The sequence below is a fragment of the Streptomyces sp. NBC_00829 genome, from assembly GCF_045161795.1.
Taxonomy (GTDB): Bacteria; Actinomycetota; Actinomycetes; order Streptomycetales; family Streptomycetaceae; genus Streptomyces.
On the sequence record NZ_CP108867.1, the window covers coordinates 2,525,234 to 2,581,315 of the forward strand.

55 protein-coding genes (1 of these 55 running past the window's edge) are annotated in these 56,082 nt (G+C 71.3%); 30 read left to right on the top strand and 25 right to left on the bottom strand.

Features of this window, described 5'->3' with window-relative positions:
- Together cbiE and OG293_RS10395 are read right to left on the bottom strand one after the other, a co-directional pair.
- Positions 1 to 141, bottom strand: the beginning of a protein-coding gene (gene cbiE / locus OG293_RS10390; RefSeq protein WP_405998490.1) for a precorrin-6y C5,15-methyltransferase (decarboxylating) subunit CbiE. 1,128 nt of this gene lie to the left of the window's left edge; 141 of the gene's 1,269 nt are visible here — the first part of the coding sequence; it begins with the start codon at positions 139 to 141; its stop codon lies off the left edge, out of view.
- 66 nt (positions 142 to 207) lie between these two features.
- Positions 208 to 420: a DUF2867 domain-containing protein gene (locus OG293_RS10395; RefSeq protein ID WP_406003554.1), complete on the bottom strand. Its 213-nt coding sequence runs from the start codon at positions 418 to 420 to the stop codon at positions 208 to 210.
- Here OG293_RS10395 and OG293_RS10400 point away from each other — a divergent pair.
- Positions 389 to 658, top strand: coding sequence for a hypothetical protein (locus tag OG293_RS10400; protein WP_405998491.1), 270 nt, complete (start codon positions 389 to 391; stop codon positions 656 to 658). The two genes, OG293_RS10395 and OG293_RS10400, sit on opposite strands and share 32 nt — an antisense overlap.
- Before the next feature lie 18 nt (positions 659 to 676).
- Here the strand turns inward: OG293_RS10400 and OG293_RS10405 are convergent, their stop codons facing one another.
- Entirely contained in the window at positions 677 to 1,732 is a 1,056-nt protein-coding gene (locus OG293_RS10405) for a Ku protein (RefSeq protein WP_405998492.1), read from the bottom strand.
- 49 nt (positions 1,733 to 1,781) lie between these two features.
- On the opposite strand from OG293_RS10405, the gene ligD reads away from it, so the two are divergent.
- From ligD to OG293_RS10420, 3 genes are all read left to right on the top strand, one after another.
- Entirely contained in the window at positions 1,782 to 2,657 is an 876-nt protein-coding gene (ligD, locus tag OG293_RS10410; RefSeq protein ID WP_405998493.1) for a non-homologous end-joining DNA ligase, read from the top strand.
- Positions 2,654 to 3,559: an ATP-dependent DNA ligase gene (locus tag OG293_RS10415; RefSeq protein WP_405998494.1), complete on the top strand. Its 906-nt coding sequence runs from the start codon at positions 2,654 to 2,656 to the stop codon at positions 3,557 to 3,559. The genes ligD and OG293_RS10415 overlap by 4 nt, the downstream gene beginning before the upstream one ends.
- 74 nt (positions 3,560 to 3,633) lie before the next feature.
- Positions 3,634 to 4,065: a nuclear transport factor 2 family protein gene (locus tag OG293_RS10420; RefSeq protein WP_405998495.1), complete on the top strand. Its 432-nt coding sequence runs from the start codon at positions 3,634 to 3,636 to the stop codon at positions 4,063 to 4,065.
- A gap of 15 nt (positions 4,066 to 4,080) precedes the next feature.
- Here OG293_RS10420 and OG293_RS10425 read toward each other — a convergent pair whose 3' ends face one another.
- Positions 4,081 to 4,884: an NERD domain-containing protein gene (locus OG293_RS10425; protein WP_405998496.1), complete on the bottom strand. Its 804-nt coding sequence runs from the start codon at positions 4,882 to 4,884 to the stop codon at positions 4,081 to 4,083.
- A gap of 115 nt (positions 4,885 to 4,999) precedes the next feature.
- Between OG293_RS10425 and OG293_RS10430 the strand changes: the two genes are divergently transcribed.
- The 6 genes from OG293_RS10430 to OG293_RS10455 all read left to right on the top strand — a co-directional run bounded on the left by OG293_RS10430 (position 5,000) and on the right by OG293_RS10455 (position 12,574).
- On the top strand, positions 5,000 to 7,087 hold the full coding sequence (locus OG293_RS10430; protein WP_405998497.1) for a PBS lyase: 2,088 nt from the start codon (positions 5,000 to 5,002) through the stop codon (positions 7,085 to 7,087).
- The gene (locus OG293_RS10435) at positions 7,084 to 7,386 is read left to right on the top strand and encodes a zinc-ribbon domain-containing protein (RefSeq protein WP_405998498.1); all 303 of its coding nucleotides are present in this window, start codon (positions 7,084 to 7,086) and stop codon (positions 7,384 to 7,386) included. Before OG293_RS10430 ends, OG293_RS10435 begins: the two co-directional genes overlap by 4 nt.
- Positions 7,387 to 7,677: 291 nt before the next feature.
- Positions 7,678 to 8,385 carry a hypothetical protein gene (locus OG293_RS10440; RefSeq protein WP_405998499.1) on the top strand — a complete coding sequence of 236 codons (708 nt, stop codon included), beginning with the start codon at positions 7,678 to 7,680 and terminating at the stop codon, positions 8,383 to 8,385.
- Entirely contained in the window at positions 8,382 to 9,668 is a 1,287-nt protein-coding gene (locus OG293_RS10445; RefSeq protein ID WP_405998500.1) for an ATP-binding protein, read from the top strand. Before OG293_RS10440 ends, OG293_RS10445 begins: the two co-directional genes overlap by 4 nt.
- Positions 9,669 to 9,731: 63 nt before the next feature.
- Positions 9,732 to 11,120, top strand: coding sequence for an FtsW/RodA/SpoVE family cell cycle protein (locus OG293_RS10450; protein WP_405998501.1), 1,389 nt, complete (start codon positions 9,732 to 9,734; stop codon positions 11,118 to 11,120).
- Entirely contained in the window at positions 11,117 to 12,574 is a 1,458-nt protein-coding gene (locus tag OG293_RS10455; RefSeq protein ID WP_405998502.1) for a penicillin-binding transpeptidase domain-containing protein, read from the top strand. The genes OG293_RS10450 and OG293_RS10455 overlap by 4 nt, the downstream gene beginning before the upstream one ends.
- Before the next feature lie 163 nt (positions 12,575 to 12,737).
- On the opposite strand, the gene OG293_RS10460 is transcribed toward OG293_RS10455, so the two are convergent.
- The gene (locus OG293_RS10460; protein ID WP_405998503.1) at positions 12,738 to 13,850 is read right to left on the bottom strand and encodes a ferritin-like domain-containing protein; all 1,113 of its coding nucleotides are present in this window, start codon (positions 13,848 to 13,850) and stop codon (positions 12,738 to 12,740) included.
- 129 nt (positions 13,851 to 13,979) lie between these two features.
- Between OG293_RS10460 and OG293_RS10465 the strand changes: the two genes are divergently transcribed.
- The 3 genes from OG293_RS10465 to OG293_RS10475 all read left to right on the top strand — a co-directional run bounded on the left by OG293_RS10465 (position 13,980) and on the right by OG293_RS10475 (position 16,423).
- Positions 13,980 to 14,915: a diiron oxygenase gene (locus OG293_RS10465; protein WP_405998504.1), complete on the top strand. Its 936-nt coding sequence runs from the start codon at positions 13,980 to 13,982 to the stop codon at positions 14,913 to 14,915.
- 51 nt (positions 14,916 to 14,966) lie between these two features.
- The gene (locus OG293_RS10470) at positions 14,967 to 15,698 is read left to right on the top strand and encodes a TetR/AcrR family transcriptional regulator (RefSeq protein WP_405998505.1); all 732 of its coding nucleotides are present in this window, start codon (positions 14,967 to 14,969) and stop codon (positions 15,696 to 15,698) included.
- A gap of 161 nt (positions 15,699 to 15,859) precedes the next feature.
- A complete protein-coding gene (locus tag OG293_RS10475; RefSeq protein WP_406003555.1) occupies positions 15,860 to 16,423 on the top strand; it encodes an HD domain-containing protein in 564 nt (187 codons plus the stop codon).
- Here OG293_RS10475 and OG293_RS10480 read toward each other — a convergent pair.
- Entirely contained in the window at positions 16,411 to 16,878 is a 468-nt protein-coding gene (locus OG293_RS10480) for an NUDIX hydrolase (protein WP_405998506.1), read from the bottom strand. The two genes, OG293_RS10475 and OG293_RS10480, sit on opposite strands and share 13 nt — an antisense overlap.
- On the bottom strand, positions 16,865 to 17,638 hold the full coding sequence (locus tag OG293_RS10485) for an XRE family transcriptional regulator (protein ID WP_405998507.1): 774 nt from the start codon (positions 17,636 to 17,638) through the stop codon (positions 16,865 to 16,867). Before OG293_RS10485 ends, OG293_RS10480 begins: the two co-directional genes overlap by 14 nt.
- Positions 17,639 to 17,733: 95 nt before the next feature.
- Here OG293_RS10485 and OG293_RS10490 point away from each other — a divergent pair, with 95 nt between their 5' ends.
- The 6 genes from OG293_RS10490 (at position 17,734) to OG293_RS10515 (ending at position 21,639) form a co-directional block, all read left to right on the top strand.
- Positions 17,734 to 18,459, top strand: a complete 726-nt coding sequence (locus OG293_RS10490) for an HAD family hydrolase (RefSeq protein ID WP_405998508.1) — start codon at positions 17,734 to 17,736, stop codon at positions 18,457 to 18,459.
- 73 nt (positions 18,460 to 18,532) lie between these two features.
- Positions 18,533 to 19,435: a radical SAM protein gene (locus tag OG293_RS10495; protein ID WP_405998509.1), complete on the top strand. Its 903-nt coding sequence runs from the start codon at positions 18,533 to 18,535 to the stop codon at positions 19,433 to 19,435.
- The gene (locus OG293_RS10500) at positions 19,428 to 20,069 is read left to right on the top strand and encodes a hypothetical protein (protein ID WP_405998510.1); all 642 of its coding nucleotides are present in this window, start codon (positions 19,428 to 19,430) and stop codon (positions 20,067 to 20,069) included. The genes OG293_RS10495 and OG293_RS10500 overlap by 8 nt, the downstream gene beginning before the upstream one ends.
- Positions 19,987 to 20,664 (top strand): class I SAM-dependent methyltransferase, encoded by a 678-nt coding sequence (locus OG293_RS10505; protein WP_405998511.1) that lies wholly within the window; start codon positions 19,987 to 19,989, stop codon positions 20,662 to 20,664. Before OG293_RS10500 ends, OG293_RS10505 begins: the two co-directional genes overlap by 83 nt.
- Positions 20,661 to 21,248, top strand: a complete 588-nt coding sequence (locus tag OG293_RS10510; protein WP_405998512.1) for a class IV adenylate cyclase — start codon at positions 20,661 to 20,663, stop codon at positions 21,246 to 21,248. Before OG293_RS10505 ends, OG293_RS10510 begins: the two co-directional genes overlap by 4 nt.
- Positions 21,249 to 21,267: 19 nt before the next feature.
- Positions 21,268 to 21,639 (top strand): hypothetical protein, encoded by a 372-nt coding sequence (locus OG293_RS10515; RefSeq protein ID WP_405998513.1) that lies wholly within the window; start codon positions 21,268 to 21,270, stop codon positions 21,637 to 21,639.
- Between the two features lie 264 nt (positions 21,640 to 21,903).
- On the opposite strand, the gene OG293_RS10520 is transcribed toward OG293_RS10515, so the two are convergent.
- Together OG293_RS10520 and OG293_RS10525 are read right to left on the bottom strand one after the other, a co-directional pair.
- Positions 21,904 to 22,980 (bottom strand): mandelate racemase/muconate lactonizing enzyme family protein, encoded by a 1,077-nt coding sequence (locus OG293_RS10520; RefSeq protein ID WP_405998514.1) that lies wholly within the window; start codon positions 22,978 to 22,980, stop codon positions 21,904 to 21,906.
- A 42-nt stretch (positions 22,981 to 23,022) separates the two neighbouring features.
- A complete protein-coding gene (locus OG293_RS10525) occupies positions 23,023 to 24,249 on the bottom strand; it encodes a helix-turn-helix domain-containing protein (protein WP_405998515.1) in 1,227 nt (408 codons plus the stop codon).
- Between the two features lie 124 nt (positions 24,250 to 24,373).
- On the opposite strand from OG293_RS10525, the gene OG293_RS10530 reads away from it, so the two are divergent.
- Genes OG293_RS10530 through OG293_RS10540 form a run of 3 tightly spaced genes read left to right on the top strand, consistent with a single transcriptional unit; the run spans position 24,374 to position 27,008 of the window.
- Complete coding sequence (locus OG293_RS10530) at positions 24,374 to 25,510, top strand: DegT/DnrJ/EryC1/StrS family aminotransferase (RefSeq protein WP_405998516.1); 1,137 nt, start codon at positions 24,374 to 24,376, stop codon at positions 25,508 to 25,510.
- Positions 25,507 to 26,250, top strand: coding sequence for a hypothetical protein (locus tag OG293_RS10535; protein WP_405998517.1), 744 nt, complete (start codon positions 25,507 to 25,509; stop codon positions 26,248 to 26,250). The genes OG293_RS10530 and OG293_RS10535 overlap by 4 nt, the downstream gene beginning before the upstream one ends.
- Positions 26,250 to 27,008, top strand: coding sequence for an amidohydrolase family protein (locus OG293_RS10540; protein ID WP_405998518.1), 759 nt, complete (start codon positions 26,250 to 26,252; stop codon positions 27,006 to 27,008). Before OG293_RS10535 ends, OG293_RS10540 begins: the two co-directional genes overlap by 1 nt.
- A gap of 54 nt (positions 27,009 to 27,062) precedes the next feature.
- On the opposite strand, the gene OG293_RS10545 is transcribed toward OG293_RS10540, so the two are convergent.
- Positions 27,063 to 28,031, bottom strand: a complete 969-nt coding sequence (locus OG293_RS10545) for a dihydrodipicolinate synthase family protein (protein ID WP_405998519.1) — start codon at positions 28,029 to 28,031, stop codon at positions 27,063 to 27,065.
- 81 nt (positions 28,032 to 28,112) lie between these two features.
- On the opposite strand from OG293_RS10545, the gene OG293_RS10550 reads away from it, so the two are divergent.
- A complete protein-coding gene (locus OG293_RS10550; RefSeq protein ID WP_405998520.1) occupies positions 28,113 to 29,111 on the top strand; it encodes an LLM class flavin-dependent oxidoreductase in 999 nt (332 codons plus the stop codon).
- Here OG293_RS10550 and OG293_RS10555 read toward each other — a convergent pair.
- The 7 genes from OG293_RS10555 to OG293_RS10585 form a co-directional block, all read right to left on the bottom strand.
- Entirely contained in the window at positions 29,101 to 30,243 is a 1,143-nt protein-coding gene (locus OG293_RS10555) for a DegT/DnrJ/EryC1/StrS family aminotransferase (RefSeq protein ID WP_405998521.1), read from the bottom strand. The genes OG293_RS10550 and OG293_RS10555 overlap by 11 nt on opposite strands.
- A complete protein-coding gene (locus tag OG293_RS10560; protein WP_405998522.1) occupies positions 30,240 to 30,992 on the bottom strand; it encodes an amidohydrolase family protein in 753 nt (250 codons plus the stop codon). The genes OG293_RS10555 and OG293_RS10560 overlap by 4 nt, the downstream gene beginning before the upstream one ends.
- Positions 30,993 to 31,008: 16 nt before the next feature.
- Entirely contained in the window at positions 31,009 to 31,713 is a 705-nt protein-coding gene (locus OG293_RS10565) for an amidohydrolase family protein (protein WP_405998523.1), read from the bottom strand.
- On the bottom strand, positions 31,710 to 32,513 hold the full coding sequence (locus OG293_RS10570) for a carbohydrate ABC transporter permease (protein ID WP_405998524.1): 804 nt from the start codon (positions 32,511 to 32,513) through the stop codon (positions 31,710 to 31,712). Before OG293_RS10570 ends, OG293_RS10565 begins: the two co-directional genes overlap by 4 nt.
- Positions 32,513 to 33,466, bottom strand: a complete 954-nt coding sequence (locus tag OG293_RS10575) for a carbohydrate ABC transporter permease (protein WP_405998525.1) — start codon at positions 33,464 to 33,466, stop codon at positions 32,513 to 32,515. The genes OG293_RS10570 and OG293_RS10575 overlap by 1 nt, the downstream gene beginning before the upstream one ends.
- Positions 33,463 to 34,722, bottom strand: coding sequence for an ABC transporter substrate-binding protein (locus OG293_RS10580; protein ID WP_405998526.1), 1,260 nt, complete (start codon positions 34,720 to 34,722; stop codon positions 33,463 to 33,465). The genes OG293_RS10575 and OG293_RS10580 overlap by 4 nt, the downstream gene beginning before the upstream one ends.
- Before the next feature lie 116 nt (positions 34,723 to 34,838).
- Complete coding sequence (locus OG293_RS10585; RefSeq protein WP_405998527.1) at positions 34,839 to 36,770, bottom strand: hypothetical protein; 1,932 nt, start codon at positions 36,768 to 36,770, stop codon at positions 34,839 to 34,841.
- Between the two features lie 295 nt (positions 36,771 to 37,065).
- Here OG293_RS10585 and OG293_RS10590 point away from each other — a divergent pair, with 295 nt between their 5' ends.
- The 3 genes from OG293_RS10590 (at position 37,066) to OG293_RS10600 (ending at position 41,489) form a co-directional block, all read left to right on the top strand.
- On the top strand, positions 37,066 to 37,341 hold the full coding sequence (locus OG293_RS10590; protein ID WP_405998528.1) for a hypothetical protein: 276 nt from the start codon (positions 37,066 to 37,068) through the stop codon (positions 37,339 to 37,341).
- 37 nt (positions 37,342 to 37,378) lie between these two features.
- Positions 37,379 to 40,060: a PQQ-binding-like beta-propeller repeat protein gene (locus tag OG293_RS10595; RefSeq protein ID WP_406003556.1), complete on the top strand. Its 2,682-nt coding sequence runs from the start codon at positions 37,379 to 37,381 to the stop codon at positions 40,058 to 40,060.
- 139 nt (positions 40,061 to 40,199) lie between these two features.
- On the top strand, positions 40,200 to 41,489 hold the full coding sequence (locus OG293_RS10600) for an NlpC/P60 family protein (protein ID WP_405998529.1): 1,290 nt from the start codon (positions 40,200 to 40,202) through the stop codon (positions 41,487 to 41,489).
- Here the strand turns inward: OG293_RS10600 and OG293_RS10605 are convergent.
- The 5 genes from OG293_RS10605 to OG293_RS10625 are packed head-to-tail and all read right to left on the bottom strand — an operon-like array spanning position 41,399 to position 47,095.
- A complete protein-coding gene (locus OG293_RS10605; RefSeq protein ID WP_405998530.1) occupies positions 41,399 to 42,697 on the bottom strand; it encodes a styrene monooxygenase/indole monooxygenase family protein in 1,299 nt (432 codons plus the stop codon). The two genes, OG293_RS10600 and OG293_RS10605, sit on opposite strands and share 91 nt — an antisense overlap.
- A 28-nt stretch (positions 42,698 to 42,725) precedes the next feature.
- Positions 42,726 to 43,361: a GTP-binding protein gene (locus OG293_RS10610; protein WP_405998531.1), complete on the bottom strand. Its 636-nt coding sequence runs from the start codon at positions 43,359 to 43,361 to the stop codon at positions 42,726 to 42,728.
- A complete protein-coding gene (locus OG293_RS10615) occupies positions 43,342 to 43,755 on the bottom strand; it encodes a DUF742 domain-containing protein (protein ID WP_405998532.1) in 414 nt (137 codons plus the stop codon). The genes OG293_RS10610 and OG293_RS10615 overlap by 20 nt, the downstream gene beginning before the upstream one ends.
- Complete coding sequence (locus OG293_RS10620; protein WP_405998533.1) at positions 43,752 to 44,234, bottom strand: roadblock/LC7 domain-containing protein; 483 nt, start codon at positions 44,232 to 44,234, stop codon at positions 43,752 to 43,754. The genes OG293_RS10615 and OG293_RS10620 overlap by 4 nt, the downstream gene beginning before the upstream one ends.
- The gene (locus OG293_RS10625) at positions 44,231 to 47,095 is read right to left on the bottom strand and encodes a nitrate- and nitrite sensing domain-containing protein (RefSeq protein ID WP_405998534.1); all 2,865 of its coding nucleotides are present in this window, start codon (positions 47,093 to 47,095) and stop codon (positions 44,231 to 44,233) included. The genes OG293_RS10620 and OG293_RS10625 overlap by 4 nt, the downstream gene beginning before the upstream one ends.
- Before the next feature lie 366 nt (positions 47,096 to 47,461).
- Here OG293_RS10625 and OG293_RS10630 point away from each other — a divergent pair, with 366 nt between their 5' ends.
- Positions 47,462 to 48,250 (top strand): hypothetical protein, encoded by a 789-nt coding sequence (locus tag OG293_RS10630; RefSeq protein ID WP_405998535.1) that lies wholly within the window; start codon positions 47,462 to 47,464, stop codon positions 48,248 to 48,250.
- Between the two features lie 102 nt (positions 48,251 to 48,352).
- On the opposite strand, the gene OG293_RS10635 is transcribed toward OG293_RS10630, so the two are convergent.
- Positions 48,353 to 48,835 carry a MarR family winged helix-turn-helix transcriptional regulator gene (locus OG293_RS10635; protein WP_405998536.1) on the bottom strand — a complete coding sequence of 161 codons (483 nt, stop codon included), beginning with the start codon at positions 48,833 to 48,835 and terminating at the stop codon, positions 48,353 to 48,355.
- Positions 48,836 to 49,067: 232 nt separating this feature from the next.
- Here OG293_RS10635 and OG293_RS10640 point away from each other — a divergent pair, with 232 nt between their 5' ends.
- Positions 49,068 to 49,892 carry a lysozyme gene (locus OG293_RS10640; RefSeq protein WP_405998537.1) on the top strand — a complete coding sequence of 275 codons (825 nt, stop codon included), beginning with the start codon at positions 49,068 to 49,070 and terminating at the stop codon, positions 49,890 to 49,892.
- Positions 49,893 to 49,984: 92 nt separating this feature from the next.
- On the opposite strand, the gene OG293_RS10645 is transcribed toward OG293_RS10640, so the two are convergent.
- Positions 49,985 to 50,848, bottom strand: a complete 864-nt coding sequence (locus tag OG293_RS10645; RefSeq protein ID WP_405998538.1) for a pentapeptide repeat-containing protein — start codon at positions 50,846 to 50,848, stop codon at positions 49,985 to 49,987.
- Positions 50,849 to 50,919: 71 nt separating this feature from the next.
- Positions 50,920 to 53,766 (bottom strand): M4 family metallopeptidase, encoded by a 2,847-nt coding sequence (locus tag OG293_RS10650; protein ID WP_405998539.1) that lies wholly within the window; start codon positions 53,764 to 53,766, stop codon positions 50,920 to 50,922.
- 150 nt (positions 53,767 to 53,916) lie between these two features.
- On the opposite strand from OG293_RS10650, the gene OG293_RS10655 reads away from it, so the two are divergent.
- Together OG293_RS10655 and OG293_RS10660 are read left to right on the top strand one after the other, a co-directional pair.
- Positions 53,917 to 54,924, top strand: a complete 1,008-nt coding sequence (locus OG293_RS10655) for a helix-turn-helix domain-containing protein (protein WP_405998540.1) — start codon at positions 53,917 to 53,919, stop codon at positions 54,922 to 54,924.
- Positions 54,925 to 54,998: 74 nt separating this feature from the next.
- Positions 54,999 to 55,997, top strand: a complete 999-nt coding sequence (locus OG293_RS10660; protein WP_405998541.1) for a trypsin-like serine peptidase — start codon at positions 54,999 to 55,001, stop codon at positions 55,995 to 55,997.
- The last annotated feature ends 85 nt before the right edge of the window (positions 55,998 to 56,082 follow it).

The following is a 56,082-nucleotide window of genomic DNA, read 5'->3' on the forward strand; positions in this document are numbered from 1 at the left end:
CGGTCCGCCGATGAGGACCTCGGCGTCGAGCAGTACGTTCCGCGAGGCGTCGGCGAGTCCCGCCCAGCCGTCGGCTCCGATCCCGACGACGCTCACCGGCGGGGCGCCGGCGGGCGGTGTGCTGGGGGGCGCGGGGCTCACGGACGTACACCTTCAGGATGGGGTTCGGGACCGGGTTCGGGACGGAGGAGGAAACGAAGCCGCACTCTACTGGGCGGGCGTTTGCGCACGTCGGCCCGGTGCCGGGTTCCGTACCGCCGCCGGGTCGGCCGCGAAGGCGAGGCGGCGGTGGTGGGCCCGGCGGAGCATGGTGCGGGCGGCGAGGGGGTGGATGCGGCGGATCGCTGCGAAGTAGAGCCTGCCGGGCCAGTTGTGGACCTTCACGACCGTGGTGAAGGTGACGTGGTCGCCGCGGATCAGGACCGAGGCACGGAAGTCGAGATGGCCCGCGTCCTTTCCGAGAGAGGAGCTGGGCCTGCCCGAGCAGGAGGCGCGACAGCGCGGGCTGCTGGCGTATTCGAGCTATCTGGGGCATACCCAGCTGAGCCACGCGGCGCCCGACGCCCTGCCGGGCACCACGGAGCGCCCGGCGTATCTGGAGTCGGTGATGGACACCCTGCTCTCGGGGCTCGGACCGTCGGCCCCGCCCGGCGACTGACCCTCGGCCCGGACCCCGTCAGGCCGAGGCGCGCTTCTTCGGGGCCGCCTTCTTCGCCGTGGACTTCGCGGCCGTCTTCGCCGTGGACTTCGCCGCCGACCCGGCCGTCGACTTGGCGGCCGTCTTCTTCGCGGCGGTCTTCTTGGCGGCCGTCTTCTTCGCGGCGGTCTTCTTGGCGGCCGTCTTCTTCGCACCCGCCCCCGTCGACTTCTTCGCACCCGACGCCTTCGGCGAGCTCGCCGCCCGCTTGCGGCCCTTGATCGGTGTCACCTCCGCGACCGCCGCCCCCTCCTCGCCGCGCGCCTCCTTGGCCGCCTTCACGCTGCCCTCCAGCGCCGCCATCAGGTCGATCACCTGCCCGCCGCCCTCCGCGGGCGCGGCCTCCGGCAGGACCCCGCCGCCCTCCACCTTGGCGGCGATCATCTGCTCCACCGCGGTCCGGTAGTCGTCGTGCAGCGAGTCCATGTCCACTTCGCCGAGGGTGTCCATCAGGGCGTCGGCCAGGTCGAGTTCAGCGTCCCGGACCGTCACCTCGGTCTCCGGGGCCACCCCCTCGGGCGCCCGGATCTCGTCCGGCCAGAGCAGTCCGTGCATGGCGATCACATCGTCGACGACGCGCAGCATGCCCAGCCGCTCCCGGCCGCGCAGGGCGAACTTGGCCACGGCGACCTTCTGGCTGCGCTTGAGCGCCTCCCGCAGCAGCGTGTACGGCTTCGCGGCGGGAACCCCGCTGGCCGAGAGGTAGTACGCGGCCTCCATCTGGAGCGGGTCGATCGAGGACGCGGGCACGAAGGCCACGATCTCGATCGTCTTGGCCGTGGGGAGCGGCAGGGCGGCCAGGTCCTCGTCCGTGATCGGGATGATCGATCCGTCCGCGTCCTCGTACCCCTTGCCGATCTCCGCGTTGGACACCTCCTTCTCCTCCAGCTCGCAGACCTTGCGGTAGCGGATCCGGCCGCCGTCGGCGGTGTGGATCTGGCGGAAGGAGACGGAGTGACTCTCGGTGGCGTTCACCAGCTTGATCGGAATACTGACCAGGCCGAAGGAGATCGCGCCGTTCCATATGGATCGCACGTTTGATCCCTTTCATCCGAAATTCCGGGATTCGTGGGATTCTCATCGTATGACGCCGATCACGGAGGTGGAGGGGCGGCGCCTGGCGCTGAGCAACCTGGAGAAGGTCATCCACCCGGCCACCGGGACCACCAAGGGCGAGATCCTGCACTACTACGCCACGACGGCGGAGGCGATCCTCACCCATCTCCGCAACCGGCCGCTGTCCTTCCTCAGATATCCGGACGGGCCTGGCGGGCAGCTGTTCTTCACCAAGAACCCGCCGCCCGGTACTCCGTCCTGGGTACGGACCACGCCCGTGCCCCGCTCCGAGGACAAGCGGGCGCACCAGGTGGTCGTCGGGGATCTGGCGTCCCTGATGTGGGCCGCGAACCTGGTCGTGGAGTTCCACACCCCGCAGTGGCGGGCGGACGGACCGGGGATCGCCGACCGCATGGTCTTCGACCTCGACCCGGGGGCCCCGGCGACGATCGAGGAGTGCTGCACGGTCGCGCTCTGGCTGCGTGAACGGCTGGCCGCCGACGGCCTCGACGCCTACGCCAAGACATCGGGGTCCAAGGGCATGCATGTCCTGGTCCCCCTGGAGCCCACCCCGTCCGAGCAGGTCTCGGCGTACGCGAAGAGCCTGGCGGTCGAGGGCGAGACCGCCCGGCCGGGGCTGATCCTGCACCGGATGACGCGCTCCCTGCGCACGGGCAAGGTCTTCGTCGACCACAGCCAGAACTCCGCCAAGAAGACCACGGCGACCCCCTACACCCTGCGTGCCCGCACCGAGCCGACCGTGTCCGCGCCCCTCACCTGGGAGGAGGTCGAGGCACGCCAGAACCTCGTCTTCCGGATCGGCGACATCGCGCCACGGCTGGAGCGGTACGGGGATCTGCTCGGCCCGCTCGGCGACCCCGGCCGCGCCGGGCGGCTGCCGTGAGCGCACCCCGCCCGCCCCTGAAGGTCGCACTGGCCGAATCGGTGAGCAGCCTGCCGCGCGGGCAGGGCCTGGCGTACGAACCGAAGTTCGACGGGCACCGGATGGTCGTCTTCAAGGTCGGCGGCAAGGTGCTGCTCCAGGCCCGTTCGGGGCGGATCATCACCACCGCGTTCCCCGATCTCGCGGAGGCCGCGGCGCGGTTGCCGGACGGGACGGTGCTGGACGGTGAGGTGGTGGTGTGGGCCGGGGGCCGCACCGACTTCGCCGCCGTACAGAAACGCGCCGCCGCCACCCCGGGGCGGGCCCCCGCCCTCGCCCGCCGGCTGCCCGCGTCGTACGCCGCCTTCGATCTGCTCGCCGAGGGCGGCGAGGATCTGCGGCTCTTTGCCTACGAGAAGCGGCGCGCCCGGCTGGTGGCCCTGCTCGGCCCGCTCGGGCCGCCGCTCCAGCCGGTGCCGATGACGCTGGACCCCGGCGAGGCGGCCACCTGGTTCGAGAGCCTGCCCGCCATCGGTGTCGAGGGCCTGGTGGTCAAGCGTCTGGACCAGACGTACCACGGGGGCACGCGCGCGTGGCGGAAGCTGCGGCACACCTCCGCGCGCGACGCGGCGGTCGTGGGTTTCACCGGACCGCGGGCGCGGCCGGCCGCGCTGGTGCTCGTACTGCCGGACGACGACACACCCCTGGTCTCCAGCCCGCTCACCCCGGCGCTGCGGGCTCAGGCAACGGCCGCGCTGGCCGGTCTGGAGGCGGCCGGGACCGGCAACGCGACGGCGGTCGGCGTGGGCGAGGTGGAGTACCAGGCGGTGGCGCCGGGCCTGGCCGCGGAGGTGGAGCAGGGCACGACCCGGCACACGGTCACCACCGTGCTGCGGCTGCGACTTCCCACCGATCAGGATTAATCAAGTTTGATCAGTCGGGAATCCGGGGATGGTATTCCGGTAGTTAAGTTTGAGTAATTCAAGGAGGAGACGGCGTGCCGCAACTGCCCGACACCGGATACACCCCGACACCCGAGGAACTCGCCAGCATCGAGGAGTGGTTCGCCGCCTACGACGCCCACAGCGCCAAGCGCGAGGTGGAGCGCATGGCAGACCTCGCCGTCTTCCCGCTCAACCTGGTCAGCGACGACTCGGCGGGCAACGGCGCGTCGGCCCAGTGGGACCGGCGGCAGTTCGTCGCGACGATGACCCAGGTGATGGGCGACGGCAGCGACGACATCACCTTCGAGTCGGTGCGTACCCCCGTCTTCCTCTCCCCCGCCATGGCCGTCGTCTTCACGGACTCGGCCATGACCACGGGCGGACGGACGCGACGGCTGCGGTACGCCGACGTGCTGATCAGGCGCGACGGCCGGTGGGCGTTCCAGACGATGCTCCAGGGCGGCTGGGGCGACAACCTCCGCTGAGCCCGCGCCGGCCTCTCAGGCGCGCAGCCAGGTGCGCCGGTCCCGGGCCGTCGCGTACAGGGCCTCGATGTCCGCGGGCTTCAGCACGCCGCCGAGCCTGGCCAGCGCGGGCACCTCGTCGTCCCGCACGATCCGTATGTCCGGCGGGGCGGGGAGCGCATCCAGCCGCGCGGCCCCCGCGACGGCGAGCACCGGACGCACCGCCGCCGCCAGCGCGAAGGTGGCGCGTTCGGCCCGCCGCCGGGTCAGCCGCAGCACGGGCTCCGGCCGGCCGCGGCCGACCCGCACCATCGGGTCGGAGATCCGCACCCGCATCCGGCGGGCCGCCAGGGTGTGCACGGCCAGCACCCCGCCCGGGCCGAAGGCCAGATGGTGGATGTGGTCGGCGCCCGGCAGCCGCACCGAGTGCAGGATCCGCCAGCCCGCATCCTCCAGCCGGTCCAGGCCGTCGCCGAGCAGCCGCTGGGCGGCGAGCTCGGTGCGGCTCGGATCGGACCGGAAGCGGCGGGAAGGTCCCGCGTCCGCGTCGGGCACGGCGTACAGAGCCTCACCGGGGCGGTTGGGGGCGAGATCGTCGTCAGGGCGCAGGGACAGCCGGGCGAGCTCGGCCGAGGTGGGGACGGGCGGCGGCCCGACCGTGACCTCGCCGGTCAGATAGGGCGCGAGAACCTCCAGCACATCGGCGCGGTGGCGCTCGACGACCAGGTTCACCCGGCCGCTCTCCCGGTCGTACCAGGCGACGTTGCGGCCGCCCGGGAGGCTGACGTACAACCGGTCCCGGCCATGGCGTCGCGCCGGTGTGACGCGCAGTCCCGTCATGCCACCACCCCCCGACCATGGGAACAGCCACGGGGCCTTCGGGGCAATAAGCACGCGATGCCGGAGAGGTGGTGCACACTCTCCCCAAGCGCAAGGTTCTTGGGAGGGGGCACGCGTGTTCGGGGGGATCGACGAGGTCGACTGGGTGTCACTGGGGCACGCCTACGGGCGGGCGGACGATGTGCCGGAGATGCTGTACGGGCTCGCTTCGGCGGACCCGCATGAGCGCGAGGCGGCGCTCGACGGGATGTACGGCGCGGTGCACCACCAGGGCGATGTGTACGACTCGACGCTCGCCTGCATCCCCTTCCTCCTCGAACTCGTGGCGAATCCTGAGGTCCAGGACCGGGGCGGCGTCGTCGAGCTGCTGACCAGCATCGGCGGCATCGATCTGGACGACGACGAACTGGATCCGGAGGACGAGGAGTTCGAGTACGCCGCGAACTACGCCATGGCCGCATCGGCCGTGACCGCGGGCGCGGACGTCTTTCTCGGCCTGATCGACGCGGAGGACCGCGGGGTGCGGCTCGCGGCACCGCTCGCGCTCGCGACCCTGCACAGCGATCCCGAACTGGTGCTCTCCCTGCTGCGGGAGCGGCTCGGCGCCGAGCCGGACGCGGAGGTGCGGTTCGCCTGTGTCGAGGCCGGCGGCCGGATAGCGCTGCGGCACCGGCGGCTCGCGCCCGAGGTGGTGCGGTGGCTGCTCGTTCTGACCAGGCCACCGTCAGGAGCGGGGCTGCGGCTGGCCGCTCTCGCGCAGCTCGCCCGGTGCGCACCCCAGACGCTGCCCGGCGATGTCGTGCCGAGGGTGACGGGTCTGCTGCGCGAGCTGCGCGCCGAGCAGGTGGCCCGTCCCCCGGTCGCCGAACCGCCGGAGCGACCCGCTCCCACTCTGCCGGGGCGGCTGCGCGAGGCGCACGAGGCGGACGCGGTGGGCCGCAGCACCCCGTGGACGGCCGATCTGCTGCGGACTCTCCACTCGGGCCTCGCCGATCGCGTCGACGACCGGATAGCGCTCCTGGCCGACCAGTTGTGCAGCCCCGACTGGGGACAGCGGATCGATGCGGTGCGGATGAGCAGCGGCCTGCTGCGGACCTGGCGCGGGGCGTACGAGGAACTGGTCGGCCTGGTCGGGGAGCAGTTGGCCGACCCGGAGAAGCGGCTGGCGGACGCGGCGGCCGACACGCTCGGCGAGCTGTTCTCGCTGGCCCGGCCGGCCGCGGACGCGCTGGCGGACAAGGTCGCGTCGGACCCCGGATGCTGGGTGCGGGAGTGGGACGGCGGGCCGCCCACGCTCGGCAGCGCGGTGGCCGCGCTGGCGAGGGCGGGCGACCGGCGCGCGGTGCCGGTGCTGGCGCGGACACTGGAGCTGCCCCAACCGCCGCAGGATCTCGGGTACGCACTGGACCACCTGGGCGCGGCGGGTGCACCGCTGACGACGGCACTGCGCCACAGGCTCGGCGGGATCGACCTGGACGAGAAGCTGTACGACCGGGCGGGGCCCCTGCTGTACGGGCTGACCGCGCTGCGGGCCGCCGAGGCGGTGCCCGAGGTGCTGCGGGTGCTGCGGGGAGCGCCGGACTACCGCAAGGAGTGGGTCGCCGAGTCGGCGCTGCGGGCGCTGACCGCGTTCGGGCCCGCGGCGTCCGAGGCGATACCGGAACTGCGGGCCCTGCTGCGCTGTTTCGGGGTCGGCTCCGGCTTCTCCGCGTCTCTGGCGGCACGGGCGGCCGGGACACTGTGGGCGGTCGAGGGCGACGCAGGGGCCGTGCTGCCGGTACTGTGCGCCGCGCTCTGCGAGGGGGATCCGGGCGGCAGGCGGTCGGCCGCGGCCGTGCTCGGGACTCTGGGCCCGGCGGGCGGGGAGGCCGCTCCGGCCCTGGATGAACTGCTGGGGGCGTCGGAGCCGTGGACGCGGGTGGACGCGGCGATCGCGCTGTGGCGGGTGACGGACGATCACCGGCGGGCATGGCCGGTGCTGCTCGCGGCCTGGGAGTCCATGCCCAACACCCGGGTCCCGATCGCCGAGTGCCTGACGGAACGGACCGCAGCCGGTGCGAAAAGGATTCTGCACGAGGAACTGGCTTCGGTGCGCCGCCACAACTCGGTCGACGGCGGCTACGGCAGCCATGACATCTTTACGGACGAGAAACTGCTGGCCCTGTGCCGGCGGGCACTGACGAGGGAGAGACCAACAGCATGATCATCTTCGGCACCAAGGGCTACCTCTACCAGCTCGCGATACTGACGCTGGTGTGCGGACACTGCGGCAACCCGTCCGCGCACACACTGAGGAAGCGGGTCACCAAGTTCACGCTGTTCTTCGTCCCGCTGTTCCCGGTCTCGACGAAGTTCGCCACGCAGTGCACGTTCTGCGGCATGGAGCAGCGGGTGGCCAAGGAGCAGGCCGAGCAGCTCCAGGTCCAGGCCGCGGGCGGCCAGGCCCCCGGCCAGGCGTACAGCCAGCCGCAGCAGGGCCAGCGGCAGCCGCACCAGCACTGAGGCCGCGGAGGCCGGTGCGCGGCCGTGGCCGCGCGCCCTCGATTCGCCCCCCGACGGGGGCCTCCGGCGGGTGACGAGGCCACATCGGCGGCCCGCCACGCGATATGCCGGCTCGATACGCCCCGGGCACACGGCCCCCGCCGGAGCCGAGCCGCCCGCCGATTCCCCGCCGCCGACGTGGGCGCGGGTACCGGACTCGCCACCTTCCCGGTCCACGAGACCGATGCCGCAGATGAAGACCGAACCGGTGAAGCAGAACCGCACCCGGGCGATGGCCCGCCGAGGAGAGTCATGAGCCCGAGCCCGTCCCGTATCCGTCACGCCGTGCTGCTGACGGCGGTCGCAACCGTCCTGCTGTCCGGCTGCGGCGACGAGGGACGGATCAAGAGCGCGGGCGCGACCCCCACGGCCGTGGGTCCCGTGCGGCTCTGGCCCGATCTGCCTCCCGTCACCGCGCCGCCCCTCGACTACGGCGAGCCGGACACCGAGCTCGTCCCCGGCATCAAGGTGCCCGGCAACGACGTACGGGCCCTCGACCCCGTCGCCGTGGTGCGGGCCGAGGCCGATGCCCACCCCGATCAGTACATCGGCCCCGACGGCCTCTACCAGGAGACCGTCGCCAAGCTCCGTGCCTGCAAGGACAAGCCGAAGTCCTGCCCGGTGCTCAAGCCGTACTACCGCGATCTCACCGGCGACGGCCACGAAGAGCTGATCGTCGGCATCAAGATGCCCGAACGGCAGACCTCGCTGCGCTGCTACATGACCGGCGGCGGCGGGCTGACCCGCATCATGTCCACCTCCGACAAGCTGATCAGCGTCGACCTGGCGGGCCGGGACGTGATCCTGCGGTCGGTCTCGGCGGGCATCCCCGGCTACGAGTACCGCACGGCCTGGTCCTGGGACGGCAACCAGAAGGCGATGCTCCCCACCCGCGACGAGATCGTCCGGATCAGGCCCTCCCGCTCCCCCGAGCCCGCGCCCGCGGCGGCCCCGCAGTGAGGCGGCCCCGGCTGCCCCGCTGGACCGCGACCCTCACCTGGAAGGCCGCGGTCTTCATCACGGTGATGTGCTGCGCACTGGCCGCACTGCTCGGCGTGCTGGTGCACGTGTCGGTGACCCGCCAGACGGTCAACCAGGCACGGGAGAAGGCGCTCGGCCGGCTCGTCGAGGTCACACGGGCGTACGAGTCGGGCGGACCGGTTCCCCGCTACGGAGGCGTGGACCCGCCGGGTCTGCCCGAGGCCCTGCGGGCCCTGGCGATCAGCGGGAGGCGCGGCACGATGGTGGAGAGCTACCGGGGCCGCCCCACCATGTGGGCGGCGGGCCCCGCGGACGGCAGGGCGATCGCCGTCCGCGTCGACTACACCCTGAGCGCGAACACCATCTCCGGACTCGACCGGGCGATCGTCGGCTCCTCCGGGCTCGCCATCGGGGCGACGCTGCTGGTCGGCGCGTTCGCCGTCACCCGCATCACCCGCCGACTGCATCTGACCGCGCAGGTGGCCCGGCGGATCAGCGCGGGCGATCTCGACGCGCGTGTCAACGACCCCCGTACCAAGAACCCTTCACGCCCCCAGGACGAGGTGGCCACGGTCTCCGGAGCACTGGACACGATGGTCTCCTCCCTCCAGGGCAAGCTGCAGAGCGAGCAGCGCTTCACGGCCGACGTGGCGCACGAGCTGCGTACCCCCCTGACCGGACTGAGCGCAGCCGCCGAGCTGCTGCCGGAGGGCCGCCCTGCCGAGCTCGTGCGGGACCGAGTGCGGGCCATGCGTTCGCTGACCGAGGATCTGCTGGAGATCTCCCGGCTCGACGCGGGCAGCGAGACGGTGGATCTGGATGTGCACGAGCTGCCGTATCTCGCCGAGCGGGTGGTGCGCGCGTCGGGCACGGACACGGAGCTGAGGATCCTCGGCGAATGTGCCGTCGAGACCGACAAGCGCCGTCTGGAGCGGGTGCTCGGCAATCTGGTCGCCAATGCCCACAAGCACGGGAGGCCGCCGGTGGTGCTGACCGTGGACGGCGCGGTGGTGACCGTCACCGACCACGGCACGGGCTATCCGCGGTATCTGCTGGAGCACGGCCCGCAGCGCTTTCGCACGGACGGCGACAACAAGGGGCACGGGCTCGGACTGACCATCGCGGTCGGCCAGTCGGCCGTGATCGGCGCGGACCTGCGCTTCGCGAACGCGCCCGACGGCGGCGCGGTGGCCCGCCTCGTACTGCCCGAGTACGTCCGGTTCACCGACGACGGCCAACCGGGGCACGGCCGGACGGGCTGAATTCGGCGCGACCGGCGAGGGAGCACCGAGGTCCGGGGCCGAGCCCCGGCTACGTTGCCAGGCATGACCGCTACGACGGGGACGGCCGCGGAGACTCCCCCGCCCGGCCTTCGCCATCCCAAGCGGCGGGGCGTGGAGCTCTCGCTTCTCGTCGGCGCCGTCCTCATCTCCGTCTACGGCTACGTCGACGTGGGCCTGACGGCGGACCACGCGGTCCCCCCGGACGCCGCGGGCTACGGAGCGGGCCTCGGTGTCCTGGCCCTCCTCGCCCATCTCGCCGTACGGTTCCGCGCCCCCTGCGCCGACCCCCTGCTGCTGCCCATCGCGGTCCTGCTCAACGGCATCGGCCTGGTGCTCATCTACCGCCTCGACCTGGAGACCCCGGGCGACGAGGCCGTGCCGACCCAGCTGATCTGGTCCACACTCGGCGTCGCGCTGTTCATCGTGGCCGTCGTCCTCCTGCGCGACCACCGGGTCCTCCAGCGGTACGCGTATCTGTCGGTCGCCGCGGCCCTGGTCCTCATGGTGGTGCCGATCTTCTTTCCCGCCGTGAACGGCGCCAGGATCTGGATCCGGATCGGCGGATTCTCCTTTCAGCCGGGCGAGTTCGCCAAGATCCTGCTCGCGGTCTTCTTCGCCGCGTATCTCGCCGCCAACCGCAGCGCCCTGGCCTACACCGGCCGCAGGATCTGGAAACTCCAGCTCCCCACCGGCAGGGTTCTCGGGCCCATCGTCGCGATCTGGCTGCTCAGCGTCGGTGTGCTGGTCCTGGAGCGGGACCTCGGCACCTCGCTGCTCTTCTTCGGACTCTTCGTGATCATGCTGTACGTGGCCACGGGACGGACCGGCTGGATCGCCGTCGGTCTCCTGCTCGCCGGGGCCGGAGCGTTCGCCGTCGGATCCCTCGAACCGCATGTCCACAGCCGCGTCCAGGACTGGCTCGACCCTTTCGCCACCATTGACGCGGGCCAGGGCCCCGGCCAGCTCGCCCAGTCGCTCTTCGCGTTCGCCGCGGGCGGGATGCTCGGCGCGGGCCTCGGCCACGGGCACTCCAGCCTCATCGGCTTCGCCGCCAAGTCCGACTTCATCCTGGCGACCGCGGGTGAGGAGCTCGGCCTGGTGGGCCTGACCGCGATCTTCCTGCTGTACGCGCTGATGGTGGCCCGCGGCTACCGGACCGGGCTCGCCCTGCGCGACCCCTTCGGGCGACTGCTCGCCATCGGGCTCGCCTCGATCATCGCCCTGCAGGTCTTCGTCATCGCGGGCGGAGTGATGGGTCTGATCCCGCTCACCGGAATGGCGATGCCCTTTCTCGCCCAGGGCGGTTCGTCCGTCGTCACCAACTGGGTCATCGTGGCGCTGCTCATCAGGGTCAGCCACTCGGCCCGCGCACCCCAGCCCGACACGGCCGAGCCGGGCGTCATCGCCCTCGTTCCGGAGGACGAACGGTGATCCGCTACATCCGGCGCGCGGCTGCCCTGTGTCTGCTGCTCCTGGCCGCGCTGCTCGTCAACGCCGCCCGGGTGCAGATCCTCCAGTCCACCGCGCTCGAGGAGAACCCCGCCAACCGCCGTCCGGCGATCGCCCGTTACGCCGAGCCGCGCGGCCGGATCGTGGTCGGCGGCCGGCCGGTCACCGGCTCCAGGGACAGCGGTCAGCAGCTGCGGTACGAGCGCACCTACACGGACGGCCCTCTGTACGCGCCGGTGACCGGGTACTCCTCGCAGACCTACGGCACCACCCTCATCGAGAACGCACAGGACGGCGTCCTCTCCGGCACGGCCTCCCTGCTCTCGCCGCTGCCCTTCTGGAACGACCTCAGCCGCGGCCGATCGCCCGGCGGCACGGTCGTCACCACCATCAGGCCCGCCATGCAGCAGGCCGCGTTCGACGGTCTCGGCGGCAGGCGGGGCGCGGTCGCCGCGATCGAGCCGTCGACCGGGAAGATCCTGGCTCTGGTCAGCAGCCCTTCGTACGACCCCGGGGAACTGTCCGGCACCGGCCCGCAGGTCAAGACCGCCTGGGCGAGGCTGAATGCCTCGGGCGCCCAGCCGATGCTGAACCGGGCCATCCGGCAGACGTATCCGCCCGGTTCCGCGTTCAAGATCGTGACGGCGGCGGCGGCCCTGGACTCGGGTGTAGTCACCGATGTCGACGCACCGAGCGGCGCTCCCAATCCGTATGTCCTGCCCGGGACCAGCACCAGGCTCCCCAACGCGGCGGCCGGCTGCGGCAACGCCTCGCTCGCGTACGCCATCCAGTGGTCCTGCAACACCGTGATGGCGCACCTCGGAGTGAAGACCGGGCTGGCCGGGCTGCTGGACACGGTCGACAAATTCGGCTTCAACGACCGGTCGCTGAGGATCCCCTCGAAAGTCGCCGTGTCCAACTTCGACCGGCAGATGACGATGGACCAGATCGCGCTCTCCGCGATCGGGCAGTTCGACACGACGGCAACGCCGTTGCAGATGGCGATGGTCTCGGCAGCGGTGGCCAACGGCGGAGATCTCAAACGCCCTTATCTGGTGGACCGGGTGACCCGGGCGAACGGCGACACCGTCGCGCAGTCGACTCCGGCCACGTACCGCCAGGCGATGAACCCGGCGACGGCACAGCAGCTCCAGCGGCTGATGGTCCGGGCCGTCGAGGAGGGCACCGGCGAGAATGCCGCCATCGAGGGCGCGCGGGTCGGCGGCAAGACCGGCACGGCAGAGCACGGGCTCGGCAACTCCGGCACGCCCTATGCCTGGTTCATTTCCTTTGCTCAGGCGAAGGACGCGATCCGGCCGGGGGTCGCCGTCGCCGTGGTCGTCGAGGACGCGTCGCTGGCGCGTGGGGAGGTCAGCGGTGGCGGCAGCGCCGCGCCGATCGCGCGGGCGGTGATGGAGGCGGGGCTGAGAGAATGATCCCGATGCCGGTCCACGAGACGCTGGAGCGTAGGGATTCCGCCAAAACGCGCGGAACTCATCGACGAGCGGCCCCCTGTGCGCGTCGAGGACATCGACGCGCACCACGCCGTTCCACTCGACGAGCCCGGTGCCCGGCCGCGGCGCTGCCCGGGCTCACGCGTCACCCGGCGGTCTGAGCACCCTGCGCGATCGTCTCCTCGACCTCCGCCACCCGCTCCCGCTCCTCCACCGCGAAGCGTTCACGGTCGAGCTCCTCGGCGATCTCCTCGTCCCTGGACATCAGGAGATCCAGGCTGGCGTCCCCCATCTCGAAGACGCCCATGTCGAGGTAGGCCTGCTGCAGCCGCTCGCCCCACAGCCCGATGTCCTTGACGCACGGCACGATCCGGCTGAACAGCAGCTTCCGGAACAGCTGGAGGAACTCGGACTGCTCGGAGAGCTCGGCTGCCTCCTGCTTGGGGATGCCGAAGTTCTCCAGCACCTCCACCCCGCTCAGCCGGTCGCGCATCAGATAGCAGCCCTCGATGACGAACTCCTCGCGCTCGCGCAGCTCCGCGTCGCCGAGCTCCTTGTAGTAGTCGCGCAGCGCCATCCGCCCGAAGGCGACATGGCGGGCCTCGTCCTGCATGACATAGGCCAGGATCTGCTTGGGCAGCGGCTTGTCGGTGGTGTCCCGCAGCATGCCGAAGGCGGCGAGCGCGAGGCCCTCGATGAGGACCTGCATGCCCAAGTACGGCATGTCCCAGCGGGAGTCGCGCAGGGTGTCGCCGAGCAGCCCCTGGAGGTTGTCGTTGACCGGGTAGAGGATCCCGATCTTCTCGTGCAGGAACCGGCCGTAGATCTCGGCGTGCCGGGCCTCGTCCATGGTCTGGGTGGCGGAGTAGAACTTGGCGTCCAGGTCCGGGACCGATTCGACGATCCGCGCGGCGCACACCATCGCACCCTGCTCCCCGTGCAGGAACTGGCTGAACTGCCAGGAGGTGTAGTGCTTGCGCAGCTCCCCCTTGTCCTTCTCGGTGAACTTCGCCCAGTGACGGGAGCCGTAGAGGGTGAGCGCCTCGTCGGGGGTGCCGAGCGGGTCGTACGGGTCGACCTCCAGATCCCAGTCGATGCGCTTCGCGCCGTCCCACTGCTTGTCCTTGCCCTTCTGGTAGAGGGCGAGGAGCCGGTCACGGCCGTCTTCGTACTCCCAGCTGAAGCGTGCGGCGCCGGAGGCCGGCACCTGCCAGTGGAAGCTTTCGGGAGGACTTGTGTAGCGATCGTATGTCGACACCGGCGACTCCTTCGCCTCATATCCCGTGTACCCAGGGCTACTTGGCAGGCTCACACGTTGGTAGACGAAGAGTCAACAAGTCGTGCGCAAGGGATTGACGCGCTTACTGACGAGGAGTCTCATAAGGCCATGACACCAGTGACCGAACGGGACGTGCGGCTGCTCCGCGACACACTCGGCCCCCTCCGGGACCGCGAGCAGGTCGCCCAGCGCCTGCTCGAGTCCTCCGCCAAGCACTCCTTCGACCCCGACAGGGACCTCGACTGGGAATCGCCGCTTGAGGAGGGCACGTGGTTCTGGCCACCGGAGCTGCTCTCCCTCTACGACACCCCCCTGTGGCACACGATGTCCGAGAAGCAGCGGATCGAGCTGTCCCGGCATGAATCCGCCTCGCTCGCCTCGCTGGGCATCTGGTTCGAGATCATCCTGATGCAGCTGCTGGTGCGCCATATCTACGACAAGTCCGTGACCAGCAACCATGTGCGATACGCGCTCACCGAGATCGCGGACGAGTGCCGGCACTCGATGATGTTCGCCAGGATGATCCAGAAGGCCGGGGCCCCGACGTATCCCGTCCCGCGGCTCTACCACAATCTGGGCCGTGTCCTGAAGGCGATCTCCACGACGCCCGGGTCGTTCGCGGCGACGCTGCTGGGCGAGGAGATCCTCGACTGGATGCAGCGGCTCACCTTCCCCGACGAGCGGGTCCAGACGCTGGTGCGCGGGGTCACCCGCATCCATGTGGTCGAGGAGGCACGCCATGTGCGGTACGCCCGCGAGGAGTTGCGCCGCCAGATGGTGACCGCGCCGCGCTGGGAGCGGGAGTTCACCCGCATCAGCTGTGGCGAGGCGGCCAAGGTCTTCTCGGTCTGCTTTGTGAATCCGCAGGTGTACACCAACGTCGGCCTCGACCGCCGCGAGGCCGTGGCCCAGGTGAGGGCGAGCGGCCACCGCCGCGAGGTGATGCAGCAGGGAGCGAAGCGGCTGACCGACTTCCTGGACGACATCGGGGTGCTGCGAGGGCCCGGACGCCGGCTGTGGAAGCGCTCCGGCCTGCTGGCGTGATCCTCATCGCGCAGGCCGTATGGGGCGAACGGAGACGGATACGCTGCGAGCATGACCAGTCCCGCTCCAGCGACCCGCGCCTACCGACGGCTCGGCGTCGAGGAACGACGCAGGCAGCTCCTCGCCGCGGCGCTCACACTCTTCGCGCACCAGCCGCCGGACGAGGTCTCCCTCGATGATGTGGCCGAGGCGGCGGGGGTCTCCCGGCCGCTCGTCTACCGCTACTTCCCGGGGGGCAAGCAGCAGTTGTACGAAACGGCCCTGCGCTCCGCCGCCGACCAGCTCGAACTGTGCTTCACGGAACCGCCGGGCGGCGCACCCACCCAGCGGGTCGCCCGGGTGCTCGACCGCTATCTCGCCTTCGTCGACGAGCACGACGCGGGGTTCAGCGCCCTGCTGCGCGGCGGAAGTGTCGCCGAGACCTCTCGTACGACCGCGATCGTCGACGAGGTGCGGCGGGCCGCGGCCGAGCAGATCCTGGTCCACATCGGTGTGGACCGACCGGCACTGCGGCTGCGCATGATGGTGCGCACCTGGATCGCGGCGGTCGAGGCGGCGTCGCTGATCTGGCTGGACGAGGGGAAGCAGCCGGCGACGGAGGAGCTGCGCGACTGGCTGGTCGACCATCTCGTCGCACTGCTCGCGGCGACGGCGGCGACGGACACGCAGACGGCCGAGGCGGTGCGGACGCTGGTGGGCCTGGAGGCGGCGGACGGGCCCGTGGGGCGGCTGGCGGACGGGGTGGCCGGGGTGGTGGCGGACGCATCGGAGCGCCTTCGCTGACACGGACCTTCGGCAGCGCGGGCCTTGGGTGGCGCGGGGGACTCCGCCGTTTGCCGAGGCGTCGAGGTGATCCGCTCCCCGACGCTCCCGCGGGCATGGCACCCCACAGGGACAAGCGCCAGTACGACTGGCAGCAACTCCTGCAGGGCATGTACTGGGCCATGGACGAGGTGACGGTGGGCTGGGCCAGGCGGGTCGCGGAGGCTGAGCTCGGTCATGAGCTCCCTCGGCGGTGGGCGCACAGCCGGGGAGTCGCAGCCAAGGCGACCGAGGTTGGTCGGATCTTGGGGAGGGATGCCGATCTGTTGACGGCAGCTGCCGTGCTCCATGACGTGGGGTACGCACCTCGGCTGGCCACGACGGGGTTCCACCCGCTAGACGGCGCCCGGTTTCTACGTGACGCTCATGGCGCTGATGAGCGGCTGGTGAGGTTGGTTGCGAACCACTCGTTCGCGTTGCTGGAGGCCGAGGAGCGCGGGCTACGGGAGGAACTGGCGGCGGAGTTCCCACTGCTGGAGGAACCGCTGATGGTGGATGCGCTGGTCTACTGCGACATGACGACCACGCCCGACGGCCGCCGGACCACCGCGCAGGAACGGGTCGCGGAGATCCTCAGCCGCTACGGAGCCCACAGCATCGTCGGGCGGTTCATCCGTCGGGCGACGCCAGAGATCTCTGCTGCCGTTGCACGGGTGGAGGCGGCGCTGGCGGCTCAGCCCAGGTAGGGGTAGGTGCCGGCGAGGTAGTCGCCGATCTGCTGGCGCATGCTGGGGTGGATGTCGTACTCGTCGAGGTCGGCCGGCTGGACGAAACGGACGCCATCGGCCTCGTCGTTGATGGTGGGCTCGCCGCCGACGGGGCGGCCGATGTAGGTGTTCTCGTACTGCTGGCGGATCTCGCCGTCGGTGTAGGCCACGATGTGGGTCGGGTTGGTGTAGACACCGAGGAACCCGGTGACCTCGGCGACGATGCCGGTCTCCTCCAGGCATTCCCGTACCGCGCACTGAGCGGCGGTCTCGCCGATGTCCTGGGCACCGCCCGGGAGAGCCCACTGACCAGTGTCGCGACGGCGCTGGAGAAGGATCGAGCCACTGTCGTCGACGACGAGCAAGTTGCTAGCTGGGATGAGGGTGTTCGCCCTCGGAGCTGCCGGGTCGTTGTAGTACTCAGTCCTGCCCATACGCGGCGGCCCCCTCCTGGTCGGGTGTCCAGGACCGTGCGCCGGCCCAGACGGCTTCGAAGCTCTGAGCGTAGTTGGCGAACCACCCTGTGTCGTTGGCCTTGTTGAGGTGGAGGAGGGGGTTGGCGCTGGCCGGCTGACCCCACACGTGCGGGTTGACCAACAGATTGTCGTCGTAGCGGAACAGGGACGTGTAGAGCGTGGTGTCGTGTAGCCGCACTTCGCATCCGGCCTCGGCCAGCAGGGGGCGGTAGTACGTCAAGGAGGCCCTGATCTTGGCGGCCAGGGTGTCGCCGATGCCCTCTTCCCGGCCCCGGATGACGACCGCCCGGCCCTCCGGGTCGCCGAAGCACAGGCGCACCCGGACGCCGTCGGAAGCGCGCTCGGCAATCATCCCGGCGACATGCGGGTTGGACTGCGCGAAGAACGTGCCGGAGAAGACGAGGACGCCAATCTCCTCCCGAGCCTCCCGGAGCAGAGAGATCCACATGTCCCGCGGGACACTCGCGCGGTTCTGGTAGGTGCCGACGAGCTCGGTGCCTAAGCCGTCACCTGACCGCGCGGCCCGCCGGGGCGGTGCCGGCCACAGGAACGTCTCCTCCACCCGCAGGTGGCGCGCGACCCGAAAACGGTGCCGCGGGTGGGGAACGCGCCCGCCGAGCCACCGGCTTACCGTCTTGGGGTCCACCTCGCAGACTTCCGCGAGCCATTCGGGTGATACGCCGCGCTGGGCAAGCACGGAGTGCAGTCGGTCGTTCACGGAAGCTATGGAAGCGGTGCCCGGCGTGATCACGCAAGGACGTTACGGGACGTTCTCGTGGGACCTCCGTCGCGTCAGGTACCTACCCTTGCGGCATGGAGCTCATCGTCCTGTGGGACATCGACCACACCCTCATCGAGAACGCGGGGGTGAGCAAGGAGATCTACGCGGCCGCATTCGCGGCACTCGCCCGACGTCGACCAACCGGGCCGGCGAGGACAGAGGGACGGACGGATCGCCTGATCATGCGCGACATGTTCCTCCGAGACGGTCTGCCCGAGCCGGACTGGCCCGCTGTCGAGACCGCCCTCGCCCACGCGGGAGAGGAGCGCCTCGGCGATCTCCAGGCACGGGGAACCGCTCTGCCAGGCGTATACGAGGCCCTCAAGGCAGCCTCAGCACATGACGACTGGGTGTCTTCGGTCCTCACCGGCAACATCGCCGCCAACGCCCGCGTGAAGCTGTCCGCCTTCGGTCTCGATCCCCTGCTGGACCTGTCCGCAGGCGCCTACGGCGCGGACGCCGAGCTCCGCCCCGACCTTGTGGCGGTCGCCCGCGAGCGCGCCCGACGGCTCCACTACGTCGCAGCCGACGTGCCCGCCGTGCTGGTGGGAGACACCCCCCGAGACGTCGAGGCCGCCCTCGCCACTGACTCCGGGATCATCGCGGTCGCCTCGGGCATCCACAGTGCCGGGGAGCTGGCCGCCGCCGGCGCCTCCGTGGTCCTGCCGGATCTGTCGGACACCGCGCAGCTTCTCGGGATCCTGGAGACCTTCGCGGTACATGGAAAACGTCCCAGGACGTCCTTGGGCTGTCCCTAGACGCGGTGTCGCGGTCCCCGGACGCTCAGCCACTATCAGGGCTCCCATCAGGCAACCAGCCCAAGGAGCCCCCGTGATCGGCGAAGTCACCGGGATCCGGAAGATCCGGATGCTGTACCTCCAGCTGCTGTACCGCTGCAACTTCGAGTGCGGCCACTGCTTCCACGGCACGAGGCTCCAGCACGCCGACGCCTTCGCCGCCGAGCAGGCCGTCAGCCTCCTCACCCTGATGCGCGAGCAGTACGGCACCGAGGCCGTCACCCTGCTCGGCGGTGAGCCGTTCGTCTACAAGGACCTCGCCCAGGTCGTCCGGCACGCCAAGGAGGAACTGGGCCAGCGGGTCGAGATCTGCACCAACGGATACCGGATCGAGCGCCGCCTGACCGAGATCGCTCCCCACCTGGACCTGCTGCGCGTCTCCCTGGAAGGGATCGGCTCGACCAACGACCGTATCCGCAAGGCAGGCAGCTACCAGAGCGCGCTCGAAGCCCTCGCCCTCGCTAGGCGGCTCGGTGTCCCCACCGGGGTCACCACGACGGTCACCTCCCAGAACATCAACGAAGTTCTGCCCCTCGCGCGTACCCTGACGCGCTTCGGGGTACGTCAGCTGAAGCTGCACCACCTGCGGGCGGTCGGCAACGCCGCTGAGCGCCCGGAGCTGCTGGTCACCAACCTGAGCGCCTACAGCAGGCTCCGCAAGGAACTCCAGACGGCCGAACTGTCCATCGAGGTCATCGTCGACGAGGACCTGTCCGAGCACGGCGCCCCGGAAATCTGCGCTCCGGCCGACGGCCGGGGTGAGATCGAACGGATCGAGGCCGACCCGCGCGGCGCGCTCACCATGTCCTGCAAGGCCGTCGGCAAGGATTCGCACGCGTTCTGGTACGAGAAGTCCGCCAACCACATCGTCCACCGGCCCTCCGCCACGGACGAGCTCACGGTCGCGGTGCCGGACGTGGTGTACGCCCGTGCCTGACCACCCGTTGTTCGAAAGCCTCGAAGGCTCACGGGGCACCGGCAAGTCGACCATCGCGCCCTTGCTGGCCGAGGCCCGCCAGGCCGTCCTCGTCCCCACCGTGCCACCCGTCTTCCAGCCCCTGAGGCATGAGGTGGACAAGCGGAGGAATGTCGAGGCACGGATGTGCTTCTACCTCTCCGCGCTTTTCACCGCGGCCGACGAGATACGGCGTCACCTGACGGCCGGCGTCCCGGTCGTCGTGGAGAGCTATTTCGCCCGCTGCCTGGCCAACCACCGCGCCCTCGGGGCCAGCCTCGGCATCACATTGCCGTCCACGCTGCCCCAGCCCGTCACCTACCACCTTGTCTGCGCCGAGGACGAGCGCCGGCGCCGCCTCGCCTCGCGAGATAAGCCGGCCTCCCACTGGGACGCCCTCGTCGAGACCTTCACGGACCAGGTGACCGACGCCTACGCCCCGTTCCCGATGCACCGCGTGGACACCACGGACCTCAGCCCCGACGGGGTCCTCCAGGCGATCCTCGCCACCGACACGCAAGGAGCACACTCCCGTGCAGACACAGAGCCTGTGGGAGCACACCCTCACCTTCTTCCCCCGGTTCCTCGCCACGCTGAGGGAGCGGGTTGCCCCTGACGCCACCGTCGCGGTCGTCGGCGCGAGCGACGGCAAGTTCGTCCTGCCGCTCGCCGCCGCCGGATACCGCGTCGTCGCCATCGAACGCGACGCGGTCGCCCTGCACGGTGGCGAGGTCCACCTCCCGGGTGACAATCACGCCCACGCGACGGGCCTGATCGACCGGCTCAAACTCGAAGAACTCCACGACCGCGTACGGGTTGTAGAGGAGGACTTCCTTCAGGGCGAGCCCCTGAAGGTCCCGTGCGACGCAGTCTGGACGAGCTGTTCGTGGCACTACAGTGCCAACCACCATCGCCCGCTTGCCGAGTTCGTCGATCGCATGCAGCGTCTGGTTGGGCCGGGCGGGCTGTTCGGCGCGGAGTTCATGATACCCGTCGACAAGCGCCACCACCTGGTCGAGCACTACACCTCCCCCGAGCGGCTGCGGCACCACTTCATCGGCAACTGGGACGTGCTGCTCACGCTGCGCACGAACGAGTTCACCGAGCGGGCACACATCGGCCAACTCAAGGACCACACCCACCGCATGGGCCTGTTCCTCGCGACCCGAACGTCCATGCTCCCCCACCGATACGGAAAGAAGGACTCATGAAGCACGAGTACGAGGCGAAGTTCCTGGCCGTCGACGTCGCCGACCTTCAGGCCAGCCTCACCGCCCTCGGCGCCGTCCAGGCGTTCCCGCGCACCCTCCTCACCCGCAAGATCTTCGAGAACGACGCCCTCGACGGCGGCGCGTGGCTCCGCCTGCGGGACGAGGGCACCCGCTCGACGCTCACGCTCAAGCAGGTCACCGACGCCACCACGATCGACGGCACGACCGAGATCGAGACCGAGGTCACCGACCTGCACGCCATGGCCGACATCCTCCGCCGGCTCGGCCTCACCGAGGTCCGCTACCAGGAGAACTACCGCGAGGAGTGGCGCCTGGGCGAGGTCGCCTTCGACTTCGACACCTGGCCCGACCTCCCCACCTTCGTGGAGATCGAGGGCCCCGACGAGGCGTCCGTCCGGCAGGCGGCGTCCCTGCTCGAACTCGACTACTCCGAAGCCCGCTTCGGCAGCGTCGACGAGATCTACAAGAGCGAGGCGGGACGCGACATTCTCGCCGAGCCCACCCTCCTCTTCGCCGACGCCGAGAAGCACGTGGTCCCCTCGGCGACGGTCCGAAGCCGTTGATCCCGAAGGCGGACAAGCGATGCTTACGGAACTCGCGTTACCGCACAGGGTGATCCCCGGGATCGCCGAATTCGCCCGCGGAGGTCTGCCCGCGCCGGCAGCCACGGACGACGCCAACAAGTGGGTCGACGGCTTCTGCTGGCTCTACTGCGGACGGCAATGGACGCGCGTCCTGTGGATCGGCCCCGCAAACGTCGCCGGCGCCCAGGCACCGATGTACGCGTGCGGCGACTGCATCCGTGTGCTCCAGGAACGGGTCTGGCAGTCCATCCTCAGCAAGGATGAACCGACTCGCCCTGACCCGCCAAGCGAGACCCCCGCGCTGGAACCACCCTCCGCACGGCGTACCGGCAGGCACCGGAGCCACAGCAGGTTCCTCCGCCGAAGTTAAGCTCCCGCCCTGGCCACGGAAGTGCCTGCCGTCCCCCGCGGCATGAGCCCCGTGGCCAGGGCGGGCCTCACACTCTGTACGAGTGCCTGGTTAGGGGCCATACGTGCCGGGAAGCGCGTTGTCGTTGTCGGGGTTTGGGTGGCAGGACTCACCACCGCCGTCGGCCCCAAAAGTCCGCGACTGGCAGCTCGGCCCGGGCGAGCCCACGGGCCCGACGGTGCGACCCCGATCGCGGCTCCGCCCCAGAAGAGAGATCGGGCCGCCTCAGAGGTCGTGGCCCAGCCCCGCCCCCGCCGGAACCTCCACCCACCCCCGGTCCCCCGCCCCCGCAAACGCCCCCGGCGCCAGCGGCTCCTCGTCCACCAGCAGCGGGCCCACCAGGTCCGCCGGGACCGTCGCGTGCGGGAGGGCCGCCGCCAGATGGGCCGCTGCCAGCGACGCGACGCCCAGTTCCGGCATCGTGCCGATCTTCACCGCGAGGCCCGCGGACTCCGCGAGCGCGGCGATCTGGCGTGCCCGGTGCAGGCCCCCCACCTTCAGGATCTTGATGTTGAGAACATCGGCCGCGCCCCGCCGCACGATCTCCATGGCGTCGTGCAGCGACTGCATGCTCTCGTCGGCCATGACCCGCACACCTCCGCCGCGACGCAACGCCGCCATCCCGGCCAAGTCCCATCGCGGCAGCGGCTGTTCGATCAGATCGAGACCGGCGTCGGCCAGCCTGGCGACGGTCCGGCCGGCCGTCCCGGGGTCGTAGCCCTCGTTCGCGTCGAGGCAGAGCTCGACCGGGTCCGGAAGGACATCCCGCACCAGGCGCACCAGTTGCACATCGAGATCCGGGTGCTGACCGCCCTTGACCTTGATGTGGGTGAAGCCCCGTGCCGCGTACTCCGACGCCTCCTTCACCATCTCGTCGACCGTGCCGAGCCCGACGACCCACGCCGTGGGCACGCGGGAGCGGACGCCGCCGCCGAGGAGGAGGTGTACGGGCCAGCCCGCCGCCCTCCCCGCGAGGTCGTGCAGGGCGATGTCCAGGGCCGCCTTGGCGAGATGCTGGCCGCGGATCGCCGCGTCCATGGCGAGGTGAGCTCCTGCCAGATCGCGCGGGTCGCGGCCGATCAGCGCGGGGGCCGCATGCTCGGTGAGCGCCGACTCCAGGCCGGCGAGCGTCTCTCCGGTGTACGCGGTCATCGGGGACGCCTCGCCGAATCCGGACACCGAGTCGGCGGTGCGTACTTCGACGAGGAGGCTGATCAGTTCGGGGCTGGTTCCACTGCTGATGACGAAGGGACGTCGGTAGGGGGCCCTGACGACGCGCGTGTGGATCGAGGCGATCTTCAAGCACGGCTCCTTCGGGTTACGGCCCGGACCGTAAGGGCGGGCTCAGAGGCGTACGCGGTAGACGATCGGAGGGCGGCCGGTCTGGCCCTGCTGCCGGCTGCCCGTCGGGACGGCCACACCGGCCCGCTCCAGTCGTTTGAGGATGCGGCGTGCGGTGCGCTGCTGGACGGCGAGGTGTTCGGCCACGCGGTGCGCGGTGATGCCCTCGTCCGGTTCCTCGGCGGCCAGTTCGCGCAGCCGCTCCAGAGTCCTTGGATTGAGTCCGACGCGGCGGGCGAGCGTGACGGTGCTCTCGGGCCCGGTCGCCACCGGCCCCGACCGCTCGGCGTCGATCACGATGTCGACATCGTCGGTCATCGAGACGACCCCGGCGACCGCGCCAACCGAGCGGGCCCGGTTGACCGCCCTCCTGGCCAGCGCCTCGGCCTCCGCGGCCGTGCGGCCGAGGCCGAAGCCCACGTGCGCGGCACCGTGCCGGGCCGCGAGGCCGGCGAGGAACGGGAGCCGGGTGAACTGCTCGCTCACCTCCTCCAGCACGCCCCGCGTGGTGACGACCAGTCGCTGCCCGTCCGGCAGATCCGCCACGCTGCCGCCCAGAACGCGCAGGTCGGCGGCGAGCTCCTGGTCCGCGGCCGGGAGGTCGATGATGCCGAGCGCGACCTGGGCGTCACCGCTGTGCGCTCCGGCCGTGGCGAGCAGCAGGGCCTGGAGCGTGGACCGTATGGAGTGCCGGGAGGGCGCGAGACGTACGGCGTGCATCTCGTGGTCGAGGAGGTGGAAGGCCGAGCCGAGGCAGGTGAGGGCGACCCTGGTCTGCTTCTTGTCGCGCGCGGCGAGATGGAACTCCGCCAGATCCTGCGAGGTCAGCCCCGGCCGGTAGGGCAGGACATGCACATGCTCGGTGGGCAGTTTGGCCTCGGTGAGGGTCTCCATGACCTCGCTGCGGCGCAGTGTGTCGATGGAGATGCGGGTGACGTCGTGACCGAGACGGAGCAGTTCGACGAGGGCGCGCAGCAGGGTGGCACCGCTGTACGGGACATACATCGCGGGCCGGTCCAGGAGACCCGCGGCCGTGGCGATCGTGTGCGGTACGACGCCGGTGAACAGCAGGGCGTCCACCTCGGCCTGCGCTCTCCCGACGACGTCGAGGGTCTCGTCCTCGTGACGGTACGGGAGGGGCACCAGCCGGTCGGCCCCCGCGGCGCCGCCGACCGCGACCACCTTGTGCACCAGGTCCTCGGGGCCGATCACGCCGACCGTGAGAGCCATCGGCCGGTCTCCGTTCTTCAGGAGCGGTTCTGCGGTACTCCTGGACGGGGTTGACGCCCCGCAACCACGACCCTAGTTTCGGCCCAGGCCATAACCGCATGCTTGCGGAGAGGATAGTGCCCCGATGCCCGAACGGGAAATGCCGCTGCCCACCGTTCTCGACCCTCGTGGGCGCACCTTCGGCGAGGCGGAACGGGCCGCGGTCCTGCGCGTGCTGGACTCGGCGGTTCTGTGCAGCGCCTTCGGCAGTGAAGCACGCTCCCTTGAGGCCGAGATGACCGGGTTGTACTCCCGTGCGGAGGCGGTCGCCTGCAGTTCGGGGACGGCGTCCCTGCATCTGGCGGTGGTGGCGGCCGGGGTCGGCCCCGGCGACGAGGTCGTCACGACCCCGCTGTCGGACTTCGGCACGGTCGCGCCCGTACTGGCCCAGCAGGCGCGCGTCGTGTTCGCCGACGTACGGCCCAGGGACGGCAACCTCGACCCGGCCGCGGTCGAGGCGGCCGTCACACCGCGCACCAAGGCCGTCATCGCCGTCCACCTGTTCGGCGCAGCCGCGGACATCGGCGCGCTGCGCGAGATCTGCGACCGGCACGGCCTGGTGCTCATCGAGGACTGCGCGCAGGCCTGGCTGGGCGAGGACGGCGCGGGCCGGCTGCTGGGCACGGTCGGGGACATCTCCTGCTTCAGCCTTCAGCAGTACAAGCACATCACCGCGGGCGACGGCGGCCTTGCGCTCACCGACGACCCGGCGCTCGCCCGCCGTATGCGGCTGTTCATGGACAAGGGCTGGGACCGCGCGGAGGGCCGGATCCACCGTGAGCCGGGGTTGAACTACCGGATGCCGGAGCTGATCGCTGCGGTGGCCCGCGCCCAGCTCACCAAGGTGGCGGAGGTGGTGCGCCGACGGCGCGAGCGGGCCGGGCAGCTCGTCGACGCGCTGGAGGGGCTGGAGCGTGTCACCGTGGCAGAGGCGCAGCCGGGACACGCCTGGTGGCTCTTCCCGCTGCTCGTCGACGACAACGCCCGCTGGGCCAAGGACCTGGAGGCCGAAGGGGTGCCCGCCATGCCCGGCTATCTCGAACATCCGCTGTACGCCAATCCGGCGCTGCCCGGATATCCGCCCGGCCTGTGCCCGCAGGCGGAGCGGCTCATCGAGCGGACTCTGCTGGCGCTGCCCTGGAACGAGGCGTACACGGCGGCCCACGTCACCCGGATCGCCGACGCGATCCGCGCCGTCCACGCGCGGGCGGTGGCCCGGTGACCGACCACGATTGGCTGCGGACCGCACCCGAGGAGCTCATCGGCTGGGACGTCGACGTGCTGTACGGACCCTGGCCCAGGCACCACGCCGACGTCGGCCTGGCGGAGGTCAGGGCGCGGCTCGCCCGCTCCCCCGTCTCCCGGGCGCTGGCGATGTCCACCCGGGGCGCCCTGTTCGACGACGCCTCGGGCAACACCCAGACCGTCAAGGAGCTCGCCGACTGCCCCGAGCTGCTGCCGGTCGGCACGGTCGATCTACGGGACGCGCTCACGGTCGAGGACCGGCTGGACGCGCTGGACGCCGAAGGGGTCCGCTTCCTGCGGCTCTTCACCGAGGAGCACGACGTGGAGCCGGACTTCCCCGGCTACCGGCATGTGATCGAACAGGCCGTCGCCCGCGGACTCGTCCTGCTCCACGACGGGGACCCCCGCCACTACGGGCCGGTGCTGGCGGGACGCGGCGCGGATGTCGTCTTCCTCGACGTGCACTCGTACGTGCTGGCCGACTTCCTGCTGCTCGCCCGCGTCGAGCACGGCTTCCGGGCCACGACCCGGCTGCTCTCCGCGCCCGACGCGGTCGAACGGGTCGTCGAGACGGTGGGGGCACGCCACCTCGTCTTCGGCTCGCGCACCCCCTTCATGGACATCTCCCCGCAGACACTGAGGCTGCGCTACGCGGGCATCGGGGAGGCCGAGCGGGCCGCGATCGCCGGCGGGAACATCGAGGAGCTGCTGGACTGATGCCGATCATCGATGTACATGCGCACGTGGGTCACTGGCCGTTCCACATGGACTCGCGTGACGCGGCGTTCAACGTCCGTCTGATGGACCGCTACGGAATCGACCTGCAGATCGCCTCGGCCGCCGAGGCGGTGGTGTACGACGCGGTGACCGGCAATGCCGCCCTGCGCGAGGTACTGGCCGTGCACCCCCGGCTGCTCGGGTACGCCGTGGTGAACCCCAACCGGATCGAGGAGAGCGCGAAGGATCTGCGGCGCTGTCTGGACACCGGCCGCTTCGTCGGGGCGAAGATCCACACCCACTATCCGGGGCGGCACATCGGCACCCGCCAGATGGCCGAGGCCTTCGACCTGGTCGACGAGGCCGGCGTGCCGCTGCTGCTGCACACCTGGGGGCCCGAGGTCGCGCTCCTGCCCGAGCTGCTGGAGAGCAGGCCCCGCCTGCGGATCATCATGGGCCACGCGGGCGGCGACGCCTGGCGCGAGGCGGCGCATGCGGCGGCGGCCTGCGACCGCCTCTACCTGGAGCACTGCCGCACGGTCACGGACGCGGGCCGCATCGCGTACGCGCGGGAGGCGGGCGTGCCGGTGGAGCGGCTGCTGTTCGGGACGGACTCGACGCTGATCGATCCGTGTGTGGCGTTGGGGGTGGTCAGGGATGCGGGGTTCGGGCGGGAGGAACTGGAGAGGGTTCTGTGGCGCAACGCGGCGGAGCTGTTCGCCCTCGGGGAGATTTCCCCGACCCGCCCCTTCCCGTAGGGCTCAGTGGTGCCGGCGGGCCGAGCACATCCGGCCTGATCCAGACGAAAGACCCTAGTCGTCCTCCTTCGCCAGTTCCTCCAGGCACGCCACCACCGTGCCCCTCTCCACCCCCACCGGCCTCGGCCCGTACGGATCGTGTGCCGACTCCTCGGGGATCAGGCCCTCCCAGACAGCCGCCCACAGCATCCGCTGGACGTAGCCCTCGATCGGGTCGAGGAACGTCGATTCGGCGAAACGGTCGAGTCGGGCCGAGGCACGCAGGAATCCGGGCGCGTCACCCGACGTCCATGCGTCCAGGACCGCGTTCGTCAGTGGCACCCGCGCCGCCGCGATACCCACCAGGGCGGAGTCCGCGCCCCACATCAGGGACGGGCCGAACATCCTGTCCTCGCCCGTCACCACCAGCTTTCCGGACTCCTGTGCCGCACGGATCGCGTCCTGGCAGGCCATCGCACGGTCCAGCGTCGCGAGTTTGACCCCGGCGGCCGACGGCAGGGCGAGCAGGCGGCGGATCAGGGCGGGCGGGTAGGGGTAGCCGCCCGCCTCGCCGTGCAGGAAGAAGCCGAGCACCGGCAGCCCGCTCGCCTCGGCGACGCGTTCGTGCAGGCGTACCGCCTCGCCCTCGCCCTCCGGGCGGGACGCGAACTGCGCCAGCGGGTAGACCATGAGCGCGTCCGCGCCGAGGTCGGCCGCCTGTACCGCCATGGCGAGGGTCGCGTCCCACGCTTCCCGCAAGGTGCTCGCGCGGGCCGATCGCGGCACGCCGACGCCCGCCACGACCGGCGCGTCGACCGCTTCCCGCCAGACGCGCAGCACGTGGTGCCGGTCGGGCTCGGAGAGGTGAAGACCGCGGCCGGTGTGCGCCCAGACGGCGACGCCGCCGATCCGTTCGGCCGCGATCCGTTCCGCGTAGCCGCGCAGCGCGGTCAGATCGACGACTCCTCGGTGGTCCATGGGGGTGGCCACCGCGGGCAGTACGGTGCCGCGCAGCCTGCGCACCAGGTTCTCCGTCGCAGACATGGACGATCTCTCCCGTCTGTTGCGCTCGTTGCCGACACGCTAGCCTTTACGGCCCGGACCGTAAAGGAAAGGCCAGCGAGCATGTCACAGCGCCCCACGCGTCTCGGTCTGTACGTCAATCTCTACGCGGACAAGGGCGACCGGCCCCGGCTCGCCGACGCGGTGGAGCAGGTCCGGCTGGCCGAGGAGGCCGGGTTCGACTGGGTGGTGCTGGGCGAACGGCATCTGCACCGGCCCGGATACCACGAGGCGATCACCTCACTGGCCTATCTCGCCGCGCACACCGAGCGGATCGGACTCGCCACGGCCGGGCTGATCGCGCCGGTCTACCAGCCGGTGTGGCTGGCGGAGACGCTCGCGCACATCGATGTGCTCTCGGGCGGCCGGCTGACGGCCGGTTTCGTACTCGGCTACCGGCCCGAGGAGTTCATGCTGTACGGCACCCAGCCGCGTGAGCGTGTGGCTCGGTTCGAGGAGTGCCTGGAGCTGGTCACCCGGCTGTGGACCGAGGACGAGGTCACGTACAGGGGCCGCTGGACGTCCGTACAGGAGGCATTTCTGTCGCCCCGGCCGGTGCAGTCCCCCCGGCCCCGGATCTGGAACGGGGGCCGGGTCTCCGCGGCCCTGGAGCGTACGGCCCGGATGTGCGACGGCTGGACCACGTCGTTCAACGAGCTGGACACCGAACTGCCCGGGAAGATCGAGGAGTACCGCTCCTGCCCACGCGGTGCGGCGAGCCTCGGCGCGGAGGTCATCGTCTGCCGCGAGGGCTTTGCCGCTGCCACCTCCCAGCAGGCGCGTGCGGCCCTGGAGGCACCGCTGCGGGGTCTGTACGACGCGTACGGCGACTGGAAGCGCACCTCGGCCGACGCCGCGCGCTACGCCCAGGAGTGGGACGACATCGAGGCGCGCTCGGTGATCGGTTCGGTGGACCGGTGCGTGCAGCGGCTGGCGGAGTACGGCGAGATGGGCGCCGACGGTGTGGTGCTGCGCATCCAGCCGCCGGGCATGCCGCAGAAGGACGCGCTGGGTGCGATCGAGACGTTCGGCGCCGAGGTGCTGCCGCGACTCAACGGCTGAACGGGCGCCTGCGGAAGTCCCGCTGGACCACGAGGGCCGCGCCCGCGATGTCCGCCATCGCGGCGTCGTCGGCCATCAGCATCGGCTGCCGGACCCATACGACCGTGTCCTCGGCGGCCTCGGCGACCGGGCAGGGACCGCCCGCGGTCCAGGGCTCCCGTGACAGGGAGCGGTATCCGGCGTCGAGCGGTACTCCTTCGGCGGCCATCGCGTCCAGGAACGCCCTCTTGGGATGCCCTGCGAAGGCCACCGGGTCGTACCGCAGCACGGCCAGGTGCCAGGTGTGCCGGGTGGTGCCTGCCGGGTTCCCGAGCGGCTCAAGGCCCTCGACCCGGGCGAGCTGTCGGCCCAGCGTCGCCGCACGGGCCGCACGGTGCTCCAGCTGGCCGTCGAGCAGGGCGAGCTGAGGGTGCAGCAGAGCCGCCTGGAACTCCGTCATCCGCAGGTTCCAGCCGAGCTCCGGGTGTTCGTACCAGCCGCCATCGCGGCGCCGGCCGACATTGTGGAGGGACCACAGCCGCTCGTACGTCTCAAGGTCGTCCGTCACGACGATGCCGCCCTCCCCCGCGGTCATCGCCTTGCCGGACTGGAAGCTGAAGCAGCCCGCGTGCCCGAGGCTTCCCGCCGGGCGTCCGTGCCTGCTCGCTCCGTGCGCCTGGGCCGCGTCCTCCACGACCGGGACGCCCAGGGACCTCAGCGCCTCGGTGTCGGCGGGCGCTCCCGCCAGGTGGACCGGCATGACGGCCCTGGTCCGTGGGCCCGTCAGCCGCCGCGCGGCCTCCGGGTCGAGGTGCAGCGTGCCGGGCAGGACGTCGGCGACGACGGGCCGGGCGCCTGCCAGCACCACGGCGGTGGCGCTGGCCACGAATGTGTAGGCGGGCACGACGACCTCGTCCCCTGGCCCCACGCCGAGAGCCCGCAGCGCCAGGAACAGCGCCACCGTGCCGTTGACGGTGCATACGCCGTACGCGGCGCCCACGCTGCGGGCGAAAGCCGCGGCGAAGGACTCGGTCTCGGTGCCCGCCGTCGCCCCCCACGCCCCGCCGTCCAGCACCGCGAGCAGCCTCTCGCGCTGCTCCTCGGTGGCCGGCGGCGGCCACTGGGGCCAGCCCTGCATGCGGACGGGAGTCATCGCAGGCCCTTCAGCAGGCGGTCCATGGTGCCGTGGAGGATCTGCGCGAGGTCCGCCTCGCCGAGGCCGCTGAGCAGCACCCGCCCGAAGCCCACCCGCAGATCGAGGAAGACCGCGTCGGAGCCGAAGGCGATGCGCCCGGCCCCGGCCTCGGCCACGAGCCGCAGCAGGTGACGGGTGGTCATCCGGGAGCCACAGGTCTCCAGTACGAGGTTGGGGCAGCGGGCCGCCGCCTCGGCCGCGGGTGCGAAGCCGTCGGTCCACAGCCCCGAATGGCCCATCAGGACGGGCAGGTCGGGGTAGCGGGGGGCCACGGCGGCGAAGCGCACGGGGTCGGAGAAGGCGGAGGCGTACTGGCTGTGCGCGAGGACGAGACGGCCGCGCGCGGCGGCGATGTCGAACGCCGGGGCGTAGGCGCGGTCGTCGAGCGGGAGTTCGTGCACCTCCGGGTGGAGCTTGACCCCGATGACGCCGGGCACGTCCAGAAGGTCCACGAGCCGCGCGGGGGCCTCGGGGTCGTGCGGGTTGTAGACGGCGTAGCCGAGGAGTCGGCCGGGGTGCAGGTCGAGTTCCGTCAGCAGCAGGGCGTTCCCGGCACGGGCGTCGGGTCCCACCGCGAGCAGATGCGAGACGCAGGCGGTGGCGACCTGGCAGCGGTCCATCACGCGGATGAGGCTGTCCGCGGAGCCGTCGGTGACGGCGAAGGCGGACCAGCGCCCGAGGTGGCCGTGGGCGTCGACGATTCTCATGGGGTGCGGACCGCTCTCATGGGTTGGGGCCCTGGCCCAGCAGCCGAAGGGCGTTGCCGCCCGCGATCAGGGCGGTGTCGGCACCCGACAGCTCCAGGGTGTCGAGCTGGTAGCGGGGCCCAGCGTCGTCGGTGACGGGGGCGCCCGTGCCGAACAGGACGCGGCGGGCTCCGTACCGCCCTGCGAACCACTCCACCTGGAGATGTCCGGCGAGCGTCGAGGTGTCCACGGAGAGCTCCTCGTGGGCGTCCATGAGCTCGGCGAGGTCGCGGAGGCTGCGGTAGCCGGTTCCGGTGAGGACGATCCGCAGTGCGGGGACGGCGTCGGCGAACCGGTGGATCTCGGCGGCGGTGGCGGACTCCCAGCCGAGCAGGACGGTGGTGCGGGCGCGGGCGAGGGCGTCGCCCAGGGCGAGCGCGTGCGCGCCGGTCAGGGGCCAGTGGTGCTCGCCGGGGCACAGCCGCACGACGGGGGTATCGCTCCCGGTGGTGCCGAGCGGTCCCGGGACCAGGACCGGCACGGGCCGCAGCCGTCCGCCGTCGGCGTCCGTGAGCGAGGCGTTGCCGTCGCGCGGGTCGCCGTACAGCGCATGGGTGTGCACCACCCAGGCGCTGTCGATGCGCAGCCGGTCGAGTTCGCCGAGCAGGCCGGCCGCATCGCGGCTCGCCACCTCGTCGTACGGCAGCGGGCCGAGCAGCCGGTTGATGTCGACGACCGTCATGTCTTGAGGCCTGTGGTGGCGATGGAGTCGGTGAGGTAGCGCTGGAGGAGCCCGAAGACGAGCAGACAGGGGATGACGGTGATGGTGGCGCCGGCCATGATCTGGTTGACCGCGACGTTCTCGCCCTCCAGCGTGGCGAGGCCGACGGTGAGCGTGCGCATCTGGGCGGACTGGCCGATGACCAGCGGCCACAGGAAGTCGTTCCAGTGCCAGAGGAAGACGAAGACCCCGAGCGTCGCGAGGACCGGCCGGATCAGCGGGAGGACGACGGTGGTGTAGATCCGCCACTCCGACGCCCCGTCGATCTTCGCGGCCTCGAACAGCTCGTCGGGCAGCTGGTGGATGAACTGCCGCATCAGGAAGACGGCCTGGGAGTTGGCGAGGGTGGGCACGATCAGGCCCCAGTAGGTGTCCACGCCTCCCATTTTCGAGACGAGGATGTAGTACGGGATGAGGGTGGCCTGAAAAGGCACCATCAGGGTCGCCAGGAACGACCAGAACAGCACCTCCCGTCCTGGGAACCGCTTCTTGGCGAAGGCGTATCCGGCCATCGAGGAGAACAGCAGGATGAGCGCCACGGAGACGACGGAGTAGACGAGCGAGTTGAACGCCCAGCGCATGACGTCCTCGCTGCCGAGGACGTCGGAGAAGTTCTGCCAGGTGGCCCGGGTGATGTCGAAGGCGCCCGGCAGTGTCCGGCCTCCGGGCGGAGCGAAGGCGACGAACACCATCACCACGAAGGGGGTGACGGTCACGAGCGCCACCAGGACCAGCAGGACGGGCAGTCTGAGCCGCGCCATCAGTCCGCGTCCCTTCCGATGAGCCTGCGCTGGACGAGTGAGAAGGTCAGGACGACGAGGAAGAGGACCAGGCCGATCGCGCTCGCGTAGCCGAAGTCGAAGAACTTGAAGCCGGTGTCGTAGAGCAGGTAGACGAGGGAGTAGCTGGCCCGTACGGGTCCTCCGGCCGTCATCACGTACATCGCGTCGAACACCTGGAACGAACCGATGGCCTCGATGACGAGGACGAAGAACAGCACGGGCCGCAGGAGCGGCAGCGTCACCCAGCGGAAGCGCTGCCGGCCGTTCGCCCCGTCGATGGTGGCCGCCTCGATGACATGCCGCGGGATGGACTGGAGTCCGGCCAGCAGGATCAGCATGGAGTAGCCGAACCCCTTCCAGGCGGAGGTGACCGCGATCGAGGGCAGGACGAGGTGTTCGTCGCCGAGGAAGTCGACGGGGCCGAGCGAGAGCGCGCCGAGCGTGACATTGATCAGGCCGTCCTGGACCTCGTAGATCCACTTCCAGAGGACGGCGGCCAGCACGATGCTGGTGACGTACGGCAGGAAGAAGACCCCGCGGAAGAAGCCGCGGGCCCAGACGGTGCGGTGCAGCAGCAGGGCCGTGCCCAGCGAGAGCAGCACGGTGAGCGGCACGAAGAACAGCGTGTACAGGGCGGTGACGCCGAGGCTGCTCCAGAAGAGGTCGTCGTCGATGAGCCGGGTGTAGTTCTCGGCCCCGATGAACTCCCACTCGCCGCTGAGCCGGTAGTCGGTGAGGGAGAGGAACGCCGCGCCGAGCGTCGGTCCGAAGCGGAAGACGATGAACAGCAGCAGCATCGGGGCCACGAAGGCGAGCCCCACGAGTGCCTCGCGCCGCCGTACGGTCCTGCGGGAGCGGGAGCCACCACCGCCCGGGGGCTTGCCGGGGGCGGTGGTGGCGACGGGCGCCGTACCGACCGTGGTCTTGCTCAACGCTGACGCGCCAGCAGGTCGTCGGCCTGCTCGGCCGCCGAGTCGAGGGCTTCCTTGGGGCTCTTCTTGCCGGTGAGCGCGGCCTGGATCTCGGGCGCGATCAGCGACATCAGCTGGCGTGCGGTGGGATTGGGCTCACCGGGGCAGACCGAGGAGAGGGCCGCCTGGAACTCCTTGGCGTACGGCGCGTCGCTGGACACCGTGACATCCGTGCGCGGCGAGAGGAACCCGCTGGCCTTGCCCATGCTCTGGAGCTGCTCGGGCCTGGTCATGAAGGCGAGGAACTTCTCCGATCCGGCGACGTTCCTGGACTTGGCGTTGATGCCGAGTCCGCCGGGGATGCCGAAGTTCACCTGCTTGGTGCCGGTGAGGGGCGGGCCGACGATGACGTTCTCCGCGCCCCACGCCTTCGCCGCGATGGCCGCGTCGGCAGGTGTGTTGGAGAAGCCCATGGCCGCCTGCTGCTTGCCGAGCGCCTGGTCGGCGACGACGTTGGCGTTGGTCAGCGCGGACTTGGGAATCCCGCCGGCCTTGTAGAGCTCGGTGACGAACGTGAGGGCGGCGACGCCCTCGGGGCCGTTGAAGGCGACCTTCTTGCCGTTCTTGGCGAAGACCGTGCCGCCCGCCTCCCACAGCAGCGGATAGAAGTTGAGGTTCTGGGTGGCTTCGTTGCCCGCGGAGTAGTCGAGGACGGCGGCGCCCGACGCCTTCAGCTTGGGGACGGCGGCCCTGATCTCGTCCCAGGTGGCCGGGGGCTTGGTGATGCCCGCCTTGTCCAGCAGCTTCTTGTTGTAGAGCGTGGTGGTGACGGTGTGGTAGATCGGTGCGGCGAAGACCTTGCCGTTCTGCTTCATCGCTTCGAGGGCGGCCGGCAGGAACTTGCCCTCGGTGCCCTTGAGCGCGCCGTCGACGGGCCGGATGGCGCCATTGCTCAGATACTGCGGGATCTGGTCGGGGCCGAGCAGCACGACGTCGGGGCCCTTGCCGCCGCTGAGCGCGGTGGCGAGCTTCTCGTCGCGGTTCTCCCACGGCTGCTGCTCGATGGTGAGCTGCACATCGGGCTCGGCGGCCCGGAAGTCCTTCTCGATCTGTGACCAGTAGGCGGTGTTGGCCTTGGGGTCGGCGATCACCGGATACATCCAGACGGTGACCTTCTTCGACGAACCCGAACTGCTGTCGCCGCCGCAGCCGGTGAGCAGCGCGGAGAGCGTGAGCAGGGCGAGAGGTGCGGCGGCGCGCTTGAAGCCTGTCTTCATGGGGGCCTCCGGAAGGCCTGAGAAAGGGAGCCAGAGCCCGGCTAGTTTCGGCCTGGGCCGAAAGTAACCGGGCAGGATTTGGCGTGTCAATGCCCCGGTACGGGGTGGGGGCGGATTCAGGTCCGGGGATCGACGACGAACAGCTCGGCGACCCGGTTGAAGTAGAGCCGTCCGTCCTGATGCCCCGTCAGCCGCCGGTGCGGGTACGCCATGATGAGCACCGGATCGCGGTGCGGCGCGAACGGGTCGATGCGGTAGACGAGACCGCCGTCCACGCTCACGTACAGCTTGGAGCGCAACACCACGATCGACCCGCCGGTGCTTCTGGTCCCCAGCTCGAAGGTGTGCAGAATCCGGTGGGTCTGCCGGTCGATCGCGAAGAGCGTGTGCCCGGCCAGGCCCCACAGTTTCCGGTCGGGGCCCACGACCAGCGCACTGACCGTGCCCTCGGTGGCGACCGGCTCGAACTCCCAGAGCTTCTCGCCGCTGTCCACGTCCCAGGCGAAGACCGCGCCCGCCTTGCGGGTGGTCGGCGTGGTGCTGAGCCCGCCGGTCACCGACCCGCCGCCGTAGACCACACCGTCGTACGCGGCCAGCGAGAACAGGCTCTGGTCCTGCGAGACATTGCGGGTGAAGGTCGAGTCGCCGGTGGACGGGTCGTAGAGCGCGAGCCCGCCACCGAGCCGGTCGCCGGCCGGGACGGTACCGACCGCGATCTTCCCGTCGACCTCCGCGAGACACTTGCTGCGGGCCTGGAGCTGGGCGCCCAGGTTGAAGATCAGCTCGGGGTTGGGCGTGGTCCCCACAGGTCCGCCCGGGGAGTACTCCGGGCTGTTCCAGGGCTGATCGGGCCGGTACCGGTACAGCCTGGACTCGGGATATACGCCGAGCCAGACCGTGCCGTCCGACGCCTGCAGTATCGACTCGATCTGCGCGAAGCGGTGGAACGCCGAGACGCCGGTGTCGGTACGGACGGCACCCAGGCCGCCGTTGAGGAAACCGCCGGCGTAGACGGTCTTCTTGCCGCCCGCGCCCAGCGCCAGGATCTCGATCGGTTCCTTGCGGACCTTGGTGTCCAGGATGGCGCTCGAACCCGTGGTGGGGTTGTAGCGGAACATCTCGCCGCGCCAGAGCGTGCCGACCACACTGCGCCCCGGATAGTTCGCGATGCCCAGCTCGGCCCAGCCGATGGAACGGGTGTTCTGCACCTTGCCGGTGAGCGTGAGCCCGGTGCCGGTGAGCTGTTTGGTGGCCGGGTCGTAGCGGCGCAGCTCGCCACGCTGGATGAGATGGATCCCGCCGCCCGAGTCGGGAGGGGCGATCTTCAGACCGTGCGCGTCGGTGATCTCGTCGGTCCAGGCCCGCGTCTGGAGGTCGTAGACGAAGAGCGGTCCCGGCAGGTCGGAGCCGATACGGGCGTACAGGCGTCCGCCGAAGGCGTCCAGGTCGTAGACGGCCTTGCCCTCGATGGAGCTGAGGCCCGGGGGCTTGGGGAGTTCGGTGACCGAGCCCGTGGCGGGGTCCAGCTCGGCGATGTGGGCCGCCGCGTACGAGCCGGAGTAGACCTTGCCACCGGAGCAGGCGATGCTCCGCACATACGTCTGACCCGCGACCACCTGACCGAAGTCGGTGAACTCCTTGGTCACCGGGTCGAAGCGGAACACCTTGCCGCCCGGGAAGGTGCCGCCCCAGATCCTGCCCTCCGCGTCGGAGGTCAGCGACCAGATGAACGTCTGCGCGGGGAGCGCCAGACCGAGGTCCTCGGCGGCGTCCGGGGAACCCGGCCGCCAGCGGTACAGATGCGCGTTGCCGTAGGTCCCCGCGTACACCCCGTCGGGCGCGGCGGCGACGGCCCAGGCGCCGTCGGCGGCGACCAGCGGGACACTGACGAGTTGGTCGCCGGTGGCCGGGTCGATGGCGTTGAGATAGGCGGGCTTGCCTGTGGAGACGTTCCACAGGGCGGGTCTGCCACCGGGCCCCGGGGCGACCGTTCCACCCAGTAGCAGGACGTCGGCGAGTGGTACACCCAGCGATACGGGATCACGCATCAGCGCCTCCTCGGCGGACGCGGAACTCGGAGCTGATAACGAGATTACAGAGGCGGAGAGTGCTGCGGTCGAGCCGGCGAGAAACGCTCGTCGCGTCGTCACAGGGGTAACACCTCCGATAGAAACGGGAGTTACGGCACTAGCCGAAAGTGATACGCCACCCCCCGTGGGGCGTCAACGGCGCGGACCGGGCGGGACCGGGACAGCACTCCAACGGGCCCATGCACCGGGCCGTCCGCCGTACCGCGGCGCGCCCGGTGACGACGGCGGACCGGCCCTGCGTGAGACTGACCGGGTGAGAAGTGAGAACACCCCCTTCGAGGGCGGGCCGCTGGACGGGCTCGTGCTGCCCGTGCTGGTCGGGCCCACCGGTCATCCCCCGAAGTGGTACGAGGTCCCCGTCCCGAACGACGAGGGCACACCGCCGACCGTGCACGCCTACCGGCGCGTCCCTTCGGGCTACACCAAGCGGCTCGGTCTCCAGCGCGGCTGGAAGTACGAGTACGCCCCCGGCGGCGCGGAGCGACGCACGCCCAAGTGGCCCTGGTCGAAGCGGAACGACGCGCCATAAGATCGCAAGGACCGTGTAGCCAGGGGGGATGCTCGCCATGGAGCCGCTGCAGCAGGACGATCCGCGCCAGATCGGCCCCTACACCGCGCTGGCGCGCTTCGGGGAATCGGCGGTCTCGGTCCGCTATCTCGCGCAGGGGCCGGACGGAACGACCGCGGTCGTGTCCCTCGCGAGGCCCGAGCTGGCGGAGCTGGTCGCCTTCCGGCGCCGCTTCGCCTCGGAGACCCGCCGGACCGAGCGGCTGGCCGGCGGCTGGGTGGCGCCGATCGTGTCCCGTACGGACGCCAGTCCCCCGTGGACGGCGAGCCCCTACGTCCCCGCGCTGAGCCTGCGCGAGGCCATCGCCCTGGCCGGTCCGCTGCCCGAGCGGGCCTTACGGATACTGGGCGCCGGTCTCGCCGAGACGCTCGCACGGGTGCACGCGGGCGGTGCGGTGCTGCACGGGCTCGCGCCCGACACCGTGCTGCTCGCCGCCGACGGCCCCCGGCTCACCGCCTTCGGTGCGCTGGGCGCGGCGGCCGTCGCCGAGGCCCGCCCCGACGGGCAACTGACGGTGAAGCTTGGATATCTGACCCCGGAACAGGCGACGGGCGCGCGGCCGGGACCGGCCTCCGACATCTTCGTGCTGGGTCTGCTGCTGGCGTACGCGGCGACGGGTACCACTCCCCTGGGCGACGCGGACCGGATCGCCCATGCGGAGCCGGACCTGCGGGGCGTGCCGGACGAGGTGCGCCCGCTGCTGGCGAGTTGTCTGGCCAAGCTGCCGCAGGACCGCCCTTCGGCGGGCACGGTGGCGGCGGAGCTCGCCCTGGAGGGCGCGGCGGCGCTGGCCCGGGACGGCTGGCTCCCGCCCGTCCTCGTGCGGGCGGTTCAGTCGCAGGCAGCGGCCGTGGAGTCGGTGCGGACCGGCAGCGCGGAGGTGGTTCCGGCCGACGGGAACTCCCCGGCACCCGAGGCCGTCGCCGTGGCCGGGCAGGCAAGCTTGGCCTTCGGCGACGGACCGCGGGACGCGGCCCCGGCACGGGCGGTCGGCGGCCCCCCGGACGCGGTCACCGCGCCCGGGGGCGGACAACTCGTCCCCGGCGCGCCCCGCGCGGCGGGGGGCGAGCCCGGCACCCTGATCCTCGGCGGCGGGGCCGACCGGGTGACGACCGCGCCGGGCGTACCCCCGGCCCGTGCGCCACTTGCGCCACTCGCGCCGCTGGCGGGCGCGTCGGGACCGCCGTACCCCGCCCCACAGACCGCCGGACCCCTCGCACCGCCGAACGGCACGCCCCTCGCACCGCGGGCCGCCGGGCAGCTCGTGCCGCAGGCCGCCGGGCAGCCCCCTGCCGCCCTGCCCGCCGTGACGCGGCCCGTGCACCTGCCCGTACCCGTGTCGCCCCCGGTGCCGCCCGGCGCGCTGCCGGGGGCGGCTCCCGGGCCCCCGGCAGGGCCCGGTCGGCGCACCCTCCTCGTCGGGATCGCGGCCGGAGCCGTCGGCATCGCCCTCGGCTCCGGCGCGGTGTACGCCCTCGGCGAGGGTGAAGGCTCGTCGGATTCCGCGCCCAGGACCAGCGCCGTTCCCCCGCGCGCCCGCGTCCCGGGAGTACCGCCCGAGCCGCACTGGCGGTACGAGCACCCGGGCAAGGACACGGACCCGCCGCCGAACGCCACGGTCTGGCGCGACCGGGTGCTCGTCCTGACCGGCGGCGACGGAGCGGTCGGCGTGGATGTGCGGACCGGCAGCAGGCTCTGGCAGCTCAAGGAAGCCGCCTCGCTCTCCCGCGCCGTCGCGGTCGACGACCAGCTCTGCCTCGTCGACGGTGCCAGTGAGTTCCTCTGGATCTCGGCACGCGACGGGCAGATCAGGCACCGCGTCGCCAAGTCGGCCCTGGCGGGCCCCGGCGAGACGCTGACGCTCGGCGGGATCACCGGCTCCGACGGCTCCACGCTGTGGATGACGGGCCGCGTCAGGAAGGGTGCCGCACTCGCCACGTACTTCTTCGCGTACGACCTCGTCGCGCGCAAGTGGCTCTGGCGCACCCCCGTCACCAACGGCATCGGCCCGTCCGTCGCGCGCTACGACCTGATCGCCGCCCGCGCCGCCGATGTCGTCGTACGGCAGGACGCTGCCTCGCTCACGCCCGCCCAGCGCACGGCGTCCAAGGGCGCATCCGTGCTGCTCGTCCTCGACCGCGCGTCGGGCAGGGCGCGCCAGTCGTTCGCGCTGCCCGGCGTCGTGCCCGCAGCCGCTGCCGTCGGCGATACGACGGACAAGATCTTCGCCGCGGCGGCGGGCGAGCTGCACGCGTACCGCAGCCGGAACGGCGCGCGCCTGTGGCGGGTGGCCGCGGCCCCGGCTGCCGGGGAGAGCGGGATCTTCCCGTTCGGCAAGGCGGTCCTGCGCGGCCCTGTGCTCTACGCCGCCAACCGCCGCCAGCAGGTGTACGCGATCGACATCGCGACCGGCCGCCCGCTGTGGCAGCGCTCCACCGAGGCTCCGGTCTGGAACGGTGTCCCGGCGACCGGCGTCACGGCGAGCGGCGGCACGGTGGTCGCGGGCGACGGCGCGCAGCTCACCGCGTTCTCCGCACGCGACGGCAAGCGTCTGTGGAAGTTCCAGGAGGCGGGCGCGAAGGACACCCCGGGCGGGGCGCGTTACGTGCCGCTCCAGGGCGGCGGCCGGTACCTCGTTGTGCAGCGGGAGGGTACCTTCTACGCGCTCCCGGTGATCTGACACACCGGCGGCGGGCCGCACACCCCCTCCACGAGTGACCGTATTGCTCTGAACCGACCACCCGCCGGGCGCTCGCGGTGGCGCGCGCGCACGATCGGCGGTGGGGCGGACGGGCCGTCCCCCGGCCGGAGGTGACGCGATGTCAGACAGCGTGGTCCGAACTGTCTGTACGGCGGCGCTCGTGGCCGTGACCGCGCTCGCCACCGTGCCCGCGTCGGCCGACCCGGCCGCAGACCCTGCCGTGTCCGAGCCCGCGGTGTCCGAGCCCGCCACGGCCGAACCCCTTTCGGCCCCATCAGCGACCGAGCCCGTCGTCGACGCCGCCTCCGAACAGCCGACGGACCTCGCCCGGACGCTGACGCAGCTTCAGACGCGGTACCGGGAGGCGGAGAAGGCCACGGAGGCGTACAACGCCACGGAGGACGAGCTCACCAAGCAGCGGGCCGAGACCGCGAGGCTCGGCCGCGAACTGGCCACGGCGCGTGACGCGCTCTCCACGAGCCACGGCGAGGCGGGACGGCTGGCCCGGCTGCAGTACCAGGGCGAGTCCGAGCTCTCCACGTATCTGTTCCTTCTCCTCGCCCGGAATCCGCGACAGGCTCTCGACCAGAACCATCTGATCGAGCGTGCCGCCAGTGAACGGCTGGCGACGACGGCCAGGCTGGAGGCGGGCGCCCACCGGACCGCCGCTCTGGTGACCGCGTCCCGCAAGGCCCTGGAGAAGGAACAGGCCCTCGCCGCCCGGCAGAAGCAGGCACGTGACCGGGCGGCGGCGAAGCTGAAGAGGGTCGAGGCGCTGCTCGCGTCCCTCACCCCCGAGCAGATCGCCGCGCTGACCGCGCTGGAGCAGTCCGGCACGGACAAGGCGCAGGAGGAGCTCGTCGCGTCGGGAGCCCTCGCGGCGGAGCGCACGCCCACCGAGCAGGGCGAGAAGGCACTTCGGTACGCGGTCGAGCAGATCGGCAAGCCGTATCTGTGGGGCGCGGAGGGACCGCAGTCGTACGACTGCTCGGGCCTGACGTCAGAGGCCTGGGCCGAGGCGGGCCGCGAGATCCCACGGACCAGCCAGGAACAGTGGGAGGAGCTCCCGCGCGTCCCGCTGCGCTCCCTGCGCCCCGGCGACCTGGTCGTCTACTTCCCCGAGGCCACCCATGTGGCGATCTACCTCGGCGGCGGGATGGTGATCCAGGCGCCACGCCCCGGCGCCACCGTCAAGGTCTCCCCCATCGCGGCGAACCCGCTGCTCGGCGCGGTCCGCCCGGATCCGGACGGCACTCCGCTCGACGCGTACACCCCGCCGCGGCTCCCGGACACAGCCACGGCGGGGCCGGACACCGGCTACCGGGGGGCGGAGGCCCCGGCGGACGTCCCGGAGGAATCCCCGGCCGCATCCGCCGAGGCGGATGCTCCGGACACCTCGGCCAGGTAGGCGCCCGTCTTCTCGGGCTCGTAGAAGAAGTTCTCGAAGTCGGCCGGGTCGTTGAATCCGTTGGCGAACCGGTCGGCGACCGGCTGGAGCCCGCCCGCCGCGCCGATCAGGTTGAGGACGTGCTCCGGCGGGACGCCGAGCATCGCGTTCGTCCACTTGGTGACGTGCTGCGCGGTGTCCCAGTAGCGGTCGAACGTGGACCGCATCCACTCCTCGTCGAACGGCCGGTCGCCGTGCCCGGTGATCGAGGCCAGATACGCCGCGGCGCACTTGGCCGCGGAGTTCGAGCCCTGGCCGGTGATCGGGTCGTTGGCCACGACGACGTCGGCGACACCGAGGACCAGGCCGCCGCCGGGCAGCCGGCCGATCGGCTTGCGTACGGTGGGGGCATAGCGCCCGGCGAGCGTGGCGCCCGCGTCGGTCAGCTCGACCTTGGTGGCACGCGCGTACTCCCAGGGTGTGAACTTCTCCATCAGCTCAAGCGTCAGCGAGAGATGCTCGGCGGGGTCCTTGACGCCCTGGAAGACATCGAGAGGACCGCCCGGAATGCCTTCCCAGAACAGGATGTCCGCGCGGCCGGTGGTCGTGAAGGTGGGCATCACGAAGAGCTCGCCGACGCCGGGGACGAGATTGCAGCGGACCGCGTCGTAGTCGGGGTGCTCGGGGCGCGGGCCGAGGCCATGGACGTACGCGACGGCGAGCGCGCGCTGCGGGGTGTCGTACGGGGAGCGGGAGGCGTCCCGGCCGAACATCGAGACCAGCTCGCCCTTGCCGGCCGAGACCAGCACCAGGTCGTATGTGCGTGAGAAGTAGTCCAGGTCCGAGACGGCCGCGCCGTGGATGACCAGCTGGCCGCCGCGCTGGGCGAAGGTCTCCATCCAGCCGGCCATCTTCACGCGCTGGTCGACGGACTGGGCGTAGCCGTCGAGCCTGCCCACCCAGTCGATGGGCCGGGAGGCGTCGGGGGCGGCCACCGAGACGCCGAGTCCTTCGATGCGCGGGGCCTGGGACTCCCAGAAGTTGACGCCCAGATCTCGCTCGTGCTGGAGCGCCGTGTCGAACATGCACTGAGTGGACATGACCCGGCCGGACCGGATCTCGTCCGCCGTGCGGTTGGACATCAGGGTGACCTCGTAGCCCTGGGACTGGAGTCCGAGGGCGAGCTGGAGACCGGACTGACCGGCTCCGACTATGAGTATCTTCCGCATCGGGCGAGTCTCTTTCGTCGGTTCGGGGCTATTCGGGGGTGGCGTCGAGGGCGTGGGCGACCAGCGCGAGCAGCGACTCGACCACCGTGATCCGGCTGCGCGCGTCCATGATCACCACGGGTACGTGGGGTGGCACCGTCAGGGCCTCCCGTACGTCTTCGGCGTCGAACAGCTCGCTGCCCTCGAAGTGGTTGACGGCCACGATGTACGGCAGGCCGCTGCTCTCGAAGTAGTCGAGCGCCGGGAAGGAGTCCGGCAGCCTGCGGGTGTCGGCCAGCACGACGGCGCCGATCGCGCCACGCGCCAGGTCGTCCCACATGAACCAGAAACGCTGCTGCCCCGGCGTGCCGAAGACATAGAGCACCAGATCGTCGTCGAGTGTGATCCGGCCGAAGTCCATGGCGACGGTCGTGGACAGCTTCTCGGGCGTCGCGGCGAGGTCGTCGGTGTCCTCACTCGCCTGCGTCATCAGCGCCTCGGTCTGAAGCGGTGTTATCTCGGAGACCGATCCGACGAAGGTCGTCTTGCCGACGCCGAACCCGCCCGCGACCACGATCTTGACAGCCGTGGGAGCCCGGGTGTGGTCCAGCTGCCAGGCCTGCGCATCCCCTTCGGGCCGCGGCTGGGCTCTGGCAGGCAGCGTGTCAGAGGCGACGGAGTCCATTCAGCACCCTTTCGAGCAGTGCGCGGTCGGGCTGGCCGGCGCCGTACCCGGTCCCGAACACGCGGATCTTCCCCTGGTCGGCCAGGTCGCTGAGCAGCACCCGTACGACGCCCAGCGGCATCTTCAGCAGCGCCGAGATCTCGGCGACGGTCCGCATACGGCGGCACAGTTCGACAATCGCGCGCAGCTCGGGCATCACCCGCGTGGAGAGGTCGCCGCCCGGCAGCTCCCTGCGCTCGGCCGGCGCTTCGAGCGCGGCCACGAACGTCTCGACGAGCAGCACATGGCCGAAGCGGGTGCGGCCACCGGTGAGCGAGTAGGGACGGACCCGGGCCGGGCGGCGGCCCTCGCCGCGCACGGGGAGCCTGCGGACGGGTTCGGCTGCGGACGTCACTGGGCGCTCTCCATCGATTTGCGCAGCTCGCTGCGGAGTTCGGGGGTGAGGACGTGCCCGGCGCGGCCGACGAAGAGCGCCATGTGGTACGCAACGACGCTCATGTCGCAGTCGGGGGTGGCGTGGACACCGAGCAGCGAGCCGTCGCTGATCGACATCACGAACACGCTGCCCTCCTCCATCGCGACCATCGTCTGCTTCACGCCGCCGCCGTCCATCAGCCTGGCGGCGCCCAGGGTGAGGCTGGCGATGCCGGAGACGATGGTGGCGAGGTCGGCGCTGGAGCCCTTGGGGCCTTCGGGGCGCACGCTGGTGACCTCGGCGGCGTTCCGGGCCGGGTCGGAGGACAGGAGCAGCAGTCCGTCGGAGGAGACGACGGCGACCGAGTGGACCCCTGGCACCTCCTCCACGAGATTGCTCAGCAACCAGTGCAGATTGCGGGCTTCACTGCTCAGGCCGAATGTCCCGGTCGCAGTCAACTGCGTGCCTCCTCGACTGTGTCCCCCGCTTCTTCTGTCGTCGTCCGTGCGGCATCGGCCGCGTACTGCTGTGCGGTTGGCGTGGCCTGCCCCGCGAGCTCCGCCTCGACGTCTCGGCGGCCGTCCCTGGCGCCCTGCTGGAAGCCGCCGAGGCGGCGGCGCAGTGCGTCGGCGTCGACGCTGCCGGTGCGTCCGCCGGAGGCGGCTGCGGGCTTGACGACCTTGGGGGTGCGCTTGGGGAGGCCCTTGTCGGTGACGCGGTCCCAGAGGGGCGGCGGTCCGTCGGTGGCTGCTTCGGTCGCCGGAGCCGGGGCTGCTTCGGTCCCGGGAGCCGGGGCTGCTTCGGCGTCCGCAGGCACTGAGGCCGGGGCCTGTGCCTGTGCCTGGGCGGCCGGTTCCGGTCGCGCTTCCGGTGCCGGTCGCGCTTCCGGTGCCGGGGCGGCGGGAGCCGAGTTGGACGGTTCGGCGTGCGCCTCCGGCTGAGGGTCCGGCAGCCGCATCGCGAACGTCGCCTCGTCGATGGCGTAGCTCTCGGGGTCACCGTCCGCCGTCCGCTCATGGGCGTCGGTCCCGGCCTCGCGGACCGCCTGCTCGGCCGCCAGCACCAGGGGGTCGACCCGGCGCTGGCTGCTGGGCAGCGCGTTGGAGTTGGCCTCGGCGACCGACCCGGGCAGATGCAGCGTCGGCGCGGTACCGGCCACGGTCACCGTGTGCGAGGCAGTGGCGGGCGGAGCCGTCGGCAGCAGCGCCTGCGCAAGGACGACGACCGCCGCGATCCCGCCCTGGTTCTGCTCGCGCAGCTGGACCCGTACGCCGTGGCGCGCCGCGAGGAGCGCGGCCACCCGCAGTCCGAGGCCCTCGCCCTCCCGGCCGGTCCGCGTCGCGTAGGCCCGAGGGTCCGCCAGTCGCGCGTTGAGCTCGGCGATCCGCTCGCCGGTCATCCCGATGCCGCTGTCCTGCACGGAGAGCATCACTTCACCGCTCTCCAGGAGCCAGCCCGACAGCTCGACCTGGGCGTCCGGCGGCGAGAAGGAGGTGGCGTTCTCCAGGAGTTCGGCGACCAGATGGCTGAGGTCGTCGGCGGCGAACCCGGCGACCTGGGCGTGCGGTGGAAGGGACTGGATGACGACCCGCTCGTACCGCTCGATCTCGCTGACGGCCGCGCGCAGCACGTCGACGAGCGGGACCGGACCCGGATGCCCGTGACCGTGCTCCGCGCCCGCGAGCACCAGCAGGTTCTCGCTGTGGCGGCGCATGACGGTCGCCATGTGGTCGAGCTTGAAGAGGGTGGCGAGCCGCTCCGGGTCCTGCTCGCGCTCCTCCAGCTTCTCGATGACGCCGAGCTGCCGATCGACGAGGCCGAGGGTGCGCAGGGAGAGATTGACGAACGTGTGGTGGACGGTGTGCCGCAGCCGCTCCAGCTCCGTGTTCAGCTCGTCGGTGCGCTGCTGGAGTTCGGCGCGGCCCGCGGTCAGTTCGGCGGTGAGCACGTCGCGGGCGCCGGCCAGGTCGCCTCGGTCGCTGTCGAGCCGCTCGGCCCGCTGCCCGAGGTCCCGCACCTTGGCGTGCAGGGCATTGAGGGACCGTACGACCTGGGCGAACTCGTCGTTGCGGCCGGTGAAGCGGACCGGCTCCTCCGCGTCGGGGGCGGCGGCGAGACGGGCGGCACCGATCCGCAGCACGGCGAGCGGGCGGGTGAGCGTGCGAGCGACGGCGGCGGACACGGCGATGGCGAGGATCACCAGACCGCCGAGCAGCGCGATCCGGATCTCCAGCGCGGTGACGTCGTCGTCGCGCAGCTGCGCGAAGCGCTCGGCGCGCTCGGCGGCGAGCGCGGACTCGACACCGCGCATCTGCTCGATACGGGCGGTGAGCGAGGATTCGAGCTTCTCGCGGCTCGTCTTGCGGTCGGCCTTGGAGAGCTCGGGCTGGTCGGTCAGCCGGGCGAGATAGCGCTCGGCCGTCCTGACCTCGGCCCCGGTGACGGTGGCGGCGAGCGAGGTACGGGCGTCCGGCCCCGCGGCCTGGTCGAAGTCGGCGAGCGCGGCGAGTTCGCGGACCCGGGCCTGCTGGGCTGCCGCGCTCAGCGCGCTGCGCGTACGGTCCGTGGCGCCGTCGTCGTCACTCTGTACGGGGAGCCCGGTGATGGGGTCGATGCCCCGGCCACCGTCGTCGGCCGGCAGGGAGAGCGCGGCCAGCAGGAGCCCGCGGGTGGCGGACGCCTGCTCGACGGCGAGGCCGAGCGCGGCGGGCGCACGGGTGCCCGCCGCGGCGCGCGGCGGTGTCTTGTCGGCGAGTTCGTCGGCCAGGGCGTGCAGGCTCACGATGACGGTGGAGTACGCCCGGTGGGCCTCCATCGCCGTTCCCTTGCCGGTGAGCGCGGTCCGGCGGACGGAGGGGACTGCGGACAGGTCACGCAGGAGTTCGGCGTGGCCGTCGCCGACGCCGCCACGGATCTCGTCGATCTGCCGGTCGACGCGGGCGCTGCGGCTCGGGGAGATCTCGCGCCGGTCGTCCTTGTCGCCCTTCTGCTCGTCGCGTCCCGCGGCGATGTACGCGGTGACCTCGTCGCGTTCGTCGGCGAGGGAGTGGGCCAGGGTGGCGGCCTGCCGGTTGAGTCCGGCGAGGGTGACCAGGCGCTGGGACCCGGTCAGTTCGGCGGAGGTGGCGAGGATGCCGGGGGTGCCCGCGGCGACCACCACGACGGTGACGGCGGCGACTCCGGCGACCAGGCGGTTGCGCACGCGCTTGGCGCGGCCACGGGCGGCGGGCTCGGGCGAGGGGTCCTGCACGGGGAACGGGGAGTCGCCGCGAGTTTCCGAGGACCTGCCACCGTTGCCCCGAGGCCGCTTCTTCTGCACCGGTGCTCGCAATCTTGCTCGACTCGTCCACCCATGAAGCAGAGATGACGACCGCTCACACGCGTAAGCCCCACCCCTGGTACGGCTCACGACCATTCCAGCGCCTTTGGGAGGGGGGCGCGCATCGGCCGCTCCGCCACCCGAAGGAGTGAACATCACTCGGGAGTTGGCGAACAACTCGCCGGGGCGACCCGAAGGGCGGCTCGCGAGGCACCGGCTGGATCTTCCGGCCGGGCTTTGGCAGGATGCGCGCCCGCAGCTTCGCCACTCCCCTCCCGCGCCGATCCGGAATCCCTCTGACCTGCTGGTACGAGCCAATTGAGGCGTCATGGGGGCTTCGTGAAGGAGTCATGCAGACTGGGGATCATGCGCATCGAGCTCGCGACCGCCCCCGGCACTCCCGACCGCCCCAACGAGGACTGGGCATCCGTGGCCCTGCCTGCGTCGGGCCAGGGCGGAACGATCGTGGTGCTGGACGGCGTGACCCCACCGGCGGGTGACTACGGTTGTGTGCACGGTGTGCCGTGGTTCACCGCGCGGCTCGGCGGCGCGCTGGTCGAACTGTCCGGTTCACGACGTGATCTGCCCCTGGCGGAGATCCTCTCCGAGGCGATCCGACGCACCGCGGACGCGCACCGCGGCACCTGTGACCTTTCTCACGTACGAACTCCGCAGGCCACAGTGGTCCTGGTGCGCTGGGGCGGCCCGGCCGAGGAGGTCGAGCATCTGGTGCTCTCCGACTCGACGCTGCTGCTCGAATCGCCGGACGGGGAGGTACGGGCGGTGCTGGACGACCGGATCGACCGGCTGCCGCGCGAGCTGATGCGCACGCACGCGACGGCGGACGCGCTGCGCAACGCGGAGGGCGGCTTCTTCACCGCGGCGGCGGACCCGGAGGTGGCTCTGCGTGCCGTGACCGGCACGACGCCCCGGGCCCGGGTCCGCTCGGCCACCGCCCTGACGGACGGTGCGGCGCGCTGGGTCGAGATGTTCGGGGAGGGGAGCTGGGCGGAGTGCGTGGCCCTGCTCCGCAAGGAGGGGGCACAGGGCCTCATCGACCGGGTGCGGGCGGTGGAGGCGGCGCGGCGGGAGGGGGGAGGGGTGATCCGCTGGAAGCTCCACGACGACGCGGCGGCCGTCTTCGCCGAGCTGTGACGTCGCTCCCACCGTGGGCTCCGCCCCGGACTCCCCGGCCCTCGGTCGCCGGGCCGGCTTCATGCGCTCACCCCCGCGCCCGCCGGAGTCGAAGCCCCCGCGTCACCCTTCCGCGCGCGCGTTCAGCTGCTGGAGCAGCCTCGCCAGCTCCGCCACCTCGCCCCGGTCCCAGTCCGCCAGCTTCCTCACGTACCGGTCCCGCCTCGCGTCCCTCACTCGGCGGAAGCGGCCCCGACCTTCTTCGGTGAGCCGGACGAGTGAAGCCCGGCCGTCCGCCGGGTCCGGTTCGCGGGTCACCAGGCCGAGCTCCTCCAGCGCACGCAGCTGGCGGCTCATCGTCGCCTTGCCGACGCCGAAGTAGCCCGCGAGTTCCGTCGCGCGCTGCTGCCCCGCCTCTTCGAGACGCACCAGCAGACCGTAGGCAGCGGGCTCCAACTCGGGATGGACCTCGCGGGCCATTTCTCCGGAGGACGCCCTCGCCCGGCGCAGGAAGACGGCCAACTCCCGTTCCAGGGCAAGGAATTCCTGGTCCACACCACTCCCACCCTTGGGGTCCGCTTCACTCCCCGTACCGCTTTCGTGCACGTCAGCACCCCTCGCGCGCTTTCCCGATCCTGAAAGTTTCTTCCGGCGAATCCCATCGCCGCAGCTCGGCCAGTATTTCGCAGGCATAGACCAACGGCAGCCCCCTCCCTCTCTTCCGCAAGCCCGATCCCCGTGCGTAGTTTCATGAATGGCATGTCCACGCCATCCACCTTCACCAGGATATGTCAGCACATATGCCAGAACCCCCCACCAAGGTCTTCGGAGGCACGCTATGTCCGTGCACAGATCCCGAATGACCGGACGGTCGCGTATAGCGGCAGCCGGCACACTCATCGCAGTCCTGTCCCTTCTCCTCTCCCTCCCCGGCGCGGCCAGCGCCGAGGACGAGCCGCAGCGCGGCTCGGCGTATCTGGGCATGGGCGTCCTCGCCCATGACGGTCAGGGAGGCCTCCCCCGTGAGAACCGAGTCGCTCAGACCGAAGGCGTCGACGTCTCCTCGCACCAGGGCAACGTGAACTGGTCCGCCCTGTGGACCAGTGGTGTGAAGTGGGCGTACGTCAAGGCCACCGAGGGCACCTACTACAAGAACCCCTACTTCACGCAGCAGTACACCGGCTCCTACAACGTCGGCATGATCCGTGGCACGTACCACTTCGCCACCCCCGACACCACGACCGGCACCGCGCAGGCCGACTACTTCGTCGACAACGGCGGAGGCTGGTCCCGCGACGGCAAGACCCTGCCCGGCGCGCTCGACATCGAGTGGAACCCCTACGGCGACGCGTGCTTCGGCAAGACCCCGTCCGCGATGGTCACCTGGATCCGCGACTTCCTCACCCGCTACAAGGCCCGTACGGGCCGCGACGCCGTGATCTACACCGCGACCACCTGGTGGAGCCAGTGCACCGGCAACTACGCCGGCTTCGGCGCCTCCAACCCGCTGTGGATCGCCCGGTACGACACCACCCCGGGCACCCTGCCGGCCGGCTGGGGCGTCCACACCCTGTGGCAGTACACCTCGTCCGGACCGACTGTCGGCGACCACGACCGGTTCAACGGCGCGCTCGACCGCGTCGTGGCCCTCGCCAACGGCTAGGGTCTTTCGTTTGGTTCAGGACACACGCCCCCGGCAGGATCCCAAAGACCGGCCCTGCCTCCTCTCCCCCACCAAACCGCCCCGCCCGCTGGTCACGACCAGTGCGCGGGGCGGATGAGCTCGGGCGGCAGCCTGGTCGCCGAGTCGCCCTTCGCCGCATTGAGCTGCGGCTGCGTGAGGAAGATGCAGCCCGTCAGATCCGCGCCCGAGAGATTCGTGTCCCTCAGGTCGGCCCCGATGAGGTCCGCCAGCCGCAGGTCGGCGCCGCCGAGGTCCGCGGCGATGAGGTACGCACCGCGCAGATCCGCGCCCCGGAGGTCGGCACCCCGCAGCCGCGCCCCGATCAGATCGGCGCCCCTGCGGTTCCTGCGGTCCTTCCCGCCCCGCCGCGCCTCGGCCCGCACCAGCTCGCTCGTACGGAGCAGCAGCGCATTGACGTCCCTCCGGTGCGCGGCCACATCCAGCTTCTCCAGCTCGTCGGGCGCCAGGCCGGTGAGACGCTCGGTCCTCTCCAGCAGTCCCCGGACCTCGCTGTGCAGCGAGCGGGCCGGGCGCAGCTTCAGCGCCTCGGTCAGATACCAGAGCAGTTCGTGGAGCTGCCGTACGACGGGGAAGACCGCGAACATCTGCTGAGCGGTGTCCGGGGCCCGGCGCCAGTCCGTGCCGCCGAACGTGGTCTGTGAGACGTGCTGGCCGGCGCCGAAGCAGTCGTAGACCGTACAGCCGGGAAAGCCGCTGTCCCGGAGCCCGGTGTGGATCCCGCAGCGGAAGTCGGTGCGCAGATTGCGGCACGGCTTCCCGGCGTCCTTGTTGATCGCGAAGTCCGCCGACGCCGCGAACGGCAGGGCGACACAGCACAGCCCGAAGCAGCTGGCACAGTCGGCCTTCAGCGCGCGGTCCACGTCCGGTCGGTGCTCGTCCGTTCGGTGCTCGTCCGTTCGGTGCTCGGTGCCCATCGGTCCATTGTGACCGAACGTGAGGGACCCCCGGCGCGCGAGGCCCCGGGGGTCCGTCTCTCATCGGGGCGTCAGCCGCACAGACCAGCGGGGCGTTCACGGGTGACCAGGTCGGTCCAGCCCGTGGTGCCGTCGATCCAGATCACCTGCCGACCGCTGACCGCGGCCGGGGAGAGCTGCTCGCCGCGGTTGCAGGAGACCCGCTCCTGGCGCGAGCCGTCCGTGGTCAGCTGCCACAGCTTCGGCAGCGACTCGTTGCGCAGCGCGGTGTCGGGCAGCGCGCTGTTCACGGTGACCGCGGTGTCGGAGGCCGTGAGGTCGAGGGGCATCAGCGCGTTCGCGCCGGCTTCGGCGCTGATGTCGAACGTGCCCTTGCCGTCCAGGCCGGAGCGGCGGACCGCCATCTGTCCCTGGTCCTTCAGGTCCTCGTCCACCAGCCAGAAGGCGTGCGTGGCGTTGATCCCGGTCTGGCCGAGGACCTGCGGGTCACCGAGCTGCTGGGCGAGCGCGGCCTTGCCGGTCTTCAGGTCGAAGATCTCGACACCCAGCTTGTAGTCCTCGGGGGTCGGATACAGCTTGGCGTAGGCCAGCTTGCCGTTCTTGATCGCCGGGAGGGCGGTCAGGATGTCGAAGCCGCCGCCGTCCACGAAGGCGGGCTTGGTGTCACCCGGGCGCAGATAGGCGACGTGCCGGTCGCCGAAGACGCCGAAGCTGTCGAAGACGACGACGCCGTTCTCCACGCGCAGTCCGCCGATGTCGGTGAACGAGGTGTAGAGCTTCTTGACCGGTCCGCCCGCCAGGGGACGGGAGAGGATGTCGACGCTGGTCGTGCCGTACGCCGCCCAGACGACCGTCTTGCCGTCGGTCGCCGGATAGACGTGGTAGCGGCCGTCGTTGGGGCTGATCACCTTCGGGGCGCCCTTGCCGTCCGTGCGCCCGGCATAGACGGAGTACGCCTCGGTGCCCTCGTCGTTGGACTGCGAGGCCGTCCACCAGCCGCCGCCCGCCTGGGCGCCGGTGCCGGTGGTGTTGACCTTGCCGAACAGCTGGTCGGAGTCGACGCCGAGAGCGTCCTCCCAGCCCGGGACGACGCCATGGGCGTTGAAGGAGCGTTTCACCACGCCCAGTTCCCTGGCGTTGACGCCGAGGTCCTTGGCGGCGGCGAGCACCGCGTTACGGCCGTCGGTGAAGCCGTCGAGGGGCGTCATGTACTCGGCGAGCGCCTTGTACACGATCTTGTCGGCGAGCTCCGCGCCCACGTCCTGGCGCATGTCCCACAGCGCGCCGGAGAAGATGGTGGAGTTGAGGTGCACCCCGCCGTTGTCGGTGCCGTAGGAGACGCCGAGGAAGTTCTTCGAGGTGGTTGCGCCGTCGTTCAGGTTGCGCAGGGCGCAGGCCCGCGGCTTCGCCGTACGGCACAGGTCCTCGCCGATCAGACCGGAGTCCGGGTCGTCCATGGAGACGCCGGACGCGGCGGTGTCGATCGCGTTGCCGAAGTAGTCGGCGAGCGCCTCGTTCATCGCGCCGGACTGGCCCGCGTAGACGAGGTTGGCGGTGTTCTCGACGACGCCGTGCGTCATCTCGTGGCCCACCACGTCGAGATCGGCGGAGAGCGGCTTGTACTCGTCGTCGCCGTTGCCGTAGACCATCTTCTGGCCGTCCCAGAAGGCGTTGACGTACGGGAAGCCGAACTCCGTGACGCCGACCAGGGAATTGATGGTCATGCCGCGGCCGTCGAGGCTGTCGCGGCCGTGATTCTGCTTGTAGTAGTCGTAGACCCTTCCGGCCGCCCAGTGCGCGTCGACGGCTCCGGAGTCGGTGGCCTCCTTGCCGAAGTCCTTCTCCGGGTGGCTGAATTCCTTCAGCCCGTTCGGCCAGACTCCGGAGACCTCACCGACGTCACGGCCGCGTGCGTCCCAGGTCGTGAGGGTGTTCTTGGTGGAGTTCGCCATCCGTGTGGAGTCGATCATCAGGTACTTGCCGGCGGCGGTGTCCTGCGCTATTTCGAGATCGACCTTGGCGCTGTCGAGCTTGACGCCGGTGCCCCGCGCGGCTGCCGCCGGGTCGTCCTGGGCCGCCCGGGCGCCGGCCTTCACGGCCTTCGCCGCGGCGGACGCTGCGGACGCGGCGGTCTCCTTGGCCTTCAGCGTCTTGATTCCGCTGAACTGCAGCACCGGGTAGCCCGCGTGGGCGTCGATGTAGACCTGCTGGAGGACCGGTTCCCCGGTGGAGGGGTTGGTGCCGCGTACGGTCACCTGGTGGGCGAGGATGCCCTCGCCGCGCGGGATCACCACGAGTCCGCCGGCGGTGCCGGTGAGGGAGGATGCCCTCGCGGACGTGGCTCCCCTGCCGCGTATCGCGTCCGCCTTGCTGAGCGTCCTGCCGCCCAGGCGTGCGGCGGTGGCCGCGACCGCGCGGCGCACCGCGGTGTCCTTGCCGACGCTCGCGCCGGTGCCTGTCTTCAGGCCGGTGAAGTACTTGCCGGAGGTGCCGGTGACGACGCGCTTGCCGCCCTTGGACTCCATGCGTACGACGTACTGGCCGCCGAACACCGGGATGCCGTGGTGCTTCTGCTGAAACCTCACGGTCTCTTTCGCGCCCTGTTCGACGGTAGCCAGCGGCGTGAGATCACGCCGCGCGTCGGCGATCTTGTAGCGGCTCTTCTTGGCGGCGAGATGGCCGCGGGCCGCGTCCGCCGGGCTCGCCTTGGCGTCCGCCGACTCCCTGATGCCGTCGACGAGCGACGGGGTGGCCGTCCTGGCCCCCGGGAGTACGTCGGCGGGCGGCGCGGTGGCCGGCGGGGTGACCGCCTGGGCCGGTACCGCGGTCAGCAGCAGCCCTGCGGCGCCGAGCAGCGCCGCGAGACCGGTCCCCCTGGAAATACCCGATCTCTGTGTGCTTGTCCTGGCCTTGCGCACAGTTCGTACCCCTCCCACGTGCTGGTCAAGCCGTAAAGGTGGTCATGGCCATGCAACCCGCGGGACGCCAACCGATCAATGCGGTCTGCATGTTGACAAGTGGACATGCACACTTGTGTGGCCCGTGAAGACAGAGTGAGAATCCGATGCATGAGCGAGGGGGAACTGCACACCCTCGGCCTGGGGGAGGCCGAGGAACGCACCTACGAGGCACTGCTCAAGGAACGGGCCACCGGGGCCGAGGAGTTGGCGCGCCTGCTCGATCTTCCGCGGGAGCGGCTGGACCGGGCGCTCGGCCATCTGGTCGAGCACGGACTCGCCCTGCCGTCGGACGGGGACGCGCTGCCGCATCCGGCCGCGCCGGCCTCCGCGATCCGTACGCTCATCCACCGCCGTCAGGCCGAACTGCATCTGCGCTCGGCCGAGCTGGAGCGATTACGGATGACCGCGGACCAGCTGGCCGGCCGGCTGATGTCCGGGTCCTCCAGGGCGCCCGAGTCCGGCATCGAGGTGGTGAGGGGGCCGCGGGCGATCGGCGAACGGGCGGAGTATCTGCTGGCGTCGGCGGAGCGGGAGGTGGCGATCCTGGACCGCCCGCCGTATGTGAAGGGGCCGCGCGGGGACGCGGCGACGCACACTCCGGGGCTGGACATCGAGGCGCTCCTGGACCGCGGTGTGGAGGTGCGCTCCGTCCTGGACCGGGACGGGCTTTCCCGCCCCGGCCGGATGCGCTCGGTGACCGGTCTCGTCGAACAGGGGCTCAGGGCCCGGGTCGCGACGGCCGTACCGACCAAACTGATCGCCGTGGACCGGCGGATCACCCTGCTGCCGCCGAGCGACGCGGGCGACCCGAGAGCCACCGCGCTGGTGATCGGCGACGCGCTGCTGAGGAACGCGATTCTGCCGCTGTTCGAGACGGTCTGGGAGCGGGCCACTCCGCTCGGCGGCTCGGGAGGTGCGGAAACAGTGCCGCAGAGGGCACAGAAGGAACTTCTCGGCCTGCTGGCGGCGGGCCTCAAGGACGAGGCGATCGCCCGCCGTCTGGGCGTCCATGTGCACACGGCGCGCAGACGGATCAGCAGCCTGCTGGAGACGCTGGGAGCGGAGACCCGCTTCCAGGCGGGGGCGCAGGCGACTTTGCGGGGCTGGCTGGACTGACAGTGGCGACCAGGCAGGATGGCCGAATGACGTGGCACAGCCGTAGGAGCACGAGGAGCGGGCAGGACGCCCGCGTGACGGTCACGGACCACCGGCCCGGCCGCTCGGGCGGGCGCCCACGCGGCGCGGACCGCCCACCGTGCTCCACGCGTACGGGCACAGGCACAGGCACGGGCACGGATGCGGGCACGGATGCCGGCACGGATGCGCCGCGCACGCGCACGCGCACCGATTCGGGCTCCCGCGCCGGACGCGCGACACGGCGCACGGCGCTCGCCGTTGCCGTGCTCGCCGTCGTGCTGAGCGGCTGCGGCGGGCCGAGTTCGTCAGCCGCGGCGCCCGTCGCCGCCGGCCCACCCTCCGCCCAGGCCCAGGCGCCGGCACCGCGGTCCTCCGCGACGCCCTTCGCCGGGGTCTCCTCCGTCGGCGTGCTGATCGACGCGGACGGCGATCGCTTCTGCACCGCGAGCGTCGTGGACAGCCCCAAGGGCAATGTCATCGCCACCGCCGCGCACTGCCTCCAGGACCCGGGCGGCGACCCTGCCTACAAGCCGGGTGAGCTGGAGTTCGCGCCCGGCTTCACCGGCAAGGGCAAGGGGACCTATCCGTACGGGCGCTTCAAGGTCCGCGCCCTCCGCCTCGACCGGCGCTGGACGGACGACGCGGATGACGCGGACGCCGCCGACTACGCGTTTCTGACGCTCGATCCGGACGCGAAGGGCCGTCCGGTGCAGAAGGTCGTCGGCGCCGCCACGCCCGACTGGTCGTCCAAGCCCGAGCGCCGGGTCACCGTTGTCGGCTACCCCAACCCCGAGCACAACCCGGGCAACAGTCCCATCGCCTGCACCACCGAAACCCGCGAGGACGAGGACCTGCCGATGACCCTCGTCATGGAGTGCGCGGGCTTCTGGGAGGGCACCAGCGGCAGCCCCTGGCTCGCCGACTACCGGGACGCGAAGCACCAAGGGCGGCTCATCGCCGTGCTGAGCGGCGGGGACACGGACAGCGAGTCGACCGCCGCGCTCTTCGACGGGCGCGCGCGTGCGCTGTACGAGAAGGCCGCGGGCGGCTGAGTCGCCTCCGCCGGGACCCGGGCGAAGGCGAAGGGCGAACGGCCCGGCCTGCACGCCCCAAAAGCCCGGCCGGCACAGGCCGCGC

What these genes read in the sequence shown, in the direction of transcription:
- OG293_RS10510 (WP_405998512.1), top strand. Translation starts at nt 20,661, where the DNA reads ATGAAGCACGAGTACGAGGCGAAGTTCCTGGCCGTCGACGTCGCCGAC.
- OG293_RS10425 (WP_405998496.1), bottom strand. Translation starts at nt 4,884, where the DNA reads ATGACGGGACTGCGCGTCACACCGGCGCGACGCCATGGCCGGGACCGG.
- OG293_RS10540 (WP_405998518.1), top strand. Translation starts at nt 26,250, where the DNA reads ATGCCGATCATCGATGTACATGCGCACGTGGGTCACTGGCCGTTCCAC.
- OG293_RS10545 (WP_405998519.1), bottom strand. Translation starts at nt 28,031, where the DNA reads ATGTCTGCGACGGAGAACCTGGTGCGCAGGCTGCGCGGCACCGTACTG.
- OG293_RS10565 (WP_405998523.1), bottom strand. Translation starts at nt 31,713, where the DNA reads ATGACGGTCGTCGACATCAACCGGCTGCTCGGCCCGCTGCCGTACGAC.
- ligD (WP_405998493.1), top strand. Translation starts at nt 1,782, where the DNA reads ATGACGCCGATCACGGAGGTGGAGGGGCGGCGCCTGGCGCTGAGCAAC.
- OG293_RS10600 (WP_405998529.1), top strand. Translation starts at nt 40,200, where the DNA reads ATGTCAGACAGCGTGGTCCGAACTGTCTGTACGGCGGCGCTCGTGGCC.
- OG293_RS10585 (WP_405998527.1), bottom strand. Translation starts at nt 36,770, where the DNA reads ATGCGTGATCCCGTATCGCTGGGTGTACCACTCGCCGACGTCCTGCTA.
- OG293_RS10580 (WP_405998526.1), bottom strand. Translation starts at nt 34,722, where the DNA reads ATGAAGACAGGCTTCAAGCGCGCCGCCGCACCTCTCGCCCTGCTCACG.
- OG293_RS10570 (WP_405998524.1), bottom strand. Translation starts at nt 32,513, where the DNA reads ATGGCGCGGCTCAGACTGCCCGTCCTGCTGGTCCTGGTGGCGCTCGTG.
- OG293_RS10435 (WP_405998498.1), top strand. Translation starts at nt 7,084, where the DNA reads ATGATCATCTTCGGCACCAAGGGCTACCTCTACCAGCTCGCGATACTG.
- OG293_RS10480 (WP_405998506.1), bottom strand. Translation starts at nt 16,878, where the DNA reads ATGGGCAGGACTGAGTACTACAACGACCCGGCAGCTCCGAGGGCGAAC.
- OG293_RS10515 (WP_405998513.1), top strand. Translation starts at nt 21,268, where the DNA reads ATGCTTACGGAACTCGCGTTACCGCACAGGGTGATCCCCGGGATCGCC.
- OG293_RS10605 (WP_405998530.1), bottom strand. Translation starts at nt 42,697, where the DNA reads ATGCGGAAGATACTCATAGTCGGAGCCGGTCAGTCCGGTCTCCAGCTC.
- OG293_RS10475 (WP_406003555.1), top strand. Translation starts at nt 15,860, where the DNA reads ATGGACGAGGTGACGGTGGGCTGGGCCAGGCGGGTCGCGGAGGCTGAG.
- OG293_RS10490 (WP_405998508.1), top strand. Translation starts at nt 17,734, where the DNA reads ATGGAGCTCATCGTCCTGTGGGACATCGACCACACCCTCATCGAGAAC.
- OG293_RS10595 (WP_406003556.1), top strand. Translation starts at nt 37,379, where the DNA reads ATGGAGCCGCTGCAGCAGGACGATCCGCGCCAGATCGGCCCCTACACC.
- OG293_RS10655 (WP_405998540.1), top strand. Translation starts at nt 53,917, where the DNA reads ATGAGCGAGGGGGAACTGCACACCCTCGGCCTGGGGGAGGCCGAGGAA.
- OG293_RS10465 (WP_405998504.1), top strand. Translation starts at nt 13,980, where the DNA reads ATGACACCAGTGACCGAACGGGACGTGCGGCTGCTCCGCGACACACTC.
- OG293_RS10560 (WP_405998522.1), bottom strand. Translation starts at nt 30,992, where the DNA reads ATGAGAATCGTCGACGCCCACGGCCACCTCGGGCGCTGGTCCGCCTTC.
- OG293_RS10555 (WP_405998521.1), bottom strand. Translation starts at nt 30,243, where the DNA reads ATGACTCCCGTCCGCATGCAGGGCTGGCCCCAGTGGCCGCCGCCGGCC.
- OG293_RS10610 (WP_405998531.1), bottom strand. Translation starts at nt 43,361, where the DNA reads ATGGACTCCGTCGCCTCTGACACGCTGCCTGCCAGAGCCCAGCCGCGG.
- OG293_RS10530 (WP_405998516.1), top strand. Translation starts at nt 24,374, where the DNA reads ATGCCCGAACGGGAAATGCCGCTGCCCACCGTTCTCGACCCTCGTGGG.
- OG293_RS10470 (WP_405998505.1), top strand. Translation starts at nt 14,967, where the DNA reads ATGACCAGTCCCGCTCCAGCGACCCGCGCCTACCGACGGCTCGGCGTC.
- OG293_RS10640 (WP_405998537.1), top strand. Translation starts at nt 49,068, where the DNA reads ATGTCCGTGCACAGATCCCGAATGACCGGACGGTCGCGTATAGCGGCA.
- OG293_RS10450 (WP_405998501.1), top strand. Translation starts at nt 9,732, where the DNA reads ATGACCGCTACGACGGGGACGGCCGCGGAGACTCCCCCGCCCGGCCTT.
- OG293_RS10630 (WP_405998535.1), top strand. Translation starts at nt 47,462, where the DNA reads ATGCGCATCGAGCTCGCGACCGCCCCCGGCACTCCCGACCGCCCCAAC.
- OG293_RS10525 (WP_405998515.1), bottom strand. Translation starts at nt 24,249, where the DNA reads ATGGCTCTCACGGTCGGCGTGATCGGCCCCGAGGACCTGGTGCACAAG.
- OG293_RS10645 (WP_405998538.1), bottom strand. Translation starts at nt 50,848, where the DNA reads ATGGGCACCGAGCACCGAACGGACGAGCACCGAACGGACGAGCACCGA.
- OG293_RS10550 (WP_405998520.1), top strand. Translation starts at nt 28,113, where the DNA reads ATGTCACAGCGCCCCACGCGTCTCGGTCTGTACGTCAATCTCTACGCG.
- OG293_RS10440 (WP_405998499.1), top strand. Translation starts at nt 7,678, where the DNA reads ATGAGCCCGAGCCCGTCCCGTATCCGTCACGCCGTGCTGCTGACGGCG.